The organism is Mycobacterium zoologicum, assembly GCF_020181635.2.
Lineage (GTDB): Bacteria > Actinomycetota > Actinomycetes > Mycobacteriales > Mycobacteriaceae > Mycobacterium > Mycobacterium zoologicum.
Map to the genome: position 1 here is coordinate 1 of NZ_JAYJJS010000031.1, position 54,443 is coordinate 54,443.

The following is a 54,443-nucleotide window of genomic DNA, read 5'->3' on the forward strand; positions in this document are numbered from 1 at the left end:
GCCCACTTTCATGCCGCCCCACCGAGGGTCATCCACAGGTTCTGATCATTGCTCCACAGCGGCTCGCCGCTCCCGCAGTAGGTCGATGAGCCGTTGCTGTTCCACAATGAGCGTGTCGATCCGGGCTGTCTCCCGGTCAAGGAAGCCGGCGATGGCGCGCTGCTCATCGAGAGGTGGCAGAACAATGTCGATTCCGGCGGCGTCGGCCTTATAGATCGTCTGATGGGTAGACCCCATGTTCAGTCCGCGAAGCTCGGGAGCCATCGACCGAAACTGGTAGTTCAGATACTCCGGTAGGAGGTCTGGGCCGCAGACCCAGTTCCAGAAGTCCTGGCTGGTGGCCATCGGACACGGCATGATCCCCGAGAATCCGACCGATGCGGTGCGAGATAGAACGACGGTCCCTGCCGGTAGCAGCTCTGCGGCGGAGTTCTCAAGCCCTAACTCCGAGATGCAGTTCGCGGTTTTTCCGAGGTAGGTGCGGTGGCCGTCGCGGATCTGCCATACATCGGCGAGGGTGAACCACGGGATTGTGGTGTTCTCCCAGTATTCGGGGTTGGAACGACTTGGAGTGTGGCCGGTCTTCATGGACGCGTAGCGACGGATGTTGGCACGGTGCCACCCTTCTGGGAGACCGCTGGTCACCGGATCTCGACCTCACGCAGCAAGTCCATGATCTTCGCGACCTGCTTCTCTAGGTCCGCGTCGATCTCGGCGAGGGGGCGGGGCGGAATGTACTTGTAGAAGTGCCGGGTGAACGGGATCTCGTAGCCCACCTTCGTCTTGGCGGTGTCGATCCAGGCGTCCGGCACATGCGGCAGCACCTCGGCGTCGAAATACGCCTTGATCGTCTCCTCTCGGCCGGCGTCACCGTCGGTGTTGCCGCCGTAGGTGAAGGGGATGTTCTCGGTGTCGCGCAGCTTAGAGTCCGGCTTCGGGTTGCCCTTGCGGTCCGTCGACACGTTCCCGGACTCGGTGAGCAGCGGACGCTCGACGGTCACAGTCCAGTAGGCGAAGTCGTCGGCGGTGAACACCTTCGAGTAGTCGGGATCGGCCTCGTCGAACGCGTCGTACAAGTTCAAGATACGGTCGCGCGCGTCGGCGTCGAGCTCGCGGCTCTTCGCGCCCAGGCTCTTTCGCATCTTGGTCCAGAACGAGGTCGCGTCGATCAGCTGCACCTTGCCGACGCGCTCCGGCCGCTTGGTGTTGTCGAGGATCCAGATGTACGTGGCGATGCCGGTGTTGAAGAACATGTTTGTCGGCAGCGCGACGATCGCCTCCACCAGATCGGATTCGAGGAGCCACTGCCGGATCAGCGACGGCCCTGACTCCGCGGCCCCGTTGAACAGGGGCGAGCCGTTGAGGACGATGCCGGCGCGGCCACCGCCGTCGTGCGCCGGTCGCATCTTGCTGGCCAGGTGAGACAGAAACAGCATCTGCCCGTCGCTGATCCCCGGAAGGCCATGTGAGAAACGGGAATTCAGCGCCAGCGCCTCTTTCTTCACCGACTCCTGCGCGGCCTTCCAGTCGACACCGTAGGGCGGTTCCGTAGAGGGTTTCGGCGTGTTGTAACCGCACAGCGCAATCGCTCCTTCGAGGGGGCAATACGGGCGTCGCTGCATGGGGCCTGCGTCTTTGCGGACTACACTGAAAAATGACCGAAAGTCCACGCCCGAGGCCGTGCACGTCGAAGGCCGTGGCAACTATCTCATCGAAGCGGAGCAAGCAGCGATGTCTATCACCCAGGGCGATGTCACCTCGCCATCCCAGATCAACCAAGCCGTCAAGGCATTGTTCAGCGCCCTCGGGACGCCATGTAGCCGCCAGCCGTGGGCGGACGATGATGTTGTCGGATGTCACCCGGTGTTCGGTCTCGCCGAGCATTATCGAGGTTATGACCGCGGGGACATTGGCTATACCACGAACCCGTACCGTGGCGATCACATGTCGATCCCCTGCTATACCGAGGACGGCGACGTATTCGTCCTGGACATCAGCTTCCACAAGGGAGACACGTTCATCGAGCGCGTCGACTTTCCAGAGGGACCGCCGCAGGTGCAAAAGGCTCTCTACGAACTGCTGGATTCCAGCGAAACGCGATGAGCGCCGATCAGCCTCTCCCACATAGTGTTCGGGCGGAGGTACTGAACGTCATCTGGGCGGCATTCCACTACCGGGACGACCTCAAGTCTTTGATGCTTGGTGCCGGCGTGTCGCCGGCCATCTACAACCGGTACGACAGCCCTGAAACCGCCAAAGTGAAGATCGCCCGCGCGGTCTTCGATGAGCTCCAGCAACTCGGCCCGCCGGGCTGGGAGATCCAACACAGGATCGCGGCAGAGCTATGCGCGATGCGCCGGCCAGCCAACGGTGTCGTCGATGTCAAAGCTGGCGGAGCTGCGCTCGATCAGCTCCGCCGCGCAGCGGAAGCGGCGAACGTCATCGTTGACACCGAAAAGGCAGCGATCGGGGAACGCAAAGCGCGTGCCGCACAGAAACAGAAGCAGATCCATGCTCGGCGAGCACTCCTCGACCAGCTGTCGGACCGATTCGCCGAACTTGCCAGCGACAAATCACGGACGCCGGGCGAGCTACAAGCCCGCGGGTACGAGTTGGAAAAGCTGTTGGTTGAGCTGTTCAAGGTCAACGAGATCGATTATCTCGGATCTCGGCGGACAGCCCACGAGCAGGTCGACGGCTCCTTCTTCTTCCACGGCTTCACCTACCTGGTGGAGGCCCGGTGGCGACACGATAAGCCGACAATCGGCGATCTGGCCGATTTCAAGTTCAAGGTAGACGGAAAGATCGACAGCACCCGCGGATTGTTCATCTCGATGGCGGGCTTCGACGATGAGGTGCTCGATCACTTCGCCAGTAACAGCGGCACCCGCAGGAACGTCATCTACATGACAGGGCACGATCTGGCCCTGATCTTCGGCGGCCACATCGGGCTCGTCGACGCCCTGTTGATGAAGATCAACGCAGCGGAAAGCCGGGGCGAGTACCTAATCGACCTCTTGCAGAGATGAGGTGGGGCCACGCAGTCGAGAATTCGGCACATCTTATTGGCGGATCACCCTGCCCAACCTCATAGTCAGCGCTGGCAGCGCCTTTGCCGCCCATTCCGGGCGGTCGTATCCGTGAGCGCAACATATTGGCTGAATAGCGCGTCTTGTCGTTCCTTCTCGGTATGGAGTTGAGCCGGTGCGTAAGCCTGATCGATCACGGCATCTACCGCCAGGTGAGCTTCGATGAGGTCACCAGGGATCGCATCTTCCTCGTACAGGTCGGCCAGTGATGCACCTCGGTGTGCTGCACGAACTGTAAGGAGGTGTTGTGCGGCTTCGCATGCGGCTGCGCATTGCCTGTCGGACAGCGGCGGAAGAGGAAAAGTGTAGTAGGTAAAGGTTTTTGAGAATCGTAGGTCGTTGCGGATGCGCCCGCCGATTGCTTTCTGCCAGATGATGAACATGCTCGAAGAGATGACGGCGAGCGCGAATCCCTCCGGATCGGGGATGAGGAAGTTAGCATTCCCACAAATCACGTCGGTGTCGAACCGTGCGGCGGGGTAAAACCGGCGTCGCTCACTTACGTGAGCAGGGACCGCGAGATACGAAGTAGACGGCTGGGCGATCTGACCAAACAGGTGTGACGGGTGATTGCGCGTGCTGGTTGTAGGACTGTCGCTGCCTCTTCGGTGTGCCCGCACCGCTGCAATGCGGTCGGCTAGAACTGGGCTGGCAGACAGGTCTTCTCGTGTCGCGTCACGTAGCCATAGGCACCATCGCTTGCGGTTGTGGATCAGCTCGCCGGCGCCGATGAAGCGCCGCAGATACTTCGCAGCGATGGGATCACTGGCCACGGCGTCGTATTCATCAGGCTCCACCAGGAGATTACCCCCGTCGTTTGGCATGCTGCCGAAACTGGCTGCTGGCAGCTGAGTGCACAGCGGGGTGCGGCGTGCATCGACGAAAACTGTTGGCCCATCAAACAAATAGGGATTGATATTGGCCGCGGTGTGCATCTCGGGCTCGCCACGGCCACCGTCGGGATAGGTCCACAGTATCGGTGCGGGCGTCGTCGCACGATCGAACCCGACGATGGACACATGCACTCCAGCGCGGCCCGGCGCCTCGGAATCCCACAGCATTGACTTGTGGGCAAATCTGCAACGCCAATCCGAGTTGAGTATGCGGCGCCACAGCCTGGCCACTGGTTCTCCCTGGCTGATTGAGCTGGTCGCGACAAACGCCCATTTTCCGGTGAGCTCGCCGAAGTACTCGAGCGTCTTGACGAACCACGCGGTGACATAGTCGAGGTTGATCTTGTAATCGTCCCCCCATACGCCGCGCAGGTCACCCGTCTGCTCGGCGCTGCGCTCGCCGCGACCGCCATACGGAGGATTGCCTGCGAGAACCACTGACTCTGAGGCGGGGCAAATTTCCTGCCACGGCATTCGAATTGCGTTTCCCACCGTGATATTCGCCTGCGTCTGAATCGGTAGTCGTTGTGGCGCCTCGCCAAAGCGCTCCTTGAGCTTGAGGTCGCACTGTCGGTCTACCAAGAACATCGCCGTTTCCGCGATTCGTGCCGGCCATTCGTCGATCTCGATGCCGTAGAAGTGATCGAGGGTCACCTTGAGCGCGAGGGTTGGGTCGAAGGCGAGTTGGGAGGCGCCCGCCAGTTCCTGCAGGCGTTCCATGATGCGGAGCTCAAGGTCACGCAGCTCACGAAAGGCGACGATGATGAAGTTCCCGCAGCCGCACGCCGGATCGATGTATCGGATCTCACCGAGGCGTTTCCAGAGCCGCGTGAGGACGCCCTTCTCGTCCTTCATGGTTCGGGCGCGGTCGAACTCAGCTCGAAGCTCGTCAAGGAACAGTGGGTTGAGGGTCTTGAGGATGCTGTCCTCGGAGGTGTAATGCTCGCCTAGTTCTCGGCGGGTCCGGGCGTCACGGACAGACTGGAACATTGATCCGAAGATGGCGGGGCTGATCGTGGACCAGTTCACTGCGCATGCATCGAGTACCGCGTTTCGGAAGTCTCTGCTGAGTGGCGGAAGAGTGATCTTCTCTCGGAACAGCCCGCCGTTGATGTAGGGCAGCGCGGCGTTGATTCCGTTCGCCGCGGCGCCACCGGGCTTATCGAGGGCGTCGAACAGGTCGGTGAGTTGCTCTCCGAGGGTGGATGCGTCTGCAGGTGTTTGTAGGTGCATGAACTCCAGGAAGGCGTCTGCTACCGGCACGCCATGTTGGTCCTCCCACATTTCGGTGTCGTCGCCGAACATCAGAAAGAGTATGCGGGCGAGGATGGTGGAGATTTCGTGATCGCGTTTCGTTGCGTCATATGACGCTGGATAGGCGGCTTCGAGCGCAGAGTACATGCGTGCCATGAGTTTTGAGGCCCGTTTGCTTTCGTTGCGGGCCTCAACGTCGAATGCTTCACGGACCTTTGTGAGCACGGTGTTGGCGTCGAGCACGGTGTCGTTCGGCAGGCGAATGACATCAAGCCGGGCAGCGAAGTTCGGATTGGCCCGGCCGTTTCGGTGCTGATGGCGCGTCAGCCTGGTCGATGTCGAGTTGTCCTTGATGCGGCGCGCCGGCCAGCGCCAGACTTGCTCCTGGTCGTTGTGGAAGATGACCAGTCGGTCAGTGGTGCTCTTGGCGATCAGCCGATCAAGTTCGGCTTCGATCTTCGAACCGGGCTTCTCATCGCAGACCCAGACGCGAAGGCCCTTATAGGATGAGACATTGGTGGCTGTGTAGGTCTGCCCGTCATCGGCGGTGTAGCTGATCGGCGTGGAATCTGGTGCACTCCAGTTCAGCTCGTGCAGAAAGAGTTCTTGGTAGAGGTGCTCCTCGACCAGGCTCAATGGGGTATCGGTCATGCTTCACGGACTCCGATCGAGCAGACGAGTTTGACGTTGTCGGTCTCCGATGATTTGATGACCAGTCGGTCTTCCTCATGGAGCTGGTTGAGAAGGTCGGCAATGTCATCGACGCTGTAGCGGTTCCGACGGGCCTGACTGAGCCGCATTGTTGCGTGCTCGGTGAGGGGCTGTGCGTGGAGTGCGTTGAGTGCGTCAGTCGCCTTCTGGGCGAACAATGTTCCAGCGAGACGCTCCCATACCCACTTGCGGATCCCTTTGAGGTTTCCGGCTGCAATTGCCTCGATGGTGAGTGGTCCGTGGATGAGCGCTGTTTGCCGATCAAAGTGATCAGGCCTCAGTTCTGCTGTGGGCGTGTCGATTTGTGCGCGGAAGGTGCGCATCGCTTCCAACGGAGTGAGCAGTCTCTCGACGGTTGAGCCGTCTGGATCTGTGGTCGATGTCGCGAACGCGTCGACGCCGGACTCGGTGCTGACGAAGCAAGTGACATTGCCCGCATTCTCGTCGATGTACTGTTCGCGGGTGCTGTGGACCATGTCCTGCATGCCGAGCACCCTCTTGGTGATCTGCGGGTGTTTGGTCTGGGCGTTCGACCAGACAACCCACGCCTCGCTCACGGCGTCGGCCTCGCTGTCGGCGTCGTCTGCGTCATCGCTGACCTTGCCTTTGTAGAAGTCATCGAGAATCTTGATTTCGGCGTCACCGCCGAAGAACTGTTCATCCGAACCGAAGGCTTCAGCCGCAGCTCCAAGGCGTGTACGGATGCGCTGTCGAAGGTTGATCTGGGCTTCGACGTTCTCGTGGCTGATGAGGTAGACGAAGACCTCGTCTGACTTTTGGCCGATACGGTCGACGCGACCGGCGCGCTGGATGATTCGGATAATCGCCCATGGCAGGTCGTAGTTGACGACGATGTGGGAGTCCTGCAGGTTCTGGCCTTCGGAGAGCACGTCGGTCGCGACGAGCACGTCGATGCCGTCCGCCGGGATTTCTTCAGTGGGCTCGTCCTGCCCCGGGATCTGGTTGGAGTGTGGTGCGAATCGGCGAGCGATAGCGGCCGGATCGTCGGTGTTGCCTGAGACGACGGCGACTTTGTCAACACCGGCTTCCTGGAGTGCTTGGGCGACGTATTCAGCGGTGTCGGCGTATTCAGTGAAGACCAGGACCTTCTCGTCGGGATGGTCGTCGCGGAGCAGGTCGACCAGTGCGTTGATCTTCGAGTCGCGGGTCGAATCCCAGCTGCCAAACCGGTCGAGCATGCTCGTGAGCGTCTGGTTGTCGCGTTCGAGGTCCTTACGCAGCGTTGTTTTGAAGACTGTGGAGTTGACCCATTTAGTCTTTGCCGGGAGGTTTTTGCGGAGTTCCTCATAGCGGCTGGCGAGCGAGCCGTGAGTTGTCGGGTCGTCCTCAACGTCTTCGTCGCTGACGGCGAACTGCTTGTCTGTGAACGACCCGACAGGGATGGGCAGATTGTTCTGGATCGCGTGTAGGAACAGCTCATTGCGGGCGCGTTGGCGCTGCAGCGACACGATGAATGAGTGCCCGGATGAGGACAACCGTTTGAACAGTCCGGTACGGACAAAACCACTAACGTTTCCTCGCCCGGAGCGGATGTCGTCGAGGATTTTCGTGTCTGACTCGGTGTGTGGTGCGCGCGGGTTGTCGTAGTCGGCTAGCCGATAGCGCGGCAGTGCGAGAGAGCCCACCGCGTTGAGCGTGTCGTTATCTTCCATGAGTTTCGCGGGATCGTCGTCAGCGAAGTCGTGGCTGAGCGGACGGGCGATTCGGGTTGGGAAGCGAAACTTCTCTCCGCTCGCGAACTGCAGGTACGGCCGCTGCTCGATGGTGCCATCGGGCAACGTCACCGGTTCGGTCTTTGCCGTTCGTTTGATGAAGCTGCGGGTTCGCCTCACCAGGTGATCGCTCATGAGCCGGCGCCAATCCTCGGCTTGGTCGGACCGCCGGAAGGCGGCGAGTGTGTTGATCTTTCCGTCGACTTTGTCGCGGAGTCCGGGTTCTGCGGCCAATGCGGCAGTGGGGACGATGCCGAGGTCTTCGTCGTCGTCGATGTATAGCGCGATCTGGCTGGCGACGTCTTGGAACGCGAGGTTGTACGGGGTTGCGGTAAGGAGCAACACTTTGGAGGTATTGCGGCGGATGTACTCGTGGATCGCTTCGTAGGCGATGGTGCTGCTGTTGCGGAGGTTGTGCGACTCGTCGCAGATGACCAGGTTGAAGCGTTTGAGCTCTGGTAGCACCCTGTCGGCCATCGAGTACGGGACTACGCGCCCGTTGATTTCGTATTCGTCGAGGTGCTTGGTCCACATGAGTTCGAGGTTCTTCGGACATAGCACCAACGTCGAGTAGTCCTCGGCGGACTGAAGCATTAGGGCAGTCGCGATGGCGGTCAGGGTCTTGCCGAGACCAACGACGTCGCCAAGCATGGTTCCGCCTCGGCGAACAATCCGGCGGGCAAGCGTGCGGACTGCGCTCTCCTGATAGTCGAGCAGCAGGTTCTGCATCGATGCAGGGAGGACGTAGCCGAGCCCGTCTCGGGCGTCTTGGGAAAGCGCATGGCAAACCTTGAGGTAGACCTCGAATGGGGTGGGTTGTTGGCTCGCAGCCCAGGATTCGGAGATCAGCTGGATGATCTCGGCGGTGATGGGCAAGGAAAACCGGTCGGTCCACCGCGCTTCGAACCATTCGGCGATTTTGTTGTTGGCGTCGGAGTCTTGGACATCGATGTTCAGCTCAAGGTTGGTCGTCAATCCAGCATGAGTGAGGTTCGACGACCCGACGTACGCCCAGCGAGAGCCGTGCTTCTTCCCTGGCGCATGGAACAGGTACGTCTTCCCATGTAGCGGCTTCTCGGTGAACACCTTCATCTCGACGGTGGCGTCTTCGAGTTGTCGCTTCAGCGTCCGAAGGGTCTGCTGCCCTTCGACGGTGGCCAGTCCTCGCATGAGCTGGTTCCGCAGGTGTTTGACGAGCTGGTCCCGGCGGGCCAGGGCCTTCTCCTGGTCGTGAACGTCGGACCCGTAGCCCGGTGGTTGAACCTCCCGCTGCAGGGCGTCGAGAATCTCCTGCGAGTCGGCTGGCGCGACCATTCCGATAAGGACCCGGGCAACCGGATCTACGCCTGTTCGAGGTTTCGTGTCGACGATGTCGGCCATGCTCGACCAGCCACGAAGGTCAAGATATCCCGTGGCAACGTCGACGGTGTCGAAGTCCTTGAGGGAGACGCGCAGTGCGTCCTTCAAGCGGGTGTCATCGCTGAGATTGTCGAAGAGGTTCGGCACGGGGGTTATGTCCTCGAAGTGTGGGCGATCTGGATTAACAATTTCTCGGCAACCCTGCCAGAGGCTGCTGTCGGTCACTTCACGGTGGGGTTATGCCTTTCTGCTGGTCGCAGCGGTACGATCTTGTCACTTTGGGCCCGATTCCATCGCAGTTCGCGGTTCTCAAGTGCCAAAACCTGGATGATGCGTTCTAGCTCGTGGATGGTCGTTGTGAGCGCGCTGACGTCGGCGGTAAGTCCTCTCACGCGTGCCTGGGCGTCGGCGGTCTCCTGACGCAGCATCAGCAGGATCGGTGGCTCAGTGTTGGTGTTGGCAATCCGGGCGCGGAACTCGTCCTGGAGATCGGTGTGCCGGTGAGTGAGGACCCAACGTTTAACGCGTGCCTCCTGCGCGAGCGACTTCACGGTGAGCTTGCCGTCGGAGTGCAGTGCCTTGCCGGCGATGAGTCGGTCCATCGCGTCGCGGATCGCACGGCGCTCGGCATTCTGGCCGTTCATCACGGCGTCCCGGTGTTTCGATGGGCGTCGACAATGGCCTGGAGTGCGGTGACCCGTTGTTGGAGCCGGCGCCGCAGAGGCATCGGGGTCGTAGGGGAGGCAATTTCGGCTTCATGCCGCGCGATGGCGTCGACGATGCCGGCGATGTTTTGATCGGTTCGGGCGATATTGCCGCACCCGGGCTGGCAGTGGGAGATATCGGGTGATCTCTGGTGGTCAGTCGTGGTCTGCCGACCGGGGTGGCACAGGGCCTTGGATTGGTCGTAGCAGCAGGTGACGAACTGTTGCGGGTTGTCGTAGATGCGCAGCTGGGGGTTGGCGCGGAGGGCGGCTGCCTGCTTGTTGCTCAGGTAGCGGCCTCGGAATTGCTGGTCGAACAGATGGACGGCTTCGGTGTAGCGGCGCGCGGCCGGGCCGCTGACCTGCTCACCGTTTTCGAGGCGCTGATGTGCGTCTTCGAGGTAGTCAGCTCGGGCTAGCGCTTCCTCCATCGGAAAGACATCCCTGAGGCCACTGGCTACCCGTGATCCGTAGCCATCGGTGGTGTATCCCCGCAGGTGTCCGTACTGCACGCCAAGAGCCACTCGGCCGCCGGGTTTGCGGTAGATGAACCAGGCCAGTGTTCGCCTGAACCTCTTGACGGTCACGGCCTCCTCGGGATCGGCGGGGATCACGTCATGCGCCCGTTCGAGTCTGCCCGCGGCACGATTGCTCCAGTCGATCAGGTCCTGGATGCGATCGCCGACCATGCGGGCGTGGACGGCCTTGCCGTTGTTGACCGGGCACGGCCACAGTGAGAAGGCCTCGATCGGAAACAGAAGTCCGGAGGTCTGGTTCAGCGCTTCCATCACGGCGATGGCCTTCGCCACGGGTGCGATGGCAAGCCAGGGTTGTTCCCGTTCGACACCGGCGGGTATCGCGTTGCCCGACTTATCAAGGGCGCCTTTGAAGGTTCTGCCGTGAATGCGGTACTGGAGTTGCCCCGACGCGGGATCGGTCAGGGTTCGACAGCAGCCGCGTTCCAATGCGCGGCACTCCTCACCTCGCATCCCTGTCAGGTAAGCGACAACCACAAATACGGCGGTCGCCAGGTGGCGGCACAACTCCTCGACCTCGTAGAAGTTGATGGCCGGGGCCCAGTCTGTTCCATCGATGGAACCCGTGATCGGCATGGGCAGGTGCGCTTCCTCGCTCAGCGTCAGGCCGCCGACCAGTGATTGCGTGTTGATCACCTTGGCTTCTTCGGGAGATAGACCGATCTGCCAGCCGATGAATCCCTTTGCCAGAGAGCGCATGTTCGGTCTGTTGCTGCTCACCCATCCAGGTAAGGTCTTTGATCCATGCCGCCGCTGCTGGACATAGGCGCGGAACCGCGGATAGGCGTCGAGGGCTTGAAGGCTGGGCGGAACATCGCGCGGTGTCGCTTTCAACGCCTTCGCTGCAAGGATGTCATCGCTGAAGTCGGTGACGAAACGCAGCGCCCACACGAGTAGGCCAGCCATCGTCTGCGGATGGATGGGTGTGGTCTTGTTCTCGCTCGACCAGTTCGCAGCGCCGAGCACCGAGGTTCGTCCGATAGGGCTGTTCTCCCATGGCGGGCGTACGAGGCGGTCAGCTTCGGCGAGGTAGGGAGCATAGAGCCAGGCACGGGTGACGGCGAAGAGAATGTTGCCCACGTTCTCACGTGATCCGCGGTGTCGTTTGAGGTGCTTGGCGTATTCATCGTAGATGTCGTCGGTGACCGCGCTGAACTCGTGAATGTCCTTCTCTGCCAACCACGTCATCCACTGCCGCAGGAATCGCGCGAAGGTGCACACTGTTGCTGGTGCGAGTTGACTGCGCGCGGCGGAAGATCGTTCCAGATCCTCGACGGGTGTCGGCTTGTTGATGCTCGCCCAGATCAATCGCTTGGCCGTGGCGACGTAGCGTGGCGGGAAGGTATCGAAGACGATGCTCAGCGTGCCCGCCACGGTGTGTTTTTGCACCAATGGTGTGAGATCCCACCGGTTGTCGCCCACGGCGGAGAGGTTTCCTCGCCGCGCTCCGGGCACGCGCTCGAGGTCAGCGATGACCGGATCTGTGTCATCAAGTTCAAGCTGACCGGTCTGCTGTGGCCACGGGTTGGCTGTTGCGGTACTCACGCGTCGAGATTCCTTCCGAGGAGCGCGGTGACGACTTCACGGTCAACGTCGCTGGCGTGGCGGCGGGCATCATCGATCTCGGCCTTGGTCGCGTTCTGGTCGAGAATCGCTTGCAGTCGGGCGTAGTGGTCTTGGTAGTCGGACTCCCATCGCGCTGGGGACACCAGGGTGGCGACATTGTCGAGGGCATCCAGCAGCGTGACCAGGCGCGGCAGATGCTCGGGTGTGATGACTGCGTTCGTGCAGGTAAAGCAGGCGAAGAATGAGGCCGGGCACGGTTCGCCCGCAGTCGCGGCAAATGGGCTATTCAAGAAGTCGGTGCACGCGGTGATGGCGGTATCGAGGTTCCCGGCAAGCAGCAACTTCAATGTCGGCACCGGGATGCCAAGCTGTGTCGCTACGGCTTCCGGGTCTTCACGGGCTGCGGTCACTTCGGCGGCAGTCAGCGAGCGGATCGCGACCGTGGCTTTGGCGTGGGCGACAGCATCGGCTTGTCCGTCGATGATGGTCTCGGCAGCCCCTTCGGCAGTGGTCGGGTCTGGGCTGCGGTAGGTGTCTTCACTGACGGATTCGCTGTTCTGCCGGGCATGTTGGTTCAGCACCTGCTCGGACAATCGCAGCCGTCGCAGACTCACCCGCAACAGCGCCCCGTCGTCTGCCAGCAGGCCGGCGTCGGCCATGTAGTGATCGCCGATGCCCGCGGTCAACCATTCCTGCCGAAACGGGCCACCGCCGGTGCGGTTCTTGTGCCGGTGGGCGATGAGCAGCTTCTCCGACGGGGTTCCGAGCTCTGCGAGCGCGGTGCGACATGGCTCAGTCAAGGCCAGAGCGTTCTCCCACAGTTTTCCGGCCTCGCCAGCGAGGATTTCGGCGCTGTAGCGATTGGTCCCTCTTCTCGGCTTGTCCGTGTTGACGGTGTACACCGAGTCTTCACCGGCACCGTCGGATGCCCTAAACGAGGTCACGGCGAGGTTGTCCATGACGGAGAGGTTGAACCCTCGCTCACACACGAGGAGGACCATCAAGCAATAGATCTCCCGTATCGACGGGAACAGTGCCTGCGCCGGATTCGACACACCAGCCAGATCGAAGCAGCCCTTCAACACCACCCGATTCGCGAGGTACTGCGACGGGAGCACCCCGTTTCGCGACAGATACTCCAGCAGCGATCCGGTGCTCCACCGCGACCCTCCGACCTTGAACGTGATTCCGTCACCGACATCGCCAAACTCGCGGTACTGGTGCAGCATCTCGGTGTTGGTCCGGATTCTGCGGAGCGCTTGGCGGATCTGGCCCTTGGCGGCACTGCGGATCCGTCCGAACTCGTCGCGACTGTAGGAATCATTCTCCGGCAGCCGTTTCCGAGGCTTCACGGCTTTCGCGCGCATCGCCTTCCGTGTGGTTTCGGGAAGCCGGGGTGACTCCGACAGCACGGTCCGCATGAGACTCACTTGCCCCGGCCAGCGAGACTGACTCTCCTTGGCCGCACGCCACGCCCACCACACCTCGGGGCTGAACTCGCCAAGCGAATGAACCTCGGGGAATTCCTTCTGCAGATGGGCGATCAGTTGCCGTGCGGCACTCACCGCCGCGTCGACCGTCGCCAGTGTGCGCCAACGGCCACCCGGTTGAGATCCATTGGCCAGTGCGGTGACGAGGTCGTCGATCAGTTCAGCGGGCCCGTGAACGTCATCGAATGAGAATGTCCTTGTGCGTCCCGCCTCGTCGGTGAAGCAGAGTTGCCGAAGATCGGGGTCGACAACATCGGGCCGGGTGTACCTGCCGGTGGGGAGTGCCGCAGTTCGACGTGAGGCCACCGCTCATTGCTCCTCGGTATCGACGATGCCGGGAGCAGTCGCGGCGATGTGCGTGATGAAGTCGGCGATCGATGCGTCCGCGGCTACGTCGTCGTTGAGGAACAGGTCCACCTGCAGGCCGGATACGGGTTCGAGATAGCAATTGCGCGTCGTTTCCACGTTCACGTGACCCAGCAATGTCTGAACCAAAACCCAAGGGTCACCGAAGATGTGGCGATACTCGCGCCGTTCGGCAGGGGTGATGCCCATCTTGCGTTCGTGTGCGTAGATCAACGTGACCAACATCCTCAGGGCGAACGAGTGGCGCAGCATGTGCGGATGACAATGAATATCTACCCCAAGGGTCTGACACCGCTTGTTCGCCGTGGAGAAGATCGCCTCCCAGGTGCGGTACGGCATCGGTAAGCCAGCCTCAGACAGCCAGAGCATCCACGGCTCAAGCCCACGATCAGTGGTGATGTAGAAGTTGAGGCGATCGGTCGCATCGAGGCTGTCCAGCGGTATCGTCCCCTTGGTTCCTTCCCGATTGGTGAAGTGGACCCGGCGATGCTTGTCGATGGTATCGACGATCTTGATGTCGGTCAGCGCGTCGTAGCGCCCTTCGCGGTGGGCTCGATGGACGGCGGCGGCTCGGGTTGAGATGATATAGTTGCCAATGCCTTTGATGGCCGCGGTGCTGATCCAGAAATCACGGCCGCGGCCTTTTGCGACCGCTTGGCCGACACGGGCCTTGGCGTATCGCACGTGGCTGTCAGCGCTGGGGATCTCGTCGAGAACCAGCGTTCCGGCCTCTCGCAGTCGCAACCCGCTCGACCACAATGCCTCAGCGAACGCCAGGTTGCGGCCGTCATTTCGTCCTCGCCAGGTCGCGTCCCGTCGCCCGTCGGCGCGATAGCCGCCGAGGCCGACGTCTCGCCAGCGCTTGTAGGCGCGGGGCGTCAGCCATTTCAATTGGACTGAGCGGACAGCGCTCGGCTGTAAATCCCTGCGAACAGAGTCCCCGACGGAGCTCAATTTGCCCATGGTAACCGGAGAAGTCGCGACATTGCCGCGCCACTGGTGCCAGTCGTAGAACTTCTTGATTGCGGCAAGATCCCGTGAAAATGTTGCTGCCCCAACACGGTCTCGATTCTGCGGGTCGCGTCGCCGCCAGAACTCATAGTCAGCAAGATGCTCAAACGTCGCGGTTCTCCAGTCGACGTCTTGAACGGAGAGGAAGGAGAGAAACAGCTGGATGTCTGGCGCATAGGACTCTTGCGACCCCGCCGCCAACGATTGGAACACGGGCGACCGGAAGAACTCCAGGACCTCAATATCCGGCCGGCCATCGGCCATCAAGAGAAACGGTTGGCCCGGACGAATTCCGAGCGCAGCCTCACGCTCTGCTAGATCCGGGAAATCAGCGAGGACCTCCGACCTCGCGGTGTACGGACGGTTAGGCGGCCGCGCCCAACACAGCCTCCAGCGGCAGCCGTCGTCGTGTTGTTCCACGGCAACAGAACCTGCCACAACACACCGACATTCTACGGAAGGGCGGATTTCCTATAACCACAGTCACTTTGGTCCTTGCTTTGACGCGGGCAGCGCGTTTGCGTGAGCGGCTGATCAGCTCCAATCCAGATCCCAGTTGTGTCTGTTCGGCGTGTGGGTCGTCGAGGGTGTCGGTGACGAAGAGGCCGAGGCCGTTGGTCGGGAGGGTGGCTCCGATATCCGCGAGGAGGTCGGTGGCGCGCAGCTCGGCTACGGCGAACGGTCCCATCTGCAGCTCGAAGCCGTAGAGCCTGGTGGCCAGGTCGGTCACTGCTCCGGCGACCGCGCCTTTGCCGTCACGGGCTTCGACTCGTTCGGCGACATGTTCGATGACCTGTTGGAGGTATCCGCCGGTGCCCATGGCGGGGTCGGCGATGACGACGGATGGGTCGGCGAATCCATCAGGTCGGTCTAGGCGTTGGACGAGGATGTCTTCGGCCAGTCGGACCATCTGCTTGATGACCTGATGCGGTGTGTAGTAGGAGCCGGAGAGCTTGCGGAGATCAGGGTCGTATTCGCCGAGGAACCGTTCGTAGAGGTGGAGATATGTATCGCGGTTTCCGGCACGGACTTTGGGCCAGTCGACGGCGCCGATCACGCGTACCAGCAAGTCCAGTGTTACCCGGAAGTCGTCGGCGACGTAGTCGGTCAGCAGCTGCAGGGCGCGTGACATCAGGGAGTGCTGCCCGGCCAGCTTGGTGCCGACATCGTGCAGGCTGCCAGCGTCGGCGAGGTCAATGTTCTCGGTTCGGGCCAGCAGTAGCGCGAAAGTGACGGCCTGAGCGTATCCGTCGGCGAAAACGTCGTCGGTGGCTGTGGGGAACAGCAGGGCGCGCCAATCGCGGGCCAAGCCGTGGAATGGCTGGTCGGCTTCCTTAGCGCCGCCGGCGATCGCGCGGGTTTCTTGGGCGAGCTGGTCGAGGACTTCTCCGCGCAGGAGCCGGCAGAGTGGTGCGACCTCGCGGACAAGTGTGACAACCCCGGCGATGTCGACGGGGTCCCACCGCAGGAAATCAGTAAGCAGGACTTCGAATTCGTCTCCGCAGGTGAGTTTGGTCCCCGCGGCACGTAGTGTGCCTCCGGACAGGTGCACAGGGTCCCCGACAAGGTCCCCATGGTGGTAGAGCCGCCATTCGGTGCCGTTGGTGTAGATCAGGTTGGGGAAGTCGCGTTGCCGTTCCCACTGGCGCTTGTTGTGGCCGGTGAAGGCTTCGGGGTCCAGGTTGGCTCCCGGTTTCTTGACCTCCAGATAGCCGGTGATCGCGCCGTTGACGCGGATCGCGTAGTCCGGTCGGACGCCGCGGTCCGTGTCACTCACCTCGTCGTGTGGCACGACCGTTAGGGACAGATTGTTGCCGGCGGCAGCGAGCAGTGCTTCGATGGGTGCTCGGATCGCAGCTTCGGCTTCACCTGGGCCGGCGAGCTTTGCCTTGCAGGCATCACCGAGTGCCGATGTCGCGTCGATCAGCCATTGCGCAGGCATACATCCTCACAGGTCGTACCGTATTGAAGACATCAAACACCGTCGCCGGTGCGATGCCGTGCATTTCTGAGCCCTTAAATAGCTTCTGGCTTATACGCCAAGATCCGGACTATTGTCCCGAGACCTGATTGTGCGCTCGACCTGGGCTTTGGTGATCCGGTCCCAGATGCCGATGTGGGTTTGGTAGCTGGTGGTGTGGTCGGCTCGCAGGGTTTCGCGTTGCTGTAGGGCGTCAGCGATTTCGGGCGGCAGGATGTCGGGGGCGCAGCGTCGGGCTTGGTCGAGTACCGGGTCACGGTCGGGTTGGGTGAATTCCTGGCGCGGGATTGCGCTGGTGGACAGTCGAGTGGACCAGGGCAGGTCTTCGTGGAGGAGTCGGAGTATCGGCGCGGAGGGTCCGTCGCCGTCGTGCAGTAGTAGCAGTCGGGCGCCGCTGTCGGCGCTGTGTTGGGCCAGCTCGGCCAGTAGTGCGGGGTCAGCTGTTTCGGCGTGGTCGACGACGATGGTGGTGGCGGTGTCGAGGGTGTGTGCGCCGGCGGTGATCTGTGCGTGTGTGTCGGCCAGGGTCATGGTGGTGTCGGCCAGGCCGATCTGGGTGGGGTCGGGTTGGGTCGGGTCGTGGCCGCACCACAGGATGTGGCGGTCGCGGCCGGCGGCTGTGTGCAGCGCGGTCATCGCGGCTACAGCGGTGGCCCGGTCGGGGGCTTGTAGGGCGGTGACGGTGAAGCCGCTGCGGGCTACCGCGGTGATGGCGGTTGCGGTGTAGTCCGGCAGTTTCACGGTGAGGGCGGGGTCGATGGCGAAGCCGCGTTGCGGTTGGTAGCTGCCGGCGGAACGCAGGATCGCGAGTTCGGTGTCCAGGTCGGTGATGTGGCTGAGAACGTGTTCGGCGCTGCGGGTTTCGGCCTCGGCGAATGCCTGGGCGACGGCGGTTTCGGCGCGGGCTAGGTCGTTGCGTATCCGGTCGGCGTTGGCGCGGGCGGTGGCCAGCGTTGCGCCATCGGTGACTCGGGCGTCGCGGCGGGCGGCTTCGACGTCTTCGGCGGTGACGATGTTGGCTGCCCCACCTGCTGCCTCGGCGCGGGCGGTCAGGACGGCGGTGAGCTCATCGCGGAATTGCTCTGCGGGGTTGGCCTCGGGCACAGCCAGCAAGGCGATGCGCAGGCCGGACTTGGCGGAGGCGATGTCGAGTTCGTCGGCGTCGGGGTCGGCTTGCAGGGCGGCGAGTTGTTGGCGGTGGTGTGCGGCGAGGGCCATGCTGGCCTCGTAGACGGTGTCTGCGTCGGCCCAGCGGGCCATGATGTCTTGGACGGCGAGCATGTGTGGGCGGTCGGCGTCGGCCCGGACCTGTAAGTCACGGAGCCGGGCGGTGGCCGCGCGGATGGCTGGCCCGTCACCTGTCTTGATCTGCTGATACAGCATCGCAGCCGCTTTGGTGGCGTCGCGGTGGGCTGCGCGCAGAGCGACGACGTTTGCCAGCGCCGGTGCGATCGGGTGCAAGGGTGGCCGCTCGGTGAGCAGGTCTTCGAAAGCCAGGGCGTCGTCGTCGCGGTAGTCGTCGAGTTCGTGCTGGAGGGGGTCGGGCGGTAGCTCGTCGATGCCGGCCGGGGGGATGAGGTTTCCGCCGTAGCCCAGGCCGAGCATTTCCAGCATGGCGTCGTCGGACAGGGGGTGTGCGGGCTGGCGGGGGTCGGGGATGTCGTGGAGTAGCGCCTCTTCCTCTTCGCTGCTCAGTGGAATGTCGGTGGGTAGGGGGATGTCGTAGTCGTAGGGGTCATCGACGGCGAACAGTTCGATGGCGTAGGTGAGCAGGCGGGCGTACTGGTCGACGGAGACCAGGTGGGTGCTGTCGGCGTGCAGGTCGCGGAGGTGTTCGTCGGCCAGGTGCAGCAGGTCGCGGGCTGACCATTGGTCGGGGTCGGCGTTGTCGATGGCGGCAACGAGGCTGGGGAACGCGGCGTCGGCGAGGATGGCTTCGGCTGCGGCACTGCCGAATACGGCCGTCAGGTCGGCCAGCCACTCGGGGGTCAGGTGATGGTCTGCGACGTCGAGGGTCGCTGGCTGGAGGCGCCCGGCCAGCCGCCACCACAGGGCCGCGCCGGGTAGTTGGTCGGGCAGGGGGCCCTCGTTGGCGGCGTCGGCCAGCAGGCGTGTCAGGTCGACGCCGGTGCGGGCCACCGCGGTGAGGTGGGCGGCCAGGTGTGTCCAGTAGGGGTCGCGCCGCACCCGTGGGTCGAGCCGGTCGATGAGCTTGTCGAAGCGGTTGGTGGTGGGGATGCGGTGGGTGAGGTGCTCATCGGCACGCCGTTCGAGATTCTTCTGTGTGCGCCGGGCCCGCACGGCGTACTGGTCGGGCCCGGTGAGGCGGGTGTCGGCGTCGGCGACGTCGTGGGCGGCGCGGAAGACCGCGATTTCGGCACGCAGCCAGGCCGGGGTGGAGGCCAGCAGGGGTTGCGCCCAGCGGGGGGCGCTGGTGTGGTCCCAGTCGGCGGCCTCGGCGCGGATCGTCTTGGCGAGGTCGGCCACCAGGTCTTGGCGCGCGCGCAGGTAGGCCGCGTGATCGGGGTTGTCGGTGAGGGCTTCGGGGATGGCGGGCAGCCAGAACAGGGGTCCAGTGGTGGAGGAGTGGGAGCCGCTGGGGTCCAGGCGCCAGTCCAGGACCGCGGCCGGGTCGGCCGCGGTGTCGAGGTCGGCGGACACGGCCTGTAGGCGGGCGATGGCATCGTGGCCGGCGATCGCGATGGTGGCCAGGTGTGCGCGCAGGGTCGGCCAGGCCGACGACTCGGTGATCTCGGGGCTGATCTGGGTGGCCGCGGTTTCGATGGCGGCCAAGCGCTCTGCGCCGAGGCGGTGTTCGGCTAGGGCGCCGATGGCGTGGGTGTACATGCGGGCGGCTTGGCCCAGCCGCTGGAACGGGTTTTCGGCGTTGTGTTGTTCTGTGGTCGCCGAGATTTGCGCGCCGTCGCGGGCAAGAACGCGTTCGAGGACGTCGATCGCGGTGTCGGGGTGGATGGCCTTCGGGGTGAGGATCTGGTGGGCGTCGGACTCTGCGGTGGACAGATAGATGTGGTTTTCGTCGGTGGCACGGGTGAGGGCGGTGTAGAGCTGCTGGCGGCTGAGGCGATCAGAGCCGACGACATGGCACGAGCCCGCGGTGGTTTTGTTGCCGATGGTCATGCCTTGGGCGGAGTCGATGGTGGCCGCATATCCCAGGGTCACGTCGGTGGCCACGTACCGGGCCGGCAGGGTCGCCCGGTGGCCGGTGTCCAGTTGAGAGACCGTCAACGCACCATCGGCGCTGATCTTCTCGACCTTCCACCGGTAGCCGTTTCGCACAAAGTCGCGGGCACCGCTGATCCGCAGCGAGCGCTTGTTGCGGCGGGTGGTGACGATGTCGCCGGCTGAGGCGCGTAGGCCGTCTGCGAGGGTGACTTCGCTGGCGTCGGCGTCGCTGGCGTCGGCGGCTTGGGCCTGGAGGCGATCGAGGCGGGCGCGTTCGTTGAGCTGGGCGACAACGGCATTGGTGGGGGCCAGCATCATGGAGTCGTTGCCGGCGGCGCGATCGGCGGCCCAGCGTTGGTAGGCCATCTCGATCACGGTGTCGTCGCTGCCGACGTGGATGCGGCCGCGGTCGGCGTAGAAGCCGAGTCCGGCAGGGTCGCCTTCGCGCAGGGCCAGACCGGCTTGGGCTTCGGCACGGTCCTTGAACCGCAGCACTTGGGTGAGGTTGAGTGCGCCGTGGGTGCGTTCGATGTCGCGCAGCACACCGCCGGCCGAGACCGATGCCAACTGCTGGTCGTCACCGACAAGCCGCACGCTGGCGCCGCGGGCCAGCGCGGTGGCGATCACAGCATCGAGCTGCAGCGTGCCGGCCTTGCCCGCCTCATCGACGATGATCAGGGTCTTGTCGTCGATCGCGTCGAACCACACCCGGGCCGGGTCGTCGACGACATGCGGATTGTTGTGTAGCCAGATGAACTTGTCGACGGTGTCGCAGTCGGAGTTGATGTCGTCGCGCAGCAGCTTGGCTTGGTTGGCGCCGGGGGACAGGCCCAGCACATGCCCGCCGGATTCTTCCCATGCCCGCGCCAGCGCAGCCATCGCCGTGGTCTTGCCGGCCCCGGCCGGGGCGAGGGTGAGCTGCACGCGCGCACCGGAGCAGGCCATTTCCTGCACCATGGCCTGCTGGCCGGGGTTGAGGCCACGTCCGCGGGTGGCCTTTTGCTCCAAGAACGCCATCTCGACGGCTTCGGGGGATGCTTGGCGGCCGTCGAGTTGCCCGGCTGCGTCGAGAACGCGTTTTTCGGCGGCCAGGATCGCGCTACTGGTGAACAGGTGGGTGCCGTGGGTGGTGTAGATGCTGGCGCCGTCGCGGCGCCGCAGAACCTCGGGCTCGTCGCGTTCGGCGTCGCCGATGCGGGCGTGCGGCCGGCTGAACGGCTCGGAGAGGGCGGCGGCGGTGATGGTGTCGGCCAGGGTGCGGTCCACGGCCAGACCCGCACCGCGTACTCGGCGTTGCGCTTCGGCGTAGATGTGGCCGCGTTGCCAGCTCGATCGTGCCTCGGAGACGGTTCCGACGACGAGGGCGGCCTGCTCGGTGATCCAGGCATCGGTGATGTCGGGAACGTTGCGCGGCTGGCGGGTGAAAACCTGGGCGAGCATGGATGCCACTGCGTCGTGGCTGCCGAGTTGCTCGACGGCCTGAGTGCGCCACGCTGCTCGCTGCTCGGCTTTTGAGCGGGGTTCGTGCTTGGCGGTGCGGGTCTCCAGGGTCGCCTGCTGGTGCAGCGCGATCGCTTCGGGGGTGGTGGGTTCGCGGCCGTGGGCGTCCTGGAAGGCCTTGGCGAGGTCGGTGTATCGGGCCTTGATGCGCATGCGCCGCGACGAGAAGGAGTCGCACAGTTCGGTGGGGATTCCCACGATCTCACGCACTGGTCTCTTGCCGCGTTCGGTGGCTGCGCGTTCGGCGAACACCACGCCGGCGCGTTCACTGGCGTAGGCCTCCAGGCGGGAGTTGTAGAACTCGGAGGCGGGCACGTTGCTCTTGAATATCGGTCGGCCATCGAGGGCAAGCCATCGCATGACGCCGTCTGGTCCTCGGCCACGGACCTTGTTGCTCACAGCGACGTGGGTGTGTAGATCAGGGTCTCCGGCGCGTGAGTCGCGGTGGGTAAAGCTGGCGGCTATGTAGCCTTCGGTGTCGATCTGGGCGACTCCTTGGGCACCCATACGCGCGAAAGCGGCGTGCACTTCCAGGTATTCGGAGATGGTGTCAGCCACCGCGTCGTCGTGGCATTCCTCCAGAATCGTAGCCAGCTCAATCGGGGCCAGTGCCCACAGCACGGAGTAGCTCTTGACCGGACTGAATGTGTCATCGTATCCGGCAGTTGAGGTGGTCTGATCGCGAGACTGGCGGGCGATAAAACCAGTCAGTTCTCGCGGGTCAGCAGGGGAGCGGCCGTACTGCTCGATGAACAGATTCCTGGCGATTTCGGTGCGCATCTGTGCGCGCAGGCTCTCGTCGAGGGGAGCATTCCACGGGCGGCTCTCGGACAGGTTGTGGTCGCGGTAGGCCACAGCGAGCCGCTGCTGTAGTTCGGTGGAGGCGTTGTTGATGATGAACGGCCGCCCGAGCTGTGTTGCGGCCTTGGCGGCGGCCTTTCCTGCCCCAGTGGCGATGAGATGCTCGGCGATCTGTGCGGCGTTGGGGTGCAGCCCTAACCCGAACAGGGCCTTCATCTGCGCTTCGGTAACCTGCGACCCCGGTTCGACCCGCCACATCTCCTGCTCGTGGCTAGTGACCAGTTCGCGGCCTTCCGGCTGCGCGAATCCTGCCAGCCCGCGACCGACCCAGCGCCCCGGGGTTTCACCCTTTTCGCTGTAGTAGTCACCGAGTGATCCTCGGCCTCGCTGGCCGCCATCGTTGGCAGCGGTGTGTCGGGTCAGATACGTGTATCCGTCCCCTGCGGTGAGCTTGTAGGTGCCCATCACGACCGCATCACCCCTCGGCCCTCGACTATCACCGAGTCAACGGTACGTCTGGCAAAGCCCAAATTGCGCCCCTCGAAAATCGACCGTTATCGAATTGTTACCTTAGTGCATGAGGTGTGTGGTGCGAAGGGGGGCTTGAAAGTGGGAGTGCTGGTGGAGGAGTACGAGGGGTAGGTGGGGTGGTTGTGTGGTGATAGGGGATGGAGGGGTGGACGGGGTGAGGTGATGATCAGAGTGTGGTGGGTTCGGCAAAGGACGTAAGGCAGTGATGGGTGGGCCGGCGGTTGGTGCCGGCCGGCGGGGTTTGTGGTGGCGTCGGTTTGCGGGTTTTGGCCTGGTGGGATGTGTCGTATGTGCGGGTAGGATCTCCGGCATGGAGAAGACCACGAGCCGCAAGTTGGCGCGGGCGCGTCTGTTGGAGCGGCAGCAGGAGGCTGCGGCCGCTCGTGAGGCGCGGGAGCGGGCGAATCTGGGTGATCTGACTGAGTTCATGGTTCGGTCGGCCCAGCTCGATGAGGTCGACGATTGGTTGGCTACCAAGATCGAGAAGGCGAAGCAGGAGGCGGAGCAGCGGCGTGATCGGCAGCGGGTTGCTGCGGGCAAGGCCTTGCACGCGATGCGTCTTCGCGGGGAGACGGTTTCTGCGATCGCAATACAGACCGGTATCTCCCAGGGGCGGGTGCGCGAATTTGTGCGACTGGGGGCCGAGGCCGCCGAGGCCGAGGCTTCACGGTCTGACGACGGTTCGGTCGGCGCTGCGGACGTGCCCACATCACCGGTGTCCTCGACGAGTGGGCACAACGATTCGGGTGAGTCGGCGGGCGCCAGCTAGGCCGTTATCTGCCGCCAGGTGGGCATTGCCCGTAGGTGGGAGTCCCAACGAACCATCGAGCGTGCCCAGCGGGGGCCTGGACGGGCGTGTACGGCCCGTTCGTGCTCGGCCGGGCAGTCACTATCGTCCCGATGTCGGGACGGGCGTCTGGGGCGGGGAATCACCGGTTGGGAAGCATCCGCCAGCGTTGGCGGGGGTCACGTGGTTGCGCCGATGTGCCGCGGTGGTGTTCGGCCGTTGGCGCGTGGTTGCGCTGCGGCTGGCCGGTTGAGGATTTAGGCGTGGGCGGCGCGTGGGCTGGCGGGTGCTGCGGCCTGCTGGCGGGCCCGGCGGGCTTCTTCGCGTTCGTTGTGTCGTAGGTTGGCGGCCTTGCGGCAGGGGGTGCAGATGGTCTCGCCGTCGCGCCAATGACGTTTAGCGCCGGCCTCGGTTCCGCAGGGCGCCCGGTGGCGGCGGCGGTCGGGCCGGGTTGCGCGGTCGGGCCCGGCGGCCTGGTCGCGTTTGAGGGCGTCGCGCTGACGTACCGACAGTCCTCCGAAGATGCCGAATCGTTCGTCTGCCTCGAGTGCGGCGGTCAGGCATTGTTCGCGTACCGGGCAGCGGGCGCAGACGGCTCTGGCTTGCTTGGCCTGGCCGGCGTCTCCCTTTTTGGGAAAGAACAGGTCGGGGTCGACCTGGGTGCACAGGGCATCGGATCTCCAGTCCCGGTCGGGCGCTGGGGTGCGGGTCGGCATTGCGATCGGCTGGGCGTGTGCGATGGTCATCGGTCTACACGTCTTCCTGTGATTGCGCCGTGTCGTCTGTCGGCGCGATGGTGAGTGTGGCGACTCGCGTGAAAGGTGGCGTGCCGGTGTGGATTGCGTAGCTGCCGTGGCGGTCCTCGACGATCCGGTCGCATGGCTGTGTTGCGTGGATGTAGGCCTGTGCGGCTTGCAGTGCGTCGGCGAAGTCGGCGCGATCGAGTGATTCCCACATCGGCATGGCCTCGGGGTCGTGCGGGTCGGTGATGGTGGCTGAGTAGGTCATGCCTGGGCCTCCTTGTCAGGCTGCGTGGTTGGACAGGGATTTAATGCGGTCGGGCCGGAATCCCGACCAGTGCTCGTTGGGGCCGGCCACGACGACGGGTGCCTGCAGGTAGCCCAGTCCCATCACGTAGTCGCGGGCATGGGAGTCCTGGGTGATGTCGACCATCTCGTAGGCGATGCCTTGGTTGTCGAGTGCCTTGTAGGTGGCGTTGCACTGGACGCAGGCGGGCTTGGTGTAGACGGTGATCATTGGGGTGTTCCTTTCGGTGGTGGGAAGAACATCCCGGCGGGGGGTGGGACTCGCCTCCCGCCGGGGGAAACTCATTTGGCGGTGGCCTGGTCGCGGGTGGGGGCGATCACGCGGCCGCCCATGATGGCGAAGGCGGTCATGGGGGAGTCCTGGTAGTCCACGGTGGTGCCGACTGCGCCGGTGTCGATGTCGAACCACGTGCCACCGGCGGTGGCGACCGTGGTGGCCAGGATGCGCCGGTAGACCGGTACGTCGGCGTTGACGATGCTGTACAGCGCGGCGTCGAGTGCCATGTGGGCCTGGGGCCGCTTGGCGAGGTCGCAGACGGCGATCAGGTAGGCGCCGCTGGTGTTGGTGATGTTGATGTCGGCACTGCGGGCCACGGTGGCGATGATGTCGGCCTGCGGTGTGGCCAGCTCGACGGCCAGGGCGTTGCGGATCAGCTCGCCGCGCCTCTTGGGCCGGTGCATGGTGACCGCGATGAGTTGGTCGTTCGGCACGTAGCCGAGCAGCCCTGGGAGTGCGGCCAGCACGTCGGTCACCGTGAGGGCGTTGTAGCGGTAGTTGGTTGCCATTGTGGGTTCTCCCTTTTCGAACTGTTCGGGGTGTTTCTGCGTTGGCTTTAGTGGCTCTTCATGATTGAGGGTGTAGTTGGGGTCTGAATCCGCCGGTTTCCAGGAGGGATCGGGCGATGTAGTTGGTGAGGTTGCGAAAGCCGAGAGCTGATCCGCGCAGGTGTTCGAGTCGGCCGTTGATCGCTTCGGTTGGCCCGTTGGAGGTTCCTGGCCGGTCGAAGTAGGCCAGGATGTCGACGGCGCGTTTCTTCAGGGTCCGCCCGAGCGTGATGAGCTCGCGCAGGGCTTTGGGGACGCCGTGGCTGAGGGTGTCGATCACGGCCTGCATCATCGCGCGGCCCGTGGCCCGGTTGGGTTCGCGGTAGGCAGCGACGGTGCGCTGGTAGATCGTCCAGGTGGCTTCGACTTCGACATGGGCATCGGAGGTGAACAGGGCGTGCAGCCGGGTTTTCTGTTTGTCGGTGAGCAGGCCGACGCCGGTGTGCAGGGTTCGCCGGGATGCGTAGAGCGGGTCGGTTTTGCGTCCGCGGTGTCCGCAGGTGTCCAGCTGCACTCGGCGCCGGCACACATCGAGGGCGTCACCGGCCAGCCGGACCACATGGAAGGGATCCATCACCGCCACCGCTTCGGGGAGCTCTTCGCTGGTGGCGGTCTTGAATCCGGTGAACCCGTCCATTGCAACTACTTCCACGCCGTCACGCCAGGATTTGGGTCGGTCGGCAAGCCATTGCTTGAAGGCCTGTTTGGAGCGTCCTTCGACCATGTCGAGCAGCCGTGCCGGGCCGGTCCCTTCGCGCACCGAGGTCAAGTCGATGATCACGGTGACGTACTTGTCGCCGCGGCGGGTGTGGCGCCACACGTGCTCATCGACCCCGATCACCTTCACGCCGTCGAACCGGCCGGGATCGTCAATGAGAACCCGCTTGCCTTCGGCCAGCACCGCGTCGTTGGCGGTGTTCCACGACACCGCGAGCCCCTCGGCGACTCGGGCCACGCTCAGGTGCTGGCACACGATGGCTTCCAAGGCCCAGCGCAACCCCCGCCGTGACAGTTTGGCCCGCGGCTCGGCCGCCTTACGACTGTCTTGGCGCCACACGTGAGCGCAGCCGGCGCACCGGTAGCGGCGGATGGTGACCAGCAGCCTCGTCGGCCGCCATCCGAACGGCTCGTGGGCAAGCCGGCGGGTCACGGTGTCGCGCACAGCACCCTGCTCACCGCAGCGGCGACACCATGAGTCGTCGTCGGTGATTCGGCAGGCCAGCACGGCCCGGTCGACTTCCAGGCGCTGCCCGGTCACCTCCAGTCCAAGCTCATCGAGGCGGCAGAAAGTGGTCAAGTCGGCGCAGGCGAAGCCCGCACCACCGGTAGCGTCGTGCACGTCGAGGTCTTCCTGGTGGGCAGCGTGAGAACTCCCATCTTCAGAAGACCTCGACCCCTACCCCGGTAACGACGCGCCGACCCGCCCTACACCTTCAACTGCGAAGAGCCTAAAAAGTTATATATTTAGTAGATCGCGTATCGATCGTCTTGGTAGGGTGCCGTGAGGCAGGTCACAAACGAGAGATTCGTCGAGAAGAGGAAGCGGCTATGCACCACTCGGCCAGAGAAGTCCGATTCAGCGTGTCCCGACAGCTTTCGCCGTATCTACCGAGCACGGACTGACCATGCTTGAGCATGATCGGAGCAGCAATCAGTTGGACGAGCCCTTCCACAGCTGGCTCGGCGCAGGCCATACGGACACCATCAACGATGTCATCCATCGCGCCGCTGAAAAGTGGCCTGATAGAATCTATCTCGACTTTTCGGGAGATCTGTGGACTTATCAGCAGGTGTACCAAAGGGCTCTCGCGTACGCTGCTGGGCTCGCAGAGTTGGGGGTGCGGCGGGGCGATACCGTTGCCACAGTTCTGGACAACCACATCGACGCTGTAACTCTCTGGTTTGCAATCAACTTTTTAGGCGCGATATCGGTACCGGTCAACACCGCTAACCGGGGTGAATTCCTGCGCCACCAGCTTGACGACTCACTGGCAAGTGTTGTGGTGGCGGAGGCTGACTACGCTGAGAGGGTTCTCGGGATCGCCGATGGGATCGCACAGCTCCAGACCTTGGTGTGCCGAGGTGAGAAGTCGGACGGCGCAGGCTTACCCTTCCGGATCGTCAATTTGGACGAGATCCGTTTAGAAAGCGCGGATTTCGCGCCGGTCTCGGTGCGTTCTGACGAGCTAGCGGTACTGATCTACACATCAGGCACCACCGGGCCTGCCAAGGGTTGCATGTCAAGTCACAATTACTATTGCAATGTTGCGCGCCGGTCCAACATCATGTTCAAACGCACCGCAGACTCCGTGGTGTGGTCGCCGATGCCCCTGTTTCACCTCATGGCCACTGCCACTGTGGTGCTTGCGACTGCTCAATTGGGCGCCCGCGCCGCTCTGCTGGAGCGGTTCTCGGTGTCGAACTTCTGGTCTGAGGTCGAGCGCACCGGCGCCACGGAAGCCGGCCTCATCGGGGCGATGGTGCCACTGATCGCCACGGCGCCGGACTCCTTGGAAATGAAACGGTGTTACGGGCAATTACGGGTTATGGGAATTAATCCCCCGACTGAGGAGATGGCGAAAACGGTCCGCAAACGCTTTGGAGTTCAGTTGGTCGCCGGCCAGGTCTACGCGCAGTCGGAAGCGACATTCATCACCTGTCCCCCGCCCGGCGAACAGGCCCCGGCGGCTAGCGCTGGCCGTCCGAACGATGACTTCGAAGTCCGCATTTTCGATGATGAGGATCGGGACGTTCCGCCAGGAGAAGTCGGCGAGATCGTCTGTCGCCCTACCCGTCCCCATGTGATGTTTCAGGGATATTGGCGGCGGCCCGACGCCACGCTCAAAGTTATGCGCAATCTGTGGTTGCACACAGGAGATCTCGGAAGGTTCGACCCTGACGGCTGGCTTTATTTTGTGGACCGCAAACAGGACTATATGCGCCATGGCGGGGAGAATATTTCCAGCCAAGCAGTGGAGGAGGCCCTCGCTGGTCATCCAGCGATCTCTGAAGTTGCTGTGCACGCGGTAGCCTCCGAACTGAGCGAGGACGACGTCAAGGCGACTGTTGTGCTGCGCGTTGATGCCGAGAGCCTGAGCCCAGAAGAGTTCTTTCGCTGGATCGTTGAGCGCGTGCCGCGCTTCGCTTTACCTCGTTTCATCGAGTTCCGCGACCATTTGCCGCTAACCCCGACGGGCAAGGTACTCAAGCACGTTCTTCGTAGTGAGGGAGTGACGGAAACAACCTGGGACCGCCAGAAGGCCGGCATCACTGTGCCGAGGCGATGATGCTGCAGCTGAAACCTTTTGACGCCCTTATGCCGCATATCGAGGATCGGATTGCGGAGCTTAAAAACACTCGGACACTCCTCGAATCCCACGATTCTCAAGGCGTCGTTCCTGCCCGCGACCTCGTGGTCGCAGCCAGCCGGAAACGCTCCCTGACGAAACGAATTAGAACCCGACCGAAGGAGATCTCATGAGTATGACGTCCGCCCCCGTGCATCTCTTGCCCGAACCCGGCGCGCTGATCGGCGACCGCATCGTCAGCGACGGATCAGGCGGTGAGTACGACCACGCCTATGCGGCGACCGGGCGCGTGACCAAGCGGGTGCCGCTGGCAGGCCCGCACGAGATCGACCTGGCCGCGAAAGCCGCTCATGACGCGCTTCCCGCATGGAAGTCGATTTCGACCAGTCAACGCCGAGATCTACTGATGCGGGCCGCAGAACTGATTCGCAAAGATACCGATCTGCTCGGCACACTCACCACGGTGGATTCCGGCACGCCGAAGAACGCAACTGAGGTGGCCGCAAGATGGTCCGCCGACTTTCTCGAATACAACGCGGGTTGGGTCGACCGGATCGGCGGCGAGATCCGGCCCGCCGATCAGGGTCGTCCGGTGCACGCCTACACCATCGACGAGCCGTACGGAGTCATCGGTGCGATGACACCCTTCAATGCCCCTATCATCGCCATGGCTATGGTGCTGGGACCGGTGCTCGCCGCGGGCAATACCATAGTGGTCAAGCCCTCTCAGCTGGCGCCCTACGGCGTAATTCGCGTCGGGCAGCTGTTCTTGGAAGCTGGATTCCCTCCCGGCGTGGTCAACATAGTCCCCGGCCCCGGGTCCACTGCAGGTCAGGCGCTCGTCCGTTCGCCTTACGTCGACAAGGTGTTCTTCGAAGGCGGGACGAAAACCGCTAGGTTCGTCACGGTCGCCGCTGCTGAGAGCGGGCCTAAACCGGTGGCGGCCGAACTCGGCGGCAAATCTCCGTCGATTATCTTCGATGACGCCGATCTTGATGATGCGGTTGCCAGCACGATCGGAGGCGGCTTCACCTTCGGGGGCCAGGGCTGCGTACTGGGCACTCGTCTTCTGGTGCAAGCCTCGATCTACGACGCCTACGTCGAGAAGGCGAAAGCTTTGGCCTCGTCAGTCACACTCGGCGACCCGTTCGCCGAGACCACCATGATGGGACCCGTCGTCAACGCGACGGCATCCGAACGAATACTCGGCATCATCTCCGATGCAGTCGAGACGCGTCAGGGCAAGCTAATCACAGGCGGTGAACGCGCGGGTGGAGAGTTGAGCGATGGTTTCTTCATCAAGCCAACGCTTTTCGCTGACGTAGACCCATCGACGCCGCTTCACCGTGAAGAGATCTTCGGACCTGTGCTAGTGATACTCCGGTTTGAAGACGAAGCAGAAGCCCTGCGAATTGCCAACGACACCGAGTACGGCTTGGGCGCCTACGTCTACACCAACGATGTTGGACGCGTGCACCGCATGACAGCCGGCCTCGAGGCCGGAATGGTCTACGTCAACGGCTCGCCGTCCAACGGTCCGACGCCGGCGCTGCCGTTCGGCGGAGTCAAGCACAGTGGTTTCGGAAGACTGGGCGGTATCGAGGCCATACGTGAGTTCAGCAGGCCGAAAACTGTGATGCTGTTCACCTGAGCGCCGACGCAGCGCAGTGCACAGCAGAACGGTGTCTTTGGGGATTCAATGAAAGATTACTTCGGCTATTCGGATCAAATCTGCGTCATCACGGGCGCAGCGTCAGGCATGGGCAAGGCGGCAACGGAGATGCTCGTCGATCTTGGCGCGAAGGTCTACGCTCTCGATGCCAACGATGTCACCACTTCGGGGATCGCCGAGTTCGTCCACGTGAACTTGAGTGACCGGGCAGCCATCGACGCCGCCTTCTCGCGACTGCCAGACCGCATCGATAAGTTTTTCGGCGTGGCCGGACTTTCCGGCGTGAGAACGGACTACCACACAACCGTGACAGTGAACTTCATCGCTAACAAATACATCACCGACGAATACCTTGACAAGAGGATCAGCGCCGGCGGGGCGATCGCTTTTATCACCTCGACGGGCGGCACCCACTGGCACCGGTACAGGTGGGAATACAAGCGGCTGCTGGAGGCGGAGGGGTGGGATGCAACTGCGGCAGAGCTGCGCAGAATCGCTCCGCAAGACGGGTTTGGGCCCTTCGCGTACGCCTTATCCAAGCGATGCTTAAACGCCTATGCCGCAAACAGGATGGTGCACTTCGCTGGAAAGGGGGTAAGGGTGAACGTCGTGCTGCCGGCCAGCTCTGACACCGGTATGAGAAGTGAGTTCGCCCAACTCGTCGGCTCAGAGCAAACGCTCGTAGAGCAGACTGGAATGGCGGGAAGACTGGCCGAGCCCAGAGAGATGGCCGAGCCTCTAATTTTCCTCAACAGCAACATGTCCTCGTTCATCACCGGGTGCAGACTTATGGTCGACTACGGGGACGAAACGCTGAAGTTGTTGAAGCTCAAGAAGGACCTGCAGAACGCGCCGGTGGCGTTGAAGATATACAACACGAGAATCGCCAGGACGCTCTTGCGAAGATATATCGATAGGGCATAGGCATGAACCTGCCATCGGTTTGCGCTCGCGAAAGACTGGTTTTCGCGCAGGCTCCCTTTTGGCGACACTCCCGGCGGGCGACCTTACCAGCGTCGCAGGCTACGGGACTCGTGGAACCGCTAGCTCACAGACGAATTCATAAGATTGGAGATCGGTTGTGAAGAGCCAGTTGTCGGTGGTTGATTCTGCTTTCGTGCATCTAGAAAGTATCTCGCCCTGGAACGGAGGAGTGGTACTGATCTATGACCGGTCGACGGCTCAAGGCGAGGTCACCTTCGATGATCTCCTCAAGCATTTCAAGGAACGATTGCACCTGGTCGATGCGCTGCGAATAAAGCTGGCAAGGGTTCCTGGAAACCTTGATCGTCCGTACTGGGCCGAAGATCCTCGCATTGACCTCGAATACCACATGAGTCACCTGGCGTTGCCGCCACCTGGGGATTGGCGCGCGTTTTGTCAGTTGGTCTCTAGGCTTATCGTTCGCCCGCTAGACATGGCGCGTCCGTTGTGGGAGCTGTACATGATTGACGGTCTGCAAGGCGTCGAACACTGTCCTGAAAATTCCTTTGCTGTCGTCCTGAAGGCGCATCATGCGGTGCTCGATGGCGGCGCCTACCGCGCCATCATGGGGATTCTGCACTCTGACCAGCCCAACTCGACACCCCCAAGGTCCGAACAGCCTGGTCATGTCGCTTCCTCACCTTCACCGGTCGAGTCGCTCGCACGTGCGGGTCTGCACTCCATCCAGGCCCCCGTTGTCGTAGCGCGCACCCTCAGCAAGGCTGGCCCAGGGCTGAGCCGGATGGTGCTCGGCAAGATCGGGCGGCGACTCGGCGGCGGCAAGCGCACGCCCGCGCCGGCCGTGGGGCGACCCGAGCGGTTGACCGGACGCGTCGGACCACACCGCTCATGGGGAGCATGCTTCTTCGACTTCGCCGACACCAAAGTCATCCGGGACGCCGTTGATGGCGCGACCGTTACCGACTTGGGTGCTTCGGTCGTGGCCGGCGCGCTACGCAGATACCTGAGCGATTGCGGGGAGCTGCCGACCGAGTCAATGAAGGCGGCGGTTCTAGTCGGTCTGCGTGCCGAAGCGGATAGCAATCTGCGCTTCGGCACCGAACAAAGTTCAACAGTGGGAAACAAGTTGACAGCTATGTTTGCTGACTTGGGCACAAATATCGATGACCCGATAGAGCGCCTTGCCGCCGTGCGGGCGTCTACCCACGGATCAAAGGAAGGCTTGAGCCAGGTTGGCGCCACGGCTCCAACAGCGCTTCTCGAGCTTGTCCCGGAATCTCTCCTAGCATCACTGAGCGGATTGATCGGTGCGGTTCCCGGCGGTTTGATGGGCAACCTACCAATGAGCACCGCCGTCACCGGAATGCCGGGACCGCCTGGCCCCCATTACCTGTGCGGCGCGAAGCTTGTTCATCTGTGTGGGTTCGGCCCCGTCAGCGATGGGATGCTCTTGATGAACATCATTGTGGGCTACCAAAATGAACTCGGCTTGTTTTTTACTGCCGATCGCGACGCCATGCCGGATCCGTGGCACTACGAGGACTGCCTTCGTCAGTCCTTCGATGACCTTCACAGCGCGGCCTTGTCACGACGGCCGAGTCGGACGGTCAAGAACAATCGGAAGGACAGTCATGACATCACCTGAATTCGAGTCACTCGGGCGGCCGCCGGTTGGCTACATGCGACTGCGACGTCAGTTGCTTGAGCTGACCTCGCCGCTTGAGGCGGTCGGTTATGTTGCTATGCGTTCGGCCTTGGCAAGGCGATATCAACCGGCGAATCCGCACGCCGTACTTGTACTGCCGGGCGGTATGGGCGGTGATGGATCGACTGCTCATCTGCGGTGGGGACTCAGTGCTCAAGGGCACACCATTCACGGTTGGGATCAAGGTCGTAACCTCGGAATCACCGAGACCCAGCTGGTGGGCCTGCGGGCCCGTGTCGACGAGTTGTACGGTTTGCAGGACAGTCCCATCTCGGTTATCGGGTGGAGTCTCGGCGGTTTATACGCGCGTATGCTCGGCCGTGATCGGCCAGAAAAGATTCGGCAAGTTATAACGCTAGGCAGTCCTTTCCGGATGCTGGCCCATGATCGTTTCGCCCACCGACCGTTTGGTCGTCGGAATTGGGAGCGATTCGTCGCGCGGCATGCTGCGGAACTTAATTTATTGACAGTGCAGGAGCACGAACGCCCCCCATTAACTGTGCCGGCAACGTCGGTGTACACACGCAACGACGGCTTTGCGCCCTGGCATCTGAGCATAGACGCGATCGACCGTGATGCCGTCAACCCGCGGGCTGAGAACATTGCGGTGCGCGCTACCCACATCGGTTTGGCCTCCAATCCGGCGGTACTGGCAGTACTGTTCGACCGCCTCGCACAGCCGCTGGGCCAGTGGCGACCGTTTGTGCCCCCCTCGTCTATGCGGCGTCTTTTCCCGCGGCCTGCGACCTGGTCACATCCTGACCAGCGGCGCCGTTCAGATGGTGACCCGAAGCGTAAGCAGGATCAGAGCCAGCGTCGACTGGCCTGAGACGCACTACAGCGGTAAAGGAGCTCGCCTCGAAGGTCGGACAGGCGCGAGAGTGGACCCCAACTGTCGATTCGAGTTGCGCCACAGCCGATTCCGATGATTTTACTCAGACGCGTGGCCGTTTTGCCAAGCGGCACTCCGTTGGACAGGCGGTGGTCGTAGCAAGTCCAGCCACTCAGCAGTCAGCATCTGGTCGGCAAGCATGTAAAGCGGCTCTTCATGATTGAGGGTGTAGTTGGGGTCTGAATCCGCCGGTTTCCAGGAGGGATCGGGCGATGTAGTTGGTGAGGTTGCGAAAGCCGAGAGCTGATCCGCGCAGGTGTTCGAGTCGGCCGTTGATCGCTTCGGTTGGCCCGTTGGAGGTTCCTGGCCGGTCGAAGTAGGCCAGGATGTCGACGGCGCGTTTCTTCAGGGTCCGCCCGAGCGTGATGAGCTCGCGCAGGGCTTTGGGGACGCCGTGGCTGAGGGTGTCGATCACGGCCTGCATCATCGCGCGGCCCGTGGCCCGGTTGGGTTCGCGGTAGGCAGCGACGGTGCGCTGGTAGATCGTCCAGGTGGCTTCGACTTCGACATGGGCATCGGAGGTGAACAGGGCGTGCAGCCGGGTTTTCTGTTTGTCGGTGAGCAGGCCGACGCCGGTGTGCAGGGTTCGCCGGGATGCGTAGAGCGGGTCGGTTTTGCGTCCGCGGTGTCCGCAGGTGTCCAGCTGCACTCGGCGCCGGCACACATCGAGGGCGTCACCGGCCAGCCGGACCACATGGAAGGGATCCATCACCGCCACCGCTTCGGGGAGCTCTTCGCTGGTGGCGGTCTTGAATCCGGTGAACCCGTCCATTGCAACTACTTCCACGCCGTCACGCCAGGATTTGGGTCGGTCGGCAAGCCATTGCTTGAAGGCCTGTTTGGAGCGTCCTTCGACCATGTCGAGCAGCCGTGCCGGGCCGGTCCCTTCGCGCACCGAGGTCAAGTCGATGATCACGGTGACGTACTTGTCGCCGCGGCGGGTGTGGCGCCACACGTGCTCATCGACCCCGATCACCTTCACGCCGTCGAACCGGCCGGGATCGTCAATGAGAACCCGCTTGCCTTCGGCCAGCACCGCGTCGTTGGCGGTGTTCCACGACACCGCGAGCCCCTCGGCGACTCGGGCCACGCTCAGGTGCTGGCACACGATGGCTTCCAAGGCCCAGCGCAACCCCCGCCGTGACAGTTTGGCCCGCGGCTCGGCCGCCTTACGACTGTCTTGGCGCCACACGTGAGCGCAGCCGGCGCACCGGTAGCGGCGGATGGTGACCAGCAGCCTCGTCGGCCGCCATCCGAACGGCTCGTGGGCAAGCCGGCGGGTCACGGTGTCGCGCACAGCACCCTGCTCACCGCAGCGGCGACACCATGAGTCGTCGTCGGTGATTCGGCAGGCCAGCACGGCCCGGTCGACTTCCAGGCGCTGCCCGGTCACCTCCAGTCCAAGCTCATCGAGGCGGCAGAAAGTGGTCAAGTCGGCGCAGGCGAAGCCCGCACCACCGGTAGCGTCGTGCACGTCGAGGTCTTCCTGGTGGGCAGCGTGAGAACTCCCATCTTCAGAAGACCTCGACCCCTACCCCGGTAACGACGCGCCGACCCGCCCTACACCTTCAACTGCGAAGAGCCGCTTTAGTTTAATCGCAATGTCTACGATAGGCAACATTTACAATGGCTTATTTGAAATAGTTACCGGTCAATTCGCGGCGTCCCGAGAAACCACATGCTGAGCACCTGGCGCCCGTGTACGGCCGAGCATCAGCAGATGGAATCACAAGGGTTAGCCCTGGCGGACAGCACCTTTCACACCCTGCGAGACACCTACCCTCCTCCATGCAAATTTCGGAGAGTGCCACACTGCGGCAACCGAACCTTTCGGCGGACAATGGTCGATGAATAATTTCCGCGGAAATCGCTGGATGAATCGCCTACAACGGACCAAGGAAGCTAATTGCGGATGTTTCCCGCACGACGCGGAACGTCCGCCCCGGGGGGATTCGGCGGGGGACCGCGTGACCTGGTGAGCACCAGAGTGCATGGCCGGCCCCGCCCGTCGTGTCGGTGATCTGGCGTTAAGCTGCCTGGCCAGGAAGGTTGGTGACCATGGACGACGCAGGCCCTGAGCTCGACGAGGACAGAATCCTTGCCATGCTCGGTGAGAACGTCCGGGCGCACCGCAAAAAGGCCGGCCTTCGCCAGGCGGACCTCGCCGAGCGGGCCGGCCTGGAGCGGCCGTTCATCAGCCAGCTGGAAAACGGGATGCGCCGCGCCTCCATCGTGACGCTGGTGAGGGTCGCCGTGGGCCTGGGAACCACCGTCAGCGAACTGACGCAGGGCATGTAACAGCCGGTCACCGCCGCAGTCCCCGGGGTTCGCGGGCTGGTTCTAGATCACGAAAAGTGTCGTATTCCGTGGGTAACATCCCTGGGATGATGTATTCGGCGTTAAAGCTCCCGGCCGCTGAGGATTACGTGGTCTCGCCCGGCTTCGCCGGTGCGCTGATCGTGCTGGCGGCAATCGTGTTGTTCTGTGCGGTGCTCTATTCGGCGCGACGTTCCGCTGGCCGGCTCAATGCGAGGCTGGAGCAGGAGGATCGGCAGCATCAGGAGCGCCAGGAGGATCGAGACCGCACGGCGGTGATCGACCGCTGCTGGCAGCGTCTGGTGTGGCTGGTCGAGACCGCGGGGACCGAACCGGCCGCCCAATACGCCGACGAGGCGATTCTGGGCCTGGGCCCGGAGCTGGCGCTAGAACTGCTGCAGGGGATTCACCGTGACGCCACCGATGCGGGCGACGAAACGCTCAGTCGTGCCACAGCGGTGTACCTGACCCAGTACGCGCTGGTGCTGGGCAACCAGGCCGCAGCGCTTCCCGAGTTGCCTGCGCGCCGGGCGCCGGCTCCGGCGGCCGCGAAGGCTTCTGTGGGACAAGGTGCGAAAGTACCGGTGCGCAAGCCGCCGGCGGCCGCGGACAAACCGGACGCGGCCGGCAGTGGGCAAGCCAGTGTGAGCAAGGGGCGTCACGGGTGACCACCTTGCAGCAACACATCGAGGAGCTGGACTCACAAGGCTGGGCGTCGGTGACCAAGCGTGTCGCCGAAAGTGCCGTGGCCGCATCGAAAGACGTCGGGAAGAAGCCACCGGCCCACCTGTTGGCACTGGGCTCCATGACCGAAGCGCAGCTGGTCGAACACCTCAAAAAGGTCGGTAGGGTTGTAGCGCAGCGGCCCACGGCACGGATGCGGATCATCGCAGCCGAACATGAGCGGGCCCTGGCCGAGCAGAAGACCCGCGAAGCCCAGCAGGACAAGCGTGACGCGATCGCCGACGCCGAGGCCGCCCGGGAAGAAGCCCAGCACGCCGCCAAGGCGGCCGAGTCGGCGCGGGAGCGGTCACGCGCGGCCGATACCGAGTCAGCGCTCAAGGAAGCGCGACGGGCGACAGAACGCGGCGAGGCGGCAGCGGCCCTGGAGGCTGTGCGGGCCGAACTCGACCAGGCTCGCGTGGACGCGGCAGCCGAGGTCGACCAAGTCCGCGTGGGCGCGGCCTCGGAGCTGACCGCGGCGCGAGAACAGGCACGTGCCGAGGCGGCGCAGGCGGAGGCACGTCGGGCGGCCGAGCGCAGCGAGGCGGCGGCGGCCCTGGAGGCTGTGCGGGCCGAACTCGACCAGGCCCGTGCCGATGCCGCCGCGGATATGGCCGCAGCGCACGAGCAGACACGGGCCGCGCAGGAGGCTGCCGAGCGTCGCGCCGCCGAGCGGGTGGACGAGCGTCAGGCGGGGGAGCGGGCGCTGCGGGAGTTGCACGCGCAGCTGCAACAGTTGCGGGCCGATACCGATGCCGAGGTCGCGGCGGCACACGAACAGGTGCGGGCGGCACAGGAACTGGCGGCACAGCGGGTGGCCGAGCGGACCGCTGAGCGGGCCGCCGGCGAGCAAGCGTTGGGGGAGCTGCGGGCGGAGCTCGCGCTAGTGCGCGCTGATACCGCAGGTGAGGTGGCGGCTGCCCAGCAGCAGACGCGGGCTGTGCAGGCGCTGGCCGAGCAGCGCAGCGCAACGTACGCGCCCAGCGGTGAGTTGTTGAGTGTGCCGATCCCGCCGTGGGAAGTGCGGGCCGCAGCGCAGGGCATCGAGAACGTGCTGATGGCGCTGCACCAGCTGGATTACACCCTTGAGGTGGCCATGGTTGATGGTGTGGAGACTCGCGGCCTGGACACCGATCTGGTGCACGGCCTCGTCGAGACGGTGCAGCAGCAGTCCGGTGGGTTGCTGCAGGAGCTGCGGGATCTGGCGGCGACGCCGGGCACCGCCAGTGAGGTTGAGGCGGCAGGCGACTATGCGGCGGCGGCCACGATGGCCTGCCAGCTGCTGCTGCAGCGGATCAGCACGGCCGCCAAACGGGTGCAACACCGCGACAGCGGCGCCTCGGGTGAGGTCGTGCGCTCGGTTATCGGCATGCTTACCGATTCCCGGGTGCAGGGCCTCTTCGAGCAGCTGTTCGCCTCCGGTGGCCGGCTCTGATGCGGAAGGGGTAGGGCGTGATGGTTGCGGTGTCGGTCAGGTGGTTCTCTGAGGACGAGATTGCGTGGCGAACCGGGCTGGCGGGCAACCTGATTCGGCGGTTGGTGCCGTTGCCCCCGCTGGCGGCGGGTGTCGAGTACGACAGTGCACTGCGTCTGTACCCGGCGGAGTCGATGCTGGTTGCGGAGATCATCGCGGCGATGCTCGCCAAGCAGGTTCACCTGGTCTACGTCCGGACAGTAGTAAAGCACTTGCAGACGCCGGAGCAGATCGAAGAAGCCGCGGCGGTGTGGCTTCCCGATCGCGTGACGGTGCCAGGGGTCTAGCTGGTGGTTAGGCTGCGTCGATGCTGATTGTGAGTCGCTGACCGCAAGCGCGAGCAAGTCGTTCGAGCAGTTCGACGGTAGGGGTACGGGCACCGGATTCGATGGCGGCAATCGCCGACTGTGTGGTACCCATCTTGCGGGCCAGGGCTGCTTGAGTGAGCCCGGCGACCTCCCGGGCGCGGTAGGCGGTCTCGGCCAGTTCCATGGCCAGGCCGGCGGTCGCGTAAGCCTCGTCGAAAACGGCCCGATCCTCGGGTGTGAGTTCGGCGAGAACCTGCGCGCGACGGTCGGAGTAACTGCTCATCGGTTCACCCCTTGCCTTTCCTGCGGCGTAAGACATTGCGTGCGCGGGCCACTTCCTTGCGCTCGTTGTCGCGCTGCTTGCGGAACGTTGTCAGGGTGATCACGCAGCGCTCGGGCTCCACGGTGTAGGTGATGCGCTGGTTTACGCGCTCGCATCGAAAGCGCAACTCCCACAACTGGTCGTCGAGTTTGCGGCTGTGTGGCATCCGCAAGGAGGTGCCACGGGCGGCCAACATGTCGAGGGCCCGGATGGCCTGGGCTTTGGCTTTTGTGGGCAGTGCCTGGAACCATTCGTCGACCTCCTCGCTCAGCTCGATGTGCCACGGGTGTTCGCCTTCATCCGACACGCTCCTAGTATAGTGCACGCGCTATAGTCCGGCGAGGCTATATAGCGCGTGTGGTCACTTCTGAGTGCTGGAGTAGGTTCTGGTAGGTGTGTTGCCTCAGCGACGGAAGCCTCTTTCGGGGGGGCGGGTCTCGCTATTGTCGAATGGGTTGAACCAGGTCGCTGGCGGTGGTATTTCGCCGACCCATTCGGGTGAGTCGCCCGGAGCCATATCCCAGTCAACGCGCTGGTTGCCTATGAGGGCATCTATCGCGGTTTGCCAATCCTCGTCACCTGAGGCCGCAGGCAGGGCCTCAACATCCTCGTTGTATTGGCGGTCGATCATGGCCGCCTGGGCACCTGCAACCGCGATCACCAGGGCGACTTCTTCGGCGACGGAGCGGGGGCGCGGTAGGCGGCCTGCTTCGAGGTCAAGGGCCAGGTCGTCGAATGCGCGGGCCAGCTGGCGGCGCCACCAGGCGGGGAGTCCCCAAGTTTGTTCGGGTAGTCGATCGAGGATCATCCACCAGCGGCCGGAGTCCTCGTCGACCGGCTGATCTCCGTGCTCCTCGATGTCGTCGTAGGCGTTGTCGGCGTTGACCCATAGGTGGGTCAGCAGCAACTCGCGTTGTCGTGGAGTCAGTTTCAGCCGAAACGCTGTGACTGGGGCGTTGCCGGTCATGTCGTCGCTTCACGCGAGGCGATCGTGCGGTTCATCGTTTGATGCTAGGGCAAGGACGGACTGCGATTGGTAGTTGGCGCGGGCGTTGATCACTCTGTTTCGGCTCTGGCCAGTTGCGCCCAGCGTTCGTGGGCGCCCTGGGCGGACATACCCGCGGCGGTACCGATCTTCGCCCACGACAATCCAGTTCGGCGGGCACGAAGGACCGCCTGTGCCAGTTGGTCTTCGGCAGCTCGCACCGCCTTGAGGGCGCCGCCTATCGCTCCGGCCGCGTCGCGCTCGTCGATATGCTCGCGGCGCCACAGAGCCCAGGCAACGTCCGTGACGTCGTCGGCCCAGGCGATGTCCTCAACGTCGTCGTCTGCCGCGTAGAGCCGAAAGTTGTTCGGGTCGTGTTGGACTGGCGACGGAACCCGGGTCCACAGTTGGTCGCTGACCCACTGTTCTGGGGTGTGCTGGTAGGCAAAGAGGGTGCAGTCGCACACGATTCGCCAGCCGATGACGGCGCCGGCCGGGTAGGTCAGCCAAGAGTCGTCGTCGCGGCGTTCGACGGCAATATGACCCGGTGGGATTCCAGTACCGCCAATCGACTTTCCGAGCTCGCCGCCGGCGAATTGCGGCCGCATGTAGCCCTCGTGCCACTCGTTGTGGCCGGGTGTGTCGCTCTCGTAGGTCCAACCCATAGGGGCTATGGTAGCCGAATGACGTCCGGAATGCTGGACATGACGATAATCGGACATCAGGGTTACTTGACATATCGTGCGTTATCGGCGAAAGCCGTTGTGCTGCAATAGCGTTCAAATCACGACTGTTGGCGCGCGACGGCGCTACTGACCCCTCCTGATGATGTGTATCGAGTTTGTCGTACCGAAGGCGCACAATTTATTAGCTCATCAGCAATGAACATGACGGCGGCGGAGGTAACGCGATGGGAAGCGGCCACCACGACCAGGCGGAGTTTGACCCTGGCCCGGACTACAGGTTGGCGACACGCGGCGAACGGATCATCGACGGCCTTCGCGGAATTGGCGATGCGCTGGTGGCGGTCGGCGGCGGAGCCCTCGCAGCCACCCTGACGTTCGTGCTGGTCGCACTAATGCCAATGGCGATCATGGCGCATGTGTCCGAGTTGGTGTCTTCTGCGGGCGAGGCCGGGCAGCCTGCAACCGGGTTCCCAGATCTGAGCGCAGTCCTGCACCTCGGTTGGGTGATCATCGGTCTAGTGGTTGGCATTTTCGCAGGCGTGCGCGTCACTATCGCTATCGCGCGGACCCAGCCGTTACGCGGCAGCCCGGTCCGGCCAGTTGCGTGACTTGATCCACGCCCTGACGGTGGGTAGACCAACATCGGGGCATCCCCCAACGCCAGAGGGCCATCCTGGCCCAAACCGGTCAATACGTCACGTGACGTATATATGGCGGTCCCGCCCTTACCTCGGCTCGCCCCAGAGAAGCTACTATAGAACACGTGTTCGAGTCTCGGGGTTGCGATGACCATCCGACCCTGTTCCGAACGGATCGAGACGTGGTCGTCTTCGCCCACGATGCGCTGCCCAGTTCGGGTCGTCGGCCGGCGGATCAGGTGCCGTTGTGGGTAAAGGCGTTCGGGGTGCGCATCGAGGCGCACATGCAGGCGCGGCAGATTGCATGGGTTAGGCGATCGGACGGGACCTGGCTGGCGATCGCCCTGGTACCGGCTGGGTCGAGCAACGGCCGGGTCCAGGTCACCCTGCCGATGTGCCTGGACCCTAGTCAGCTATCGACTGATCTCAACCTGGTCCGGCCATACGAACAGCCGCGGCCCCCTCGCTGACAAGAGTTGCCGGCATCGCGTGTTGCGTGGTGGGTCGCCGCAGTTTCTCCGGAATGTCGGTGGTGTGAGGGACCACATGGAGACCGACGCGACACCGCGCCTGGAACCGAACGACTTCCTTAGCTGGGCGCGGAGCGTTGAACCACGTTGAACCACTTGTAGATTCGCTACGGAGAGCGACCCCGCCGATACCGTCACGGCGGTCTGGCGGTCGGCGCTAGCATTCAAGGAATGAGCGACGAGTGTGACGAGGGGCGGCGGGAGCCGGACACCAGGGAGCGGGCGCGGTTGCTGCGCGAGGTCGCCCGCCAGTTCCGCGAGGTCGACCCGGCCGAGTTGACCGCTGATCAGTTGCGGGAGTTGTGCGAGGCGATGCCCTCCGGCTCGACGCGAGGTGAGCCAAGCCGCCCGGCCAATGTGCACTCTTTGCCGGTCAGGCCTGGCCCTGACGCGACGCTACGCCGACTCCGGCTGAGTTTCGCCGCGGTGGCCGCCGACGCCGAGCGTGCCGCAGATGACATTGACCGGCGCCTGGACGCCCGTGGAGAGCCCACCAGCTGACAGGGCCGAGTTAGGCAGTGCGGCGAGCTTTTCACCGATCGACACGGGCATGGGCCAACGGTAGCGGCTTTTATACGTGTTCGAGCAGGCTTGCGACCTTGACGCCGTAGTGGTCTGCGATGTCGAACAGTCGCTCCAGCGAGACGTTGCGTTCGCCGTCTTCGATGCCGCGCAGGTACTGGCGCGTGAGCCCCATAGCATCTGCTGCTGCGGCTTTGGATTCGCCGGCGGTTTCGCGCAGTTCGCGGATGGCGGCCCCTACGGCTGCCATCCGTGAGGCGTCGGTCGGTGCAGGCTCGCGGGTACCCATGCGGTAACTATAGTGCCCGCTTGCGGTGCGGTCTACCGATAGCGTCAGAACCGTGTTTACCTTTGCTGGATGGTCAACGGTGCAACGCCGTGACCTGGCGTTATTCTATTTATGCACAACCTATTTCGGTTATCCACATTGTCGGTCAATTCTCGCTGATGTATGGTCTCATGCTCCGTGTCATATGGCGGCACTCTGACCTGCGGCGATGCCAGTTGTCTCACGTGGTGTCATCTGAGTTTGTCTCAGACCCGTGTCATTTCCTCGGCCAGCCTCAAGATCAACCGCTCACTCCAGGTGGCGTGTCATCGCCTCCAACGTGGGAGTGTTCGGGCCGAGAAAAGATGCCGACGCCGGTGATTTCCGCTGACGCCGTCGGTAGCCCGCACATGCCCGCGCTTGGTCGTCGGTGATGTTAACGCGGTGATATCACACCGCTCGCATGCAGGAGTGACTGTAAATCACTGGGCCGGTGGAGATCTCGAACATCTCGATTCCGGTGCGGACGCTACGGTGGGTACCGTTGGGAACGTATACCTGATGCGCCCTGGATGCTCTGGTGTTCCCGACGATCCTCGGCCGCATCGCCCACCTCGTCTCACCCTGCCGCCGCACCGGTAAACCCGTGTCGGTCAACGCGGCAAGCCCGGCGCGAACCTGATCGACCGAAAGCCCGGCGCTCCCGGCGAGTTGTTCGACGCTGACCGGGCGCCGGCGGCGAGCAGCTGAAGCAGCGGCCGCCACAATTGGCGTCCGGCGGTGCAATCCGGACTGGCGTCCACGGCGGCGATCAAGCGGGTGGCGAGGGAGGTGTCCATGGGGGTGCCCTTCGATATCAGCGTGCATTCCTGCGCAGGGCGGCCTGTATCTGCTCAGCAGACGGAAGGGTCAGCCGGCAACTTGCACCCGGGTCGGGCGGTCGGCCGGTGACGACGTCGACTCCGTCGATCAGCAAGGTCGGCGAGGGGTACGGACCGCAGAGCTCCTCGACGGAGGCCGCTGTCCCCGTTGCGGCTAGCGCCTGTGCGACCAGGTCCCGCACCCGGTCGAGCAGCGGGCAGTCGGGCACGTGCAGCAGCTGAATACGCGGCGCGGCGGGTCTGGTCATGGCCGTTCCTAAGGATCGGAATCCAGGGCATGCTGAAGCGTGCAGTCACGGTCGGCCTGGGGCCGGTCGCGGGTCGCGCGTATGCGGGCCGGATCGTTGATCTTGGCGGTCAACGCGGTGATCTTCTCGTCGGCCATCGCGACGGCCGCAGGGCAGCTCTCTGGTCCACCGCCGGCCAGGTGCGGCAATACCTCGGCGTCCGCGAGGGTGCAACCGAGCTCCTCGGCGCGTTTGACAAACCGCACATTGTGCACCGCCTCCGGCCCGTAGCGGCGATACCCCGACTCCGACCGAGCCGGCGTCGGCAGCAGACCGCGTCGCTCGTTATACCGCAACGTCTGCGGATTGACACCGGTCCGCTCGGCCGCCTGCGCCACGCGACCCGCACTTCGACGATTTACCGCCCAGGTGTGGGCATGGGCGGCATCGGCATCGGCATCTGCGACGGGGACGGCATGCCGGGCTTATTTTTCATGTCGTCCATCTTGTGATTCATTTTCTCTTTCATCTCGGCACAGCAGGGCATGCCGTCTTTCATGGCGCCACCACAGTTCGGCTGCGCAAAAACGAGATACAGGCCAGCGGCGATGATGAAGATGCCGACCGCAATGCCGGTGATGGCGGCGGCAGGGTAGAGCCAGCGGGTCCAATCCGGACGTGTGGGGGTGGAAGTGGCGGGGGTGGTTTCTGTCATTGCTTGCCTACCTTTTCGGGCCGAAGATTCGGGATATCGATCAGCACTTACTGGACGTGGGTCCAGATGCCGCATCTCGGCGGTGATCACAGCCGGGCAGCATGACCAGGCGCTTACAGGCCGGCCATGCTCTCGTTAACGCTGCTGGACTGGGCGTGCAGCTCGTCGCCGCCAACACTCGCTGGGTTTGCTTGGCTGCCTTCAGCGCACACCGGTCATGGCTGCCGAGGGCAGTCGTCGTGCTGCGGTGTGGTGGATCAATCGTTGCACGTGCAGGCGGGGTGACCGCACTGACAGCCCGGTCCCTGGGTGCACAAGGCATCACCGCACTGGCAGCCGCCGGACTTGCAACAATTGGCTTGGGCTTGTTTGGTTTCGTTCACAACTCCACACCATACCCCGGTGGGGTATCAACGTCAATCGTTAGAAAGCGGCTGCGCACTGCTGGGCAAGCACCCTCGACCCGCCCGTCACGCGGCAGCTCAAGAACGTAGAAGTCGGGCAGTGGCGGGTATCTGTCATGTCGAGTCTCGTTTCCCGATATTCGGCGCCGCGCGAATGTCGATGAGTTGACCACCCTTCTGTCCTGCCGGCCGGGCATGCGGATCAGGGCGCGCGAAGCGGGAGGCAACTGAGAAGCTCGGCTCCTGTACGCCATCATCGAAGGCGTCGAAACCGCCACACCCACCGACCGCCCCGTCGCTAGTGTTGGCGCTAGCGCCTTCCGCTGCTCCAGATCGACCTCGTGGCACTGGTGCCGGCAGCCCCGAAGTGCCGTCGACAACCATCAGGCCCGGCACCGACCTTTAGATGCCGATATACGGCGCACGACGCGCTCCCAGTGTCCGGAAGTATCGGCGTAAAAGGCCTGCCGCTAAATTGATTACCGGGTGCGGGAGGGTGAGCTAATCGGTAGGTGATGGTCAGCTGTCGTCCTCCTCGTACTCCGTTTTGCGGGGGCTGCCGTCATGGCCCCAGGTGCCTGGCACCATCGGCACGGTCGGGATGCCCTCAAACCCGTCACCGGCCAGCGTGGTCAACCCCGCTGCCGGTGTGATGTTGGCCTTGCGCGCGGTGTCGGCAAGCCCTAGCGCGCCGGCACCGCGATCCGATGCCGCCGTCGGCGCGGCGAGCTGATCGCTGGTCGACGGGCCCGGGTCGGGGTCTATGGTGTCGTCCAGATCCGCGTACTCGTCGCGGTAGCCGCGATCTTTCACCGCCGCTCGCCGACGGCGGCGGGCGCGTGCCTGCTCCCGTGCCGACGCGGCCGCGGCGGTCGCCTCCTGCGCACTGAGGTCGGAGGCCGGCGCCTTGACGCGGCTACGGTCGGTGAGGTTCGGGCCGACGGCGGGACCGGGTCCTCCGCCGCCCAGCAGATAACCGAATCCTGCAACACCGGCGGCCGGCACGGGTGCGGCACCGGCGGCAGTGACTGGCGCTGCCGGAGCTGCGGGCGCCGCGGCCCCAGCGGTGGTCGGAGCGGCTGGCATGGTTGGGGCGATCCCGGCGGTCGGCCACAGGTTGGGTTGAGCCGCAACGGGTTCTGGCATCGGTGCGGCGGCGATCCCGGCGGGTTGAGCCAGGCCGGCCAGCCCGGCGAGACCGGCCGCCAATCCGAGGTTGGCGATAGCGAGGCCTAAGCCCACCGACAACAGCTGCGGGGCCATTTGGGGCAGGTTCGACACAAGCACCTGAACGTGGAACAGAAAATCGGCCTCCATCATGGGAAGAAGGGTCGATAGCTGCGACGGGTTTGCCAGCACGTCGGAGATTTGCTCACTGAGTTCGGATGCCCAGCCCTGCCAGAAGCGCGGGTCGGACGGGCAATAGACGTCCTCGGTTTCCCCGGTCCACGGATCTATTTTGGTGCCGCAGCGGCCGCCGTCGCTGGTGGTGCTGTCGGATTTCTGGATCTGCGGCGCCGGTACGGTTTGCGGCATGGACGCCACCGCCGTGCCGGCGACTGCCTCATAGGTGCCCATTGTGGTGGCCGCTTGGATCCACATCCGCACGTAATCGGCCTCATTCAGCGCGATCGGGATGGTGTTGATCCCGAAGAAGTTCGTCGCCACCAACGCCCCGTGGCTGGCGTGGTTGGCGGCCAACTCGGCCAACGTCGGCATCACGGCCAACGCGCTGGTGTAGGCTGCGGCCGCGGTTCCATGCTGGGCGGCCGCTGCGGCGCTGTGAGCGCTGGCCTGCATCAACCACGCCAGATACGGCACATGCGCGGCCACATACGACTCCGCGCTCGGACCCTCCCATGCCCCGGCCTGCACCGCCCCCAATATTGCGATGAGTTCGTCTGCCGCCGAAGTATATTCGGCACTCTGCGATGTCCACGCCCCCGCGGCGGCCAGCAAGGCACCTGGCCCCGGTCCGCTGCTCAACAAGGCCGAATGCGCCTCCGGCGGCGACGCCATCCACAACGGTGCGCTCATCGCCCAACACCGATCACCGATGCCTGATCGTCGCCAGGCATACCATCGATCGCCACACGTCGCGTCATCACCAGAACTCTCCGTCCGACTCGCGTCACCACGCCCGGTCAGGCAGCGGGAGAAAGGCGTCCCACAACCACCATCGCGCGTTAATGACAATCATTATCGACAAGGTGCGGGCGACTGTACCCCGAACCAACGGCTGATGAAAACTGTTTTCAACAAGAAATCAGAGCGGTCCGTCCGCACCCGGCGGCGCCAAGGGGCGGCCTGACTTGGACCTCGGGAGCGTTATCGAAATGTGCCCATACCCGCGCTAGACACCGGCGCACACCATGCGTACCCTCTAGGGGTATGGGGTACTTGGGGATGCGGGCGAAGGTCCGACGCAGCCGGCCACGGCTGCGATTCCTGGCCGCCGTGCTGGCGGCGGTGGGGATGTTGGCGATCGCCGCCCACTCCGACGTACTGTCGCCGGTGTCCCACGCCGCTGACCCAGCGCATTCCGTGGTGTCCTCGCTGGGCGGTGAGCACGCGATCACGCTCGATCACCCGCACGCTGCCAACGGTTCGTTGGGCGTGCACCACGAGGCGTTCCCGACCACGATGCTCACGAAGTCGTCGTTCACCGCGCTGGTTGCGCTGGGTCTGGTGGCGGTCTTGGTCGTCGCCGCGACTTCAGTGGCCTCTCTTGTGGTGCCGGCTGGCCGGGGCCCGCCGGGTGGGCTGGCCGGTGCCCGCACGGGTCAAGAGCGCTTGATCCGGTTCTGCCTTTCTCGTCGCTGACTGGTCAGCGCCAGGCTGTTGTGCCCTGTCACGACGGCCGGTGTCTGCTGCCCATGTCACTTGGCTGCGCTCTCCCGTTGCGGCCTCACGCTGAAAGCGACGATCCCATGACCAATCTTCTGTCTTTGAAGCCCTGCGAACTGTCCGAGCTGCCCGTCGGCACCGTCGACCTGCGCAGCTCACGGCAATCCATCCTGGCCAGCGCCCCCCAGACCGCCGCCAGCTGCCAACCCGCCCTCACACCGTTTCGCCGGCCCAACGGTTTGGTCGGTAATACTCCGGTGCTGCGGATCTCGGCGCCGTTGACCTCGGCCGGTCGCGGGTTTTGGGCCAAACTCGAAGGGTTCAATCCGGGCGGCAGCATGAAAGACCGCCCCGCCCTGCACATGGTTGAACGCGCCCGCGCCCGCGGCCTGCTGCGGCCCGGGGCCCGCATTGTCGAATCCACCAGTGGATCCCTGGGGTTGGGGCTCGCACTGGCCGGCATGACCTATGGGCATCCGGTGACCGTGGTCACCGACCCGGGCCTGGAGCCGATCGTGCAGAACATGCTGACCGCTTACGGCGCCGACGTGGATGTGGTTTCCGAGCCGCACCCGGTCGGCGGATGGCAGCAGGCCCGCAAAGACCGGGTCGCCCAACTGCTGGCCGCCGATCCCGACGCGTGGTGCCCGGATCAGTACAGCAACCCCGACAACATCGACGCCTACCGGTCGCTGGCCCTGGAACTCGTCGACCAGCTCGGGCGCATCGATGTGCTGGTGTGCTCGGTGGGCACCGGCGGGCACTCCGCAGGGGTGGCCCGGGTGTTGCGCGAGTTCAACCCGAACCTGAAGGTCATCGGGGTGGACACCATCGGCTCGACCATCTTCGGTCAACCCGCCACCAAGCGGTTGATGCGCGGGCTTGGCTCAAGTATCTATCCACGCAATGTCGACTACTCACTGTTCGACGAGGTGCACTGGGTGGCCCCGGCCGAGGCAGTGTGGGCGGCCCGCTCCCTGGCGGCCACCCACCACGCCAGCGGCGGCTGGAGTGTGGGTGCGGTCGCACTGGTCGCTGGGTGGGCGGCGCGCACCATGGCAGCCGACACCACGATCGCGGCGGTCTTTCCCGACGGCCCGCAACGCTACTTCGACACCATCTACAACGACGACTACTGCCGCGAACACGGCCTGCTCGGTCACCTACCGCCGGCCGAGCCGGCTGTCATCACCGACCCCGGTGAGCGGGTCGTGCAGTCCTGGACACGGTGCGCCACCGTGCTCGATCCGGCTGGAGTGATGGGCCGATGACATTCATTTCGCAGTTCCGCAGCTTCGATGTGCCCGCCCGGGTGCTGATGGTCAACCAGTTCGGCATCAACATCGGCTTCTACATGCTGATGCCGTACCTGGCCGGCTACCTGGCCGGCCCGCTGGCGATGGCGGCCTGGGCAGTCGGGCTGGTGCTGGGGGTGCGCAACTTCTCCCAGCAGGGCATGTTCATCGTGGGCGGCACGCTGGCCGATCGACTGGGCTACAAACCGCTGATCGTGGCCGGGTGTCTACTGCGTACCGGCGGGTTCGCCCTGTTGGTCATCGCCCAGTCGCTGCCCGCAGTGCTGATCGCCTCGGCGGCAACAGGGTTCGCCGGGGCGTTGTTCAACCCGGCGGTGCGCGCCTACCTGGCCGCCGACGCCGGCGATCGGCGCGTCGACGCGTTCGCGGTGTTCAACATCTTTTATCAGGCCGGGATCCTGCTGGGCCCGCTGGTCGGGCTGGCGCTGATGGCGTTCGACTTCCGCATCACCGCCGCCGGCGCCGCGGTCGTGTTCGCCGTCTTGACCATCGCGCAGCTGTTCGCGTTACCCCAGCACACCGCCGATCCCACAGCGGAGAAAACCTCCATCCTCGAGGACTGGCGCATCGTCGCGCGCAACCGGTCCTTCCTGCTGTTCGCCGCGGCGATGATCGGCTCCTACGTGCTGACGTTCCAGATCTATCTGGCGCTACCCCTGCAGGCGTCAGTGCTCGCACCGCATTCCCAGTCGGCCATCGTGGCCGCACTGTTCGTGGTGTCGGGGATCGTCGCGGTCGCCGGACAACTGCGCATCACCGCCTGGTTCACCGCACGCTGGAGCCCTGGGCGCAGCCTGACCATCGGCATGGCCATCGTGGCCGCCTCATTCGTGCCGCTGGTCCTCATCCCCGACGCTGCCCGCTTCGGGAGCATTGCGGCGATCGCCGCCCTGCTGATGTCAGCAGCCATGCTCGCCATCGGCGCGGCCGCGACCTTCCCGTTCGAGATGGACACCGTCGTCGCACTGGCCGGGGGCCGGCTGGTCGCCACCCACTACGGGTTCTACAACACCATCGTCGGGATCGGCATCCTGGTCGGCAACCTGGCCACCGGCTCGCTCATGGGCGTGGCACGACAACTCGGCGCCAGCGCACTCCTGTGGGCCGGACTGATCCTCGTCGGCGCCATCGCCGCAGTGGCGCTCTACCACCTCGACCGCGGCCACCATCTTGAACCCGACACCGCCGCGGCCGACGAACACGGCCAGCTGGTCAGGCGCTAAATCATGAACTACCCGAATCGAACCGGCCCGCCGCACCGCAGCGTGGTGCGGCGCCGCCACGCTGGGCGTGTGCCACGGTCACGGCCGGTCATCGCGATGGCGGCCATCACCACGGTGCTCATCTTGTGGGTGTTTGGTGGGGCCCATTGCGGGCTGCTGCGATCCGGATCGGCGCCACCTCGTCCACCGCAACCGGTACCGACGGCACAAGCTAGCCCGATTGCGGGCACCGTCGACCAGCCACACCTCGATCACCGCTCCGCGGCCTCATGCCACAAGGTGGTCATGATCGCGGTGCTACCACCATCGTCATCCACCGTGTTGGCGGGACTGGGCGCGGTCATCGCACCGGTCGCCGTCACCGGGTGGCATGCGCAACCGGTGGCGTCGGCCGGGCGCGGCCCGCCGCGTGGGCTCGCCGCCCCCCTGACCGGGCGGGATCGTTTGACGCGGTTCTGCCTGGCTCGTCGCTGATCGGTCAGCATCAGGCTGTTGTGCGTTGACACGACAGCCGGCGATCACCGACCGGTGAGCATTGCCGCTCGAGAACGCGGCCTCGGCAGCTACCGCTGAACAACAACGTCTGTCCCGCCCTGCACATGGTCGGGCGGTGGAGCGTCGAATCCCTCAGCGCGACAGCGTCACCGGCGCTGGTATCGAGCCGGTCATCCCCCTCACTCCACACCGTCGAAACCTCTCCAACAAGGACAATTCATGGTATTCGTGACCGCCCAACCGGACACGCTGGCAGCAGCCGCCGGGAAGCTGGCTGGCATCGGCTCGCCGATCGCCGCTGCAAAAAATGCCACCGCGGTAACCCCAACCAGCGGGGTCGTTCCCGCTACCGCCGATGAAATCTCGGCACGGGCAGCCGCACAGTTCGCCGCGCACGCCCAGCTGTACCAAACGGTCAGCGTCCAGGCCGCGGCCATTGATCAACAGCTGGTTGCCACTTTGGGGGCCAGCGCCGGGTCGTATGCGGTCACCAAACCTGCCATTGCGGCCGCGACCAACTAGACAATTCGAGGTAACAGAAATGGATTTCGGGGCGCTCCCACCGGAGATCAACTCCGCGAGAATGTATTCCGGTCCCGGCTCGGGGACGATGCTGGCCGCTTCTGCGGCCTGGGACGGGTTGGCCGCCGATTTGTATTCGACGGCCGCCTCCTATTCCTCGGTGGTCTCCAACCTCACCGGTGGGCCGTGGCTGGGTCCGGCCTCGGCGTCGATGGCGGCCGGGGCCGCCGGCTATGTGGCGTGGCTGAACACCGCGGCCGTCCAGGCCGAGCAGGCCGCCGCCCAGGCCCGTGCCGCGGCAACCGCCTATGAGACAGCACGGGCGATGACGGTTCCGCCACCGTTGATCGCGGCCAACCGCAGCCAGCTGATGTCGTTGATCGCGACCAACGTTTTCGGGCAGAACACCCCGGCGATCGCGGCCACCGAGGCCCTCTACGCCCAAATGTGGGCCCAGGACGCCGCCGCGATGTACGGCTACGCCGGCTCCTCGGCGGTAGCCTCGCAATTGACGCCGCTCACCGCGCCGCAGCCCACCACCAACACCGGCGGGCTGGCAGGGCAAACCGCCGCGGCCGCCCAAGCCACCGCCACGTCCGTCGCCACGAACACCCAAGCAACGCTGTCACAGGCCATGTCGGCGGTACCCACCGCATTGCAGGGGCTCGCTTCCCCGCTGTCGCCCACATCGGCACTCTCGTCGGTGAACTCATCGCTGAGCTCGTTGAGTCCAGCGCTATCGATGACAAGTTCGGTCGGGTGGATATCGAGTGCGCTGCTATCGAACCTGAACCAGCTCAAGTCCTTGATGCCGGCCCTCAGCGCCGCCGGCACCACCGCCTCGGGCACCGGTGTGACGGGCGGGCTCCCGTCGGGTCTGGCGGGCGGGCTTGGCCACGGCGCGCTGGCGCCAGCAGGCTGGGCGGGGACCGGTGGCGCGGGAAGTGCTGCGGCGTCAGCTGGTTTAGGCCGGGCGGCCACGGTCGGCGCCCTGTCGGTGCCACCGACCTGGGCCGCCCCGACCGCGGCGATCGGCCCCACCACGGCCTTGCCCGGCTCCAGCCTCACCGCGGCAGCGGCCGGCACGGCCGGTGGGCCTAGCCTGCTCGGTGCGGCGCCACTAGCAGGTATGGCCCGGCGCGCCGCAGGCGGTGCTGCCTCCCGGCCCGAGTTGCGTCTGGAGGCTCCCACCGTGATACCGCACTCGCCGTCGGCCGGATGAAGCCGGGAGGCCCGTGCTGGTAGGCCGTCTACCCGGCAGTGATGAAGATCCGGTTGACCGAACGCGCGGAGGGCCTCAGCGCCCATCTGCGGCTCCCGGTCGAACATCACCACCGCATCCGCCACCCCACCCGAACGTCATCGAGAGCGAACGCATCTCCCGGTGACACCTGCCGTCGCGCAAAGTTTTCGGCTATGCCTGACCCGCAGCGCACCGATTTACACTGGACTTCGGACGCCGCGGGGCCAGGGCCGATTCATCTTCGATGCGGCGGCCCGCAAAGTATGTCGAGACCTCTTCCAATTTCTATTGCCTGCTCGGTGACCGTCGCCCGTAGCCGCAGTAACTCCGCACGCTGCTGCGCCGAAAGCGGCTGTCGGCCATCGGGATCGGATCCGTTCGCTGGGCGGTAGCGCCGCGGGTGATGAACATCCGCCACCGCTCGTCACGCACCCAAGTCTGCAGCAGGCTCGTGTCCATGTCTAGTTCGCGGGCTACCTCAGCAACCCGACGATGTGCATCGATCACCAGGTGCGCGGCCTTGACAAGCGCTCCGGGGTGAACGAGCGCCGGCGTCGGGGCATACCAACATCCTTCACGGGTTCACCGCCCTGCTATCTGCATGTTCACTACGCGTGGAAAGCATCTTGTGGCGGGAGTTTGCCCATCAGCCGGCGGGGGATTGGGGCAGTCGCGGGCGCCTGGCGGGCGTCGCGGCCGAAGCGGCGCAGCCGCAGCGAGTTGGTGACCACGCTGACTGAGGAGAGCCCCATCGCCGCTCGATGACCGGGTTGAGCAAACCGAGCGCGGCAAGGCGTATTCGTAGCGCCCGTTATGCGGCCGGGGGTGAGGGCGGCGTCTTCGTGGGCGGCGATGCGCTCGAGTAGGGCGTGCAGATCGTCTTTTGTGAACTTCCATTCGAACAGTGTCGCGATCTGCTCGTAGTAGTGCTGGAAGTCGGGCTTCGGCGTCGTCGAGGGTGTGGAAGTCGTTGGATGAGACGACTTTGCGTTGCACTACGGAGAAATAGATCTCCACTTGATTGAGCCAAGACGCGTGCACGGGCAGGTGGATCAGACGCAGATTCGGCCAGCGATCCCTGAGCCGGTTGATGCTGGCCTGTCACCGGTGAGAGGAGCCGTTGTCGACCACCCAGAACACCCGACGCGTGCCGGCGTAGTGGTCGCTGCACCCATCGCGGTGTCGACCATCGCGAACAGGACCGCACCATGGAGTGCCCCATGTGGGTTGAGGTGCTTAGGCTGCACGTCGAGCCGGGCGCACCCCAAGCCGGGTTTGGTTGTCTGTGTCACCATTCCCAGGAAATCGGCCAGCGGGAATGTGGGCGTCGATGAATCAGTCAATCGTGCCTCGTCTCACGGCTGGATGATCGAAATGCGCCGAGTAACACACCCGATAATGCGAGCGATGTCGGCCTGGCGCCAAATGCGAGTACGCGCGTGTAACTCATACGGTGCGCGGGCGTTCCCAGCGTACGCGCCAGTCGTTTTCCTCCTTCTGCTTATCGTCATAGAGCTGGGCGGATGGCTGGGACAGGTGGATCTGGGGGTGCGGTATCGCAAAGAAGTCACCTTTGCCCTGGGAGGAGGTATGCCCACCGGTGTCGATGTAGCAGAAACCCTCCCCGGACAATACGTCCCAGGCGTCAAGGATGCCGAGATGGCGCAGTGCGTTACGGGCGGCGGCCTTGCCGCCGTTTCGGGCGAAGGCCGCTGCTTTGGGCAAGTTCTTCCCCGATGGCGCGGTTACGGCAGCGGTGTCGCCGATTGCGAAGATGCCGGGGTGCTGGGTTTGCATGGTTGCCGGATCGACACTGATCCAGCCTGAGCCATCCAGCGTCAACGCCGGTTCGTGTGGAGGAATTGTCAATACCTGTGGATCGGGGTGTTTCAGGCGACCTCCGTTTCGGT

At 64.1% G+C, this 54,443-nt stretch carries 45 protein-coding genes and 4 pseudogenes; 21 read left to right on the forward strand and 28 right to left on the reverse strand.

The genetic code is table 11. The annotated features are described in order from the left end of the window. Positions 1–45: 45 nt before the first annotated feature. Both K6T84_RS19935 and K6T84_RS19940 read right to left on the reverse strand, forming a co-directional pair. Positions 46–645 (reverse strand): restriction endonuclease subunit S, encoded by a 600-nt coding sequence (locus tag K6T84_RS19935; RefSeq protein WP_329786718.1) that lies wholly within the window; start codon positions 643–645, stop codon positions 46–48. Further along, a pseudogene (locus K6T84_RS19940) lies at positions 642–1,550 on the reverse strand (HsdM family class I SAM-dependent methyltransferase); the annotation flags it as partial. The gene K6T84_RS19935 and the pseudogene K6T84_RS19940, both read right to left, overlap by 4 nt. Positions 1,551–1,680: 130 nt before the next feature. On the opposite strand from K6T84_RS19940, the gene K6T84_RS19945 reads away from it, so the two are divergent. Together K6T84_RS19945 and K6T84_RS19950 are read left to right on the forward strand one after the other, a co-directional pair. Then, positions 1,681–2,103 (forward strand): hypothetical protein, encoded by a 423-nt coding sequence (locus tag K6T84_RS19945; RefSeq protein ID WP_329786719.1) that lies wholly within the window; start codon positions 1,681–1,683, stop codon positions 2,101–2,103. After that, positions 2,100–3,029: a hypothetical protein gene (locus tag K6T84_RS19950; RefSeq protein ID WP_329786720.1), complete on the forward strand. Its 930-nt coding sequence runs from the start codon at positions 2,100–2,102 to the stop codon at positions 3,027–3,029. The genes K6T84_RS19945 and K6T84_RS19950 overlap by 4 nt, the downstream gene beginning before the upstream one ends. 65 nt (positions 3,030–3,094) lie before the next feature. Here the strand turns inward: K6T84_RS19950 and K6T84_RS19955 are convergent, their stop codons facing one another. From K6T84_RS19955 to mobF, 8 genes are all read right to left on the reverse strand, one after another. Then, the gene (locus K6T84_RS19955; protein WP_329786722.1) at positions 3,095–5,887 is read right to left on the reverse strand and encodes a class I SAM-dependent DNA methyltransferase; all 2,793 of its coding nucleotides are present in this window, start codon (positions 5,885–5,887) and stop codon (positions 3,095–3,097) included. Then, on the reverse strand, positions 5,884–9,264 hold the full coding sequence (locus tag K6T84_RS19960) for a helicase-related protein (protein WP_329786724.1): 3,381 nt from the start codon (positions 9,262–9,264) through the stop codon (positions 5,884–5,886). Before K6T84_RS19960 ends, K6T84_RS19955 begins: the two co-directional genes overlap by 4 nt. After that, positions 9,261–9,683 carry a hypothetical protein gene (locus tag K6T84_RS19965; RefSeq protein ID WP_329786725.1) on the reverse strand — a complete coding sequence of 141 codons (423 nt, stop codon included), beginning with the start codon at positions 9,681–9,683 and terminating at the stop codon, positions 9,261–9,263. Before K6T84_RS19965 ends, K6T84_RS19960 begins: the two co-directional genes overlap by 4 nt. Next, positions 9,683–11,824: a hypothetical protein gene (locus tag K6T84_RS19970; protein ID WP_329786726.1), complete on the reverse strand. Its 2,142-nt coding sequence runs from the start codon at positions 11,822–11,824 to the stop codon at positions 9,683–9,685. Before K6T84_RS19970 ends, K6T84_RS19965 begins: the two co-directional genes overlap by 1 nt. Continuing rightward, on the reverse strand, positions 11,821–13,410 hold the full coding sequence (locus tag K6T84_RS19975) for a hypothetical protein (protein WP_329786727.1): 1,590 nt from the start codon (positions 13,408–13,410) through the stop codon (positions 11,821–11,823). Before K6T84_RS19975 ends, K6T84_RS19970 begins: the two co-directional genes overlap by 4 nt. 234 nt (positions 13,411–13,644) lie before the next feature. Then, complete coding sequence (locus K6T84_RS19980; protein WP_329786728.1) at positions 13,645–14,976, reverse strand: site-specific integrase; 1,332 nt, start codon at positions 14,974–14,976, stop codon at positions 13,645–13,647. Positions 14,977–15,076: 100 nt separating this feature from the next. Continuing rightward, the gene (locus K6T84_RS19985) at positions 15,077–16,654 is read right to left on the reverse strand and encodes an N-6 DNA methylase (protein ID WP_329786729.1); all 1,578 of its coding nucleotides are present in this window, start codon (positions 16,652–16,654) and stop codon (positions 15,077–15,079) included. A gap of 90 nt (positions 16,655–16,744) precedes the next feature. After that, the gene (gene mobF, locus K6T84_RS19990) at positions 16,745–22,642 is read right to left on the reverse strand and encodes a MobF family relaxase (RefSeq protein WP_329786730.1); all 5,898 of its coding nucleotides are present in this window, start codon (positions 22,640–22,642) and stop codon (positions 16,745–16,747) included. A 376-nt stretch (positions 22,643–23,018) separates the two neighbouring features. Between mobF and K6T84_RS19995 the strand changes: the two genes are divergently transcribed. Further along, entirely contained in the window at positions 23,019–23,477 is a 459-nt protein-coding gene (locus tag K6T84_RS19995; protein ID WP_329786731.1) for a hypothetical protein, read from the forward strand. A 275-nt stretch (positions 23,478–23,752) separates the two neighbouring features. Here K6T84_RS19995 and K6T84_RS20000 read toward each other — a convergent pair whose 3' ends face one another. The 5 genes from K6T84_RS20000 to K6T84_RS20020 form a co-directional block, all read right to left on the reverse strand. Next, a complete protein-coding gene (locus K6T84_RS20000) occupies positions 23,753–24,241 on the reverse strand; it encodes a WhiB family transcriptional regulator (protein WP_329786732.1) in 489 nt (162 codons plus the stop codon). Positions 24,242–24,245: 4 nt separating this feature from the next. Beyond that, on the reverse strand, positions 24,246–24,503 hold the full coding sequence (locus tag K6T84_RS20005) for a hypothetical protein (RefSeq protein ID WP_329786733.1): 258 nt from the start codon (positions 24,501–24,503) through the stop codon (positions 24,246–24,248). 15 nt (positions 24,504–24,518) lie between these two features. Next, positions 24,519–24,752, reverse strand: coding sequence for a redoxin NrdH (locus K6T84_RS20010; protein WP_329786734.1), 234 nt, complete (start codon positions 24,750–24,752; stop codon positions 24,519–24,521). A gap of 71 nt (positions 24,753–24,823) precedes the next feature. Further along, a complete protein-coding gene (locus K6T84_RS20015; protein ID WP_329786735.1) occupies positions 24,824–25,327 on the reverse strand; it encodes a DUF4192 family protein in 504 nt (167 codons plus the stop codon). A gap of 58 nt (positions 25,328–25,385) precedes the next feature. Then, complete coding sequence (locus K6T84_RS20020) at positions 25,386–26,705, reverse strand: ISL3 family transposase (RefSeq protein WP_276760990.1); 1,320 nt, start codon at positions 26,703–26,705, stop codon at positions 25,386–25,388. A gap of 286 nt (positions 26,706–26,991) precedes the next feature. Between K6T84_RS20020 and K6T84_RS20025 the strand changes: the two genes are divergently transcribed. The 5 genes from K6T84_RS20025 (at position 26,992) to K6T84_RS20045 (ending at position 33,825) form a co-directional block, all read left to right on the forward strand. Next, complete coding sequence (locus K6T84_RS20025; protein ID WP_329786736.1) at positions 26,992–28,653, forward strand: AMP-binding protein; 1,662 nt, start codon at positions 26,992–26,994, stop codon at positions 28,651–28,653. Between the two features lie 190 nt (positions 28,654–28,843). Further along, the gene (locus K6T84_RS20030) at positions 28,844–30,325 is read left to right on the forward strand and encodes an aldehyde dehydrogenase family protein (protein ID WP_329786737.1); all 1,482 of its coding nucleotides are present in this window, start codon (positions 28,844–28,846) and stop codon (positions 30,323–30,325) included. A 48-nt stretch (positions 30,326–30,373) separates the two neighbouring features. Then, complete coding sequence (locus tag K6T84_RS20035; protein ID WP_329786738.1) at positions 30,374–31,270, forward strand: SDR family oxidoreductase; 897 nt, start codon at positions 30,374–30,376, stop codon at positions 31,268–31,270. Between the two features lie 157 nt (positions 31,271–31,427). Next, complete coding sequence (locus K6T84_RS20040; RefSeq protein ID WP_329786739.1) at positions 31,428–32,936, forward strand: wax ester/triacylglycerol synthase family O-acyltransferase; 1,509 nt, start codon at positions 31,428–31,430, stop codon at positions 32,934–32,936. Further along, complete coding sequence (locus K6T84_RS20045) at positions 32,923–33,825, forward strand: esterase/lipase family protein (protein ID WP_329786740.1); 903 nt, start codon at positions 32,923–32,925, stop codon at positions 33,823–33,825. Before K6T84_RS20040 ends, K6T84_RS20045 begins: the two co-directional genes overlap by 14 nt. 217 nt (positions 33,826–34,042) lie before the next feature. Here the strand turns inward: K6T84_RS20045 and K6T84_RS20050 are convergent, their stop codons facing one another. Beyond that, positions 34,043–35,362 (reverse strand): ISL3 family transposase, encoded by a 1,320-nt coding sequence (locus tag K6T84_RS20050; protein ID WP_276760990.1) that lies wholly within the window; start codon positions 35,360–35,362, stop codon positions 34,043–34,045. Positions 35,363–35,946: 584 nt separating this feature from the next. On the opposite strand from K6T84_RS20050, the gene relB (K6T84_RS20055) reads away from it, so the two are divergent. The 4 genes from relB (K6T84_RS20055) (at position 35,947) to K6T84_RS20070 (ending at position 38,688) form a co-directional block, all read left to right on the forward strand. Further along, positions 35,947–36,186 carry a type II toxin-antitoxin system RelB family anti-toxin gene (gene relB, locus K6T84_RS20055; RefSeq protein WP_329786741.1) on the forward strand — a complete coding sequence of 80 codons (240 nt, stop codon included), beginning with the start codon at positions 35,947–35,949 and terminating at the stop codon, positions 36,184–36,186. A gap of 86 nt (positions 36,187–36,272) precedes the next feature. Further along, a complete protein-coding gene (locus K6T84_RS20060; protein ID WP_329786742.1) occupies positions 36,273–36,872 on the forward strand; it encodes a hypothetical protein in 600 nt (199 codons plus the stop codon). Beyond that, positions 36,869–38,362, forward strand: coding sequence for a coiled-coil domain-containing protein (locus tag K6T84_RS20065; protein WP_329786743.1), 1,494 nt, complete (start codon positions 36,869–36,871; stop codon positions 38,360–38,362). Before K6T84_RS20060 ends, K6T84_RS20065 begins: the two co-directional genes overlap by 4 nt. A gap of 17 nt (positions 38,363–38,379) precedes the next feature. After that, positions 38,380–38,688 (forward strand): hypothetical protein, encoded by a 309-nt coding sequence (locus tag K6T84_RS20070; RefSeq protein WP_329786744.1) that lies wholly within the window; start codon positions 38,380–38,382, stop codon positions 38,686–38,688. A 7-nt stretch (positions 38,689–38,695) separates the two neighbouring features. Here the strand turns inward: K6T84_RS20070 and relB (K6T84_RS20075) are convergent, their stop codons facing one another. The 4 genes from relB (K6T84_RS20075) to K6T84_RS20090 all read right to left on the reverse strand — a co-directional run bounded on the left by relB (K6T84_RS20075) (position 38,696) and on the right by K6T84_RS20090 (position 40,681). Next, positions 38,696–38,992, reverse strand: a complete 297-nt coding sequence (gene relB / locus K6T84_RS20075; RefSeq protein ID WP_329786745.1) for a type II toxin-antitoxin system RelB family anti-toxin — start codon at positions 38,990–38,992, stop codon at positions 38,696–38,698. Positions 38,993–38,996: 4 nt separating this feature from the next. Next, the gene (locus tag K6T84_RS20080) at positions 38,997–39,338 is read right to left on the reverse strand and encodes a type II toxin-antitoxin system RelE/ParE family toxin (protein ID WP_329786746.1); all 342 of its coding nucleotides are present in this window, start codon (positions 39,336–39,338) and stop codon (positions 38,997–38,999) included. Positions 39,339–39,434: 96 nt separating this feature from the next. Next, a complete protein-coding gene (locus K6T84_RS20085) occupies positions 39,435–39,998 on the reverse strand; it encodes a hypothetical protein (RefSeq protein WP_329786747.1) in 564 nt (187 codons plus the stop codon). A gap of 89 nt (positions 39,999–40,087) precedes the next feature. Next, positions 40,088–40,681, reverse strand: a complete 594-nt coding sequence (locus tag K6T84_RS20090; RefSeq protein ID WP_329786748.1) for a hypothetical protein — start codon at positions 40,679–40,681, stop codon at positions 40,088–40,090. A gap of 245 nt (positions 40,682–40,926) precedes the next feature. On the opposite strand from K6T84_RS20090, the gene K6T84_RS20095 reads away from it, so the two are divergent. Together K6T84_RS20095 and K6T84_RS20100 are read left to right on the forward strand one after the other, a co-directional pair. Further along, entirely contained in the window at positions 40,927–41,310 is a 384-nt protein-coding gene (locus tag K6T84_RS20095; RefSeq protein ID WP_329786749.1) for a hypothetical protein, read from the forward strand. Positions 41,311–42,041: 731 nt separating this feature from the next. Beyond that, positions 42,042–42,371, forward strand: coding sequence for a hypothetical protein (locus tag K6T84_RS20100; protein ID WP_329786750.1), 330 nt, complete (start codon positions 42,042–42,044; stop codon positions 42,369–42,371). A 70-nt stretch (positions 42,372–42,441) separates the two neighbouring features. Here K6T84_RS20100 and K6T84_RS20105 read toward each other — a convergent pair whose 3' ends face one another. Both K6T84_RS20105 and K6T84_RS20110 read right to left on the reverse strand, forming a co-directional pair. Beyond that, the gene (locus tag K6T84_RS20105; RefSeq protein WP_329786751.1) at positions 42,442–42,681 is read right to left on the reverse strand and encodes a helix-turn-helix domain-containing protein; all 240 of its coding nucleotides are present in this window, start codon (positions 42,679–42,681) and stop codon (positions 42,442–42,444) included. A 291-nt stretch (positions 42,682–42,972) separates the two neighbouring features. Continuing rightward, positions 42,973–43,212: pseudogene (locus tag K6T84_RS20110) on the reverse strand (membrane dipeptidase); the annotation flags it as partial. A 28-nt stretch (positions 43,213–43,240) separates the two neighbouring features. Here K6T84_RS20110 and K6T84_RS20115 point away from each other — a divergent pair. Beyond that, on the forward strand, positions 43,241–43,342 hold the full coding sequence (locus K6T84_RS20115) for a hypothetical protein (RefSeq protein ID WP_408066150.1): 102 nt from the start codon (positions 43,241–43,243) through the stop codon (positions 43,340–43,342). A gap of 174 nt (positions 43,343–43,516) precedes the next feature. Here K6T84_RS20115 and K6T84_RS20120 read toward each other — a convergent pair whose 3' ends face one another. From K6T84_RS20120 to K6T84_RS20135, 4 genes are all read right to left on the reverse strand, one after another. Next, complete coding sequence (locus K6T84_RS20120) at positions 43,517–43,789, reverse strand: alkylmercury lyase (RefSeq protein ID WP_329786752.1); 273 nt, start codon at positions 43,787–43,789, stop codon at positions 43,517–43,519. Between the two features lie 8 nt (positions 43,790–43,797). After that, positions 43,798–44,166 carry a MerR family DNA-binding transcriptional regulator gene (locus K6T84_RS20125; RefSeq protein ID WP_329786753.1) on the reverse strand — a complete coding sequence of 123 codons (369 nt, stop codon included), beginning with the start codon at positions 44,164–44,166 and terminating at the stop codon, positions 43,798–43,800. A 20-nt stretch (positions 44,167–44,186) separates the two neighbouring features. Further along, complete coding sequence (locus K6T84_RS20130) at positions 44,187–44,483, reverse strand: hypothetical protein (RefSeq protein WP_329786754.1); 297 nt, start codon at positions 44,481–44,483, stop codon at positions 44,187–44,189. A gap of 923 nt (positions 44,484–45,406) precedes the next feature. Further along, positions 45,407–46,924, reverse strand: a complete 1,518-nt coding sequence (locus K6T84_RS20135; protein WP_329786755.1) for a PPE family protein — start codon at positions 46,922–46,924, stop codon at positions 45,407–45,409. A 354-nt stretch (positions 46,925–47,278) separates the two neighbouring features. Between K6T84_RS20135 and lpqS (K6T84_RS20140) the strand changes: the two genes are divergently transcribed. The 6 genes from lpqS (K6T84_RS20140) (at position 47,279) to K6T84_RS20160 (ending at position 52,512) form a co-directional block, all read left to right on the forward strand. Then, positions 47,279–47,710: a putative copper homeostasis (lipo)protein LpqS gene (lpqS, locus tag K6T84_RS20140; RefSeq protein ID WP_329786756.1), complete on the forward strand. Its 432-nt coding sequence runs from the start codon at positions 47,279–47,281 to the stop codon at positions 47,708–47,710. Positions 47,711–47,817: 107 nt separating this feature from the next. Beyond that, positions 47,818–49,005, forward strand: a complete 1,188-nt coding sequence (locus K6T84_RS20145) for a PLP-dependent cysteine synthase family protein (RefSeq protein WP_329786757.1) — start codon at positions 47,818–47,820, stop codon at positions 49,003–49,005. Continuing rightward, entirely contained in the window at positions 49,002–50,273 is a 1,272-nt protein-coding gene (locus K6T84_RS20150) for an MFS transporter (protein ID WP_329786758.1), read from the forward strand. The genes K6T84_RS20145 and K6T84_RS20150 overlap by 4 nt, the downstream gene beginning before the upstream one ends. A gap of 96 nt (positions 50,274–50,369) precedes the next feature. Continuing rightward, positions 50,370–50,747, forward strand: coding sequence for a putative copper homeostasis (lipo)protein LpqS (lpqS, locus tag K6T84_RS23950; protein ID WP_448407558.1), 378 nt, complete (start codon positions 50,370–50,372; stop codon positions 50,745–50,747). Between the two features lie 240 nt (positions 50,748–50,987). Then, a complete protein-coding gene (locus tag K6T84_RS20155) occupies positions 50,988–51,290 on the forward strand; it encodes a PE family protein (RefSeq protein ID WP_329786759.1) in 303 nt (100 codons plus the stop codon). 19 nt (positions 51,291–51,309) lie between these two features. Continuing rightward, a complete protein-coding gene (locus tag K6T84_RS20160) occupies positions 51,310–52,512 on the forward strand; it encodes a PPE family protein (protein ID WP_329786760.1) in 1,203 nt (400 codons plus the stop codon). 629 nt (positions 52,513–53,141) lie between these two features. Here K6T84_RS20160 and K6T84_RS23910 read toward each other — a convergent pair. Both K6T84_RS23910 and K6T84_RS20165 read right to left on the reverse strand, forming a co-directional pair. Further along, positions 53,142–53,332: pseudogene (locus K6T84_RS23910) on the reverse strand (hypothetical protein); the annotation flags it as partial. Positions 53,333–53,979: 647 nt separating this feature from the next. Next, positions 53,980–54,443 (reverse strand): annotated as a pseudogene (locus tag K6T84_RS20165) (NAD(P)/FAD-dependent oxidoreductase); the annotation flags it as partial.

What these genes read in the sequence shown, in the direction of transcription:
- K6T84_RS20030 (WP_329786737.1), top strand. Translation starts at nt 28,844, where the DNA reads ATGAGTATGACGTCCGCCCCCGTGCATCTCTTGCCCGAACCCGGCGCG.
- K6T84_RS19985 (WP_329786729.1), bottom strand. Translation starts at nt 16,654, where the DNA reads ATGCCTGCGCAATGGCTGATCGACGCGACATCGGCACTCGGTGATGCC.
- K6T84_RS20150 (WP_329786758.1), top strand. Translation starts at nt 49,002, where the DNA reads ATGACATTCATTTCGCAGTTCCGCAGCTTCGATGTGCCCGCCCGGGTG.
- lpqS (WP_448407558.1), top strand. Translation starts at nt 50,370, where the DNA reads ATGGCGGCCATCACCACGGTGCTCATCTTGTGGGTGTTTGGTGGGGCC.
- K6T84_RS20160 (WP_329786760.1), top strand. Translation starts at nt 51,310, where the DNA reads ATGGATTTCGGGGCGCTCCCACCGGAGATCAACTCCGCGAGAATGTAT.
- mobF (WP_329786730.1), bottom strand. Translation starts at nt 22,642, where the DNA reads ATGGGCACCTACAAGCTCACCGCAGGGGACGGATACACGTATCTGACC.
- K6T84_RS20005 (WP_329786733.1), bottom strand. Translation starts at nt 24,503, where the DNA reads ATGACCTACTCAGCCACCATCACCGACCCGCACGACCCCGAGGCCATG.
- K6T84_RS20035 (WP_329786738.1), top strand. Translation starts at nt 30,374, where the DNA reads ATGAAAGATTACTTCGGCTATTCGGATCAAATCTGCGTCATCACGGGC.
- K6T84_RS20095 (WP_329786749.1), top strand. Translation starts at nt 40,927, where the DNA reads ATGGGAAGCGGCCACCACGACCAGGCGGAGTTTGACCCTGGCCCGGAC.
- K6T84_RS19950 (WP_329786720.1), top strand. Translation starts at nt 2,100, where the DNA reads ATGAGCGCCGATCAGCCTCTCCCACATAGTGTTCGGGCGGAGGTACTG.
- K6T84_RS20025 (WP_329786736.1), top strand. Translation starts at nt 26,992, where the DNA reads ATGCTTGAGCATGATCGGAGCAGCAATCAGTTGGACGAGCCCTTCCAC.
- K6T84_RS20015 (WP_329786735.1), bottom strand. Translation starts at nt 25,327, where the DNA reads ATGGCAACCAACTACCGCTACAACGCCCTCACGGTGACCGACGTGCTG.
- K6T84_RS19980 (WP_329786728.1), bottom strand. Translation starts at nt 14,976, where the DNA reads ATGGCCGATGGCCGGCCGGATATTGAGGTCCTGGAGTTCTTCCGGTCG.
- K6T84_RS20135 (WP_329786755.1), bottom strand. Translation starts at nt 46,924, where the DNA reads ATGAGCGCACCGTTGTGGATGGCGTCGCCGCCGGAGGCGCATTCGGCC.
- K6T84_RS20155 (WP_329786759.1), top strand. Translation starts at nt 50,988, where the DNA reads ATGGTATTCGTGACCGCCCAACCGGACACGCTGGCAGCAGCCGCCGGG.
- K6T84_RS20060 (WP_329786742.1), top strand. Translation starts at nt 36,273, where the DNA reads ATGATGTATTCGGCGTTAAAGCTCCCGGCCGCTGAGGATTACGTGGTC.
- K6T84_RS19995 (WP_329786731.1), top strand. Translation starts at nt 23,019, where the DNA reads ATGGAGAAGACCACGAGCCGCAAGTTGGCGCGGGCGCGTCTGTTGGAG.
- K6T84_RS20120 (WP_329786752.1), bottom strand. Translation starts at nt 43,789, where the DNA reads ATGACCAGACCCGCCGCGCCGCGTATTCAGCTGCTGCACGTGCCCGAC.
- relB (WP_329786745.1), bottom strand. Translation starts at nt 38,992, where the DNA reads ATGAGCAGTTACTCCGACCGTCGCGCGCAGGTTCTCGCCGAACTCACA.
- K6T84_RS19965 (WP_329786725.1), bottom strand. Translation starts at nt 9,683, where the DNA reads ATGAACGGCCAGAATGCCGAGCGCCGTGCGATCCGCGACGCGATGGAC.
- K6T84_RS20090 (WP_329786748.1), bottom strand. Translation starts at nt 40,681, where the DNA reads ATGGGTTGGACCTACGAGAGCGACACACCCGGCCACAACGAGTGGCAC.
- K6T84_RS20010 (WP_329786734.1), bottom strand. Translation starts at nt 24,752, where the DNA reads ATGATCACCGTCTACACCAAGCCCGCCTGCGTCCAGTGCAACGCCACC.
- K6T84_RS20130 (WP_329786754.1), bottom strand. Translation starts at nt 44,483, where the DNA reads ATGACAGAAACCACCCCCGCCACTTCCACCCCCACACGTCCGGATTGG.
- K6T84_RS20100 (WP_329786750.1), top strand. Translation starts at nt 42,042, where the DNA reads ATGAGCGACGAGTGTGACGAGGGGCGGCGGGAGCCGGACACCAGGGAG.
- K6T84_RS20045 (WP_329786740.1), top strand. Translation starts at nt 32,923, where the DNA reads ATGACATCACCTGAATTCGAGTCACTCGGGCGGCCGCCGGTTGGCTAC.
- K6T84_RS20145 (WP_329786757.1), top strand. Translation starts at nt 47,818, where the DNA reads ATGACCAATCTTCTGTCTTTGAAGCCCTGCGAACTGTCCGAGCTGCCC.
- relB (WP_329786741.1), top strand. Translation starts at nt 35,947, where the DNA reads ATGGACGACGCAGGCCCTGAGCTCGACGAGGACAGAATCCTTGCCATG.
- K6T84_RS20105 (WP_329786751.1), bottom strand. Translation starts at nt 42,681, where the DNA reads ATGGGTACCCGCGAGCCTGCACCGACCGACGCCTCACGGATGGCAGCC.
- lpqS (WP_329786756.1), top strand. Translation starts at nt 47,279, where the DNA reads ATGGGGTACTTGGGGATGCGGGCGAAGGTCCGACGCAGCCGGCCACGG.
- K6T84_RS20085 (WP_329786747.1), bottom strand. Translation starts at nt 39,998, where the DNA reads ATGACCGGCAACGCCCCAGTCACAGCGTTTCGGCTGAAACTGACTCCA.
- K6T84_RS19955 (WP_329786722.1), bottom strand. Translation starts at nt 5,887, where the DNA reads ATGACCGATACCCCATTGAGCCTGGTCGAGGAGCACCTCTACCAAGAA.
- K6T84_RS20000 (WP_329786732.1), bottom strand. Translation starts at nt 24,241, where the DNA reads ATGACCATCGCACACGCCCAGCCGATCGCAATGCCGACCCGCACCCCA.